This is a genomic window from Paenibacillus ihumii (assembly GCF_001403875.1).
Lineage (GTDB): Bacteria > Bacillota > Bacilli > Paenibacillales > Paenibacillaceae > Fontibacillus > Fontibacillus ihumii.
In genome coordinates, this window is the sequence record NZ_LN884292.1 from 57,672 (window position 1) to 115,342 (window position 57,671).

Consider the following 57,671-nt stretch of genomic DNA (forward strand, 5'->3'; position numbering starts at 1 on the left):
TTAGCGACACGGATTCACATCAACGAGGGCAGAAGCGATGAAATCGGCAGTCTACAATATCATTTTAATGATATGGTGGGGAGAATTGAAGAATTGGTGGAAGCGGTGTATGTGGAGCAGAATAATAAAAGAATTGCCGAGGTAAAAGCCCTGGAGGCGCAAATCAACCCGCATTTTCTCTATAACACACTGGATGCGATCAAATGGACGGCGTTGTTCCAGAAAGCAAATAATACGGCGGAAATGGCCCGGTTATTATCCCGCTTGCTGCATATCAGTATCGGAAAAGGAAGCGATACGGTTCTTGTTCAAGAGGAACTGGAGCATGTCGAATGTTATATGGGAATTCAAAATTTGCGCACCACTACGCCGATTGAAGTGAATTATGAAATTGAAGATAAGGTGAAGATGTATCGGACGCCCAAAGTTATTTTGCAGCCGATTGTGGAGAATGCGGTGCTGCATGGATTTGCGGATCAGCCGCAGGGGGCTGTGATTACGATTCGCTGCAGACAGGAGGGGAAGCATCTATTATTCGAAATTATAGACAATGGCCTCGGCTTCGAGGATGAGGTTCATTTCGGCGGTCTGGTACCCGATGATTTGCCGAAAGGAGCTTTTTTCCTAGGGGTTGGTCTTGCGAATGTAGCGGAGCGAATCAAGCTGATTTGCGGGGAAGAGTACGGTCTTGCTATAAACAGCAAGCCTGGTAAGGGAACCGTTGTGGTTATTACGCTGCCAATACTAGAGTAATCAGGGGGACAATATGTACAAAGTACTGATCGTGGATGATGAGCATTTCGTCCGATATGGAATTAAAGCGATGATAGACTGGGAAAGTATAGGGTTCGATGTCGTGGGCGAAGCAAGCAATGGCACGGAAGGACTGCTTGCTTTTGAGGAATTGGCGCCAGATGTCGTCATATCCGATATCAAAATGCCTGTCATGGATGGGATCGAGTTTGTCAGTCAGGTCAGGGCATTGGATCGGCAGGTCAAGCTGATTTTGCTGACTTGCCTTGACGATTTTGAGTATGCTCAGAAGGCAATACGTCTTGGGATTACAGATTATTTGATCAAATCCGATATTATGCCCAAGGATTTGGAGCAGGTGATGGTGAATCTGAAGACTGTTCTGGACGAGGCTCAATATGCTGCTGGTCATTCCCCGGGTAAGCAAGCGCACGAGGAATCGAATAAGGATCGCGTTACCAAAGAAGCATTGCTAATGGGGCTGGCACACGGCACGGTTTCGGAGGCCCACGTCACCGAGGAGAAACTGCAAGCAGCAGGCCTGATTTCCGACAAGACTCCTCAAATCTTACTGTATATCGGGATCGATAATTTGGAGAAGCTGAGGAGCCATCACTCAGAAGATGAGATCATTATGCTCCATACCAGGGGGATTGAAGCAACTAGGGAAATATGCTCCAACGGTTCGGAGGATAACGAAATTATCTCTGGAAGCACGGGGCTGTGGACTGTACTGTGCAGAGGTATTTCTGCTGATGCGGCAGAGGAATTGGCGCAGCGGGTCATCTCGCGAATAGCTGACGAATTAGGATTATCGGTAACCCTTGGAGTGAGCAGTCCGTTCTATACCTTGCTAGAGCTACGGAATGCTTATTTAGAGGCTGAGCATCGCTATCGGCTGAAACTGTTTATCGGATGTGGCATCGTGATAGGCCAAGAATTTGTATATGAAACTGACATTGCGGCGAAGCCGGTTCCGGTGATGAACAAGAAGCTGAATGATTATTTGTATTCCTTGGATCGTGAAGCGATGCAGCAGTATCTTGTGGATACCTTCGATCATGTAAAGACAAGGCTCGACTATGAAGGCGTGCATCTAATATCTATTGAACTGCTGCTGAATTTGACCAATATGTATTTGGAATTATCCCATGATCATGAATGGCTGTATGAACGGAAGAAGGAATTGTTTGACCAGATTAAGCAGCTTGAGACGCTGGAGGAGATTATATCGTGGTTCGTGCAGATCTACGAGGAACTGATCCAGAAGATGCGGGCCGTCTATTCAAGTGATCAAGGAAGCATTGCGAAGGCCATTCATTACATCGAGCAGAACTATGATCAAGATCTGTCGCTCCAAGTGCTAAGCCAGCATGTTCATCTTAGTAAAAATTACTTCTCCAATTTGTTTAAGCGGGAAATGGGCGAAGGGGTCATCGACTATATTACCAAAGTTCGTCTTGAGCGTGCCAAGGCCTTGCTCCGCAATACAGAGCTTAAGAGCAGTGAGATTGGCATATTGATCGGCATATCTGACTCGAAGTATTTCTCCAAACTGTTTAAAAAAATGACAGGCGCAACACCAAGCGAATATAGGGATGGGGTTAAGTCCATGTAAGCCGGCTTTGACGAATCTGTAAATTTTACTCGGAAAGAGAGAAATATTGCACTATAAAGATCGGATCTGAGATTCATGCAAAGAAAACTTTATTTTTTACGATAGATCGCGTGGTTTATTCCGTTTGAATGACCGCCGCTTTATTCTAATATGAAATTCAAGAACAGAATGAATGCGCTTGCATTACAGGCGGGTCAATAGAAGCTGTTCTAAACCTATACAAGAAAAGGGGATTGCCATGGCTAGAAGGAACAGGTTTACGACAATGTTATTCTTGATGCTTGCAATCGTGCTGATTGCAGCAGGCTGCTCCAGCAAAGGGAACAGTTCGGCCAACTCGGGAAAGGCGGCGGAGACGAATAGCGGCACAGGCAGCGGTGGGACCAGCGGGCCGGTCGAAATTACGTTTTGGAATCTATTTGGGGGCGGGGAAGGCGATTTTGTCGATCAGATCGTAGACGGCTTTAACGGCTCCCAGCAAGAGGTTAAGGTCAAAACGCTGCGGCTGGAATCGGGCGAGTATTATGCCAAGTTCGGTACAGCACTGGCCTCCGGCAAAGGCCCGGATGTAGCGGTAGCTCATGCTGACCGGCTTGCACCTTTTGTTAAGGCGGGTCAATTGAGCGCGCTGAGTGAACTGACGGAGAAAGCTGGCTTTGATTTCAGCGAAATTACGGATAGCAACGTGGAAAGCGTCAGCTATGACGGAATTCCCTATGCTGTTCCCATCGATACCCATTTCCATATGTTCTACTACAACAAAGATTTGCTTGGGGAGGCCGGGCTGCTGAATGAGGATGGCACGCCGAATTTTGGCGAAATATCTCCTGAAGGCTTCAAGCAATTTCTGACAGAAATCAAAAGCAAAGTTCCAGGGATAACGCCATTTAGTGTGAATACGCCGTACTTTCATGAGCCCTTCTACAATTTATATTATCAGGCTGGCGGCAGTATTTTGACAGATGATCTGAGTCAAGCCGACATCAACAATGAGAAAGCAATAGACGTACTGAAATTTTATTTGAATCTTTATGATCAAGGTCTTAGTGATATTAACGACAAGACGCCTTGGGATACATTCCATAGCGGCAAATCCGCGACATGGTTTGGCGGCGTGTGGGAAGCGGGCTGGCATCTCGGTGAAGAAGGCCTGAATGTCGGCATCACCTCGATTCCTCCGATCTTTGGCAGCGAGACGCATTGGGCAGCCTCCCATACTCTCGTTATTCCTGAATATGTGACGGAAGAGAAGCAGGTTGCTGCAATGAAATTCATGAAGTATTTCACGCTTGAGGGCGGGAAAATTTGGGCGCAAGCGGGTCATGTTCCAGCAGCAAAGGCGGTTACTGCCAGTGACGAATACATGAACCTTCCGTATCGGGAAGAGTTTGTCGCCTCGCAAAAAACGGTAAAACACGCGCCTAAGACGGATCGGTACAATGCGATCGATACGGTGGTGAAGGATGTGCTTCAGGCTGTTATTTTTAAAACGATGACGCCGGAAGATGGGGTAAAGGGCATGGAGAAGGATATTAACGAGATTCTTCAAAATTAAGAGTAAGGTGAGCGAGATGAAACCGTATCTGATGATGCGGTTTCATTCCTTAAACCTTGAAAGCAGGCTTGGTTTGGCAGTTCTGCATCGCGTTGGAGGAGGATGACCGTGAAGGCTCAGCAAGCAGCAAGCGGGTGGAAAAGGCAATTAAAAAATGAGTTTTCAGCCATTGCATTTCTAGCCCCATTTTTAATTCCGCTTCTTGTTTTCTATATTTGGCCATTGCTTAGAGGCGCTTATATCAGTCTTCATTCCTGGACGATTCTGGGGATGGAGAAGTATGTGGGCTTCAATAATTATACAAAAATATTGACGAACAGCGATTTTTATAAATATTTATGGAACAGCCTGTATTTTGTCATTTTAGTCGTTCCGATCATTATTTCGCTTGGTCTGTTACTGGCTCTGTTAATTCACCGCAAGATTCCGTTTCAGACGATGTTCCGATCGATCTACTTTCTGCCATACGTACTTTCCGTTTCTGTCATTAGCTTTATTTGGCTCCGAATGTTCGATTCCAAGCATGGACTCGTCAATGTCATCCTGGAGACTCTAGGGTTATCCTCAGTTCACTGGCTTACCAGTCCTAATGCGGCTTGGTGGTCCATTGTCATTGCTACCGTGTGGTGGACGGTCGGTTTTGTCATGGTATTATTCCTGGCAGGGCTGCAGGAAATATCCCAGGAACTTTATGAGGCTGCTGATATTGACGGCGCGTCTTCGTTTCATAAATTCCGGTTCATTACGCTTCCGGGTTTATCTTCTGTGATGAAGGTGCAAATCTTTTTTCAAATCATCGCGGGCTTGAAGCTGTTCGGGCAGGTTCAAATTATGACCAATGGCGGACCCGGGGATACGACGAATACGATCATCCGTTACATCTATGTGACGGGATTCAAGAAGGATATGTTCGGGCTTGCAGCCGCGCAATCGACGTTGTTTTGTATTTTTATGCTGTTGATTGCCGCGGTTCAATACATGGTTGTTAACAGAAAAGAGTCGTAAATGGAGAGTGAATAGAGGTGGCGCGAGCAGCGATATATAGTTTAACCGTCATATTGGCAGTCATTTTTGTAATTCCTCTAGTTTGGATGTTTGTCGTTTCTTTCAAGCCCGAAGGCGTATCCGCGATTACGATTGCAGAGTGGACGGACTTCTCGGACTTAACCATTAGAAACTATGCCAAAGTATTAACCGAATCGCAAATTTTGAGATGGACCTGGAATAGCTTCGTGATCGGAGCCGTAACTACGCTTATTACCGTGATCATTAGCTCGTTAGGGGCATTTGCTTTTTCTCGCAAAACATTTAGATCCAAGGGTTTTTTATTTATCTTATGCGTGTCCGGGCTGCTGATTCCGACGGAAGCCATGCTGATTCCTTTATACGAGACGGTCTTAAGCATTGATTTGCTGGATAATATGTGGGGCATTATTTTGCCCAGCCTGACGAATCCGCTTGGACTGATCTTGATTAAGCAATTTATGGATGGGCTGCCCAAGGACTATATGGAAGCAGCGCAAATCGACGGGGGGCGGGATTTCCGCCTGTGGTGGTCAATTTATTTGCCTCTAACGCGTTCAGCCATGATTGCAATTGGTATTTTCTATTTCATTATGTCCTGGAATAATTTCATCTGGCCGTATATCACGATTAATTCGGAAGAAAACATGGTGCTGTCTACAGGATTGCCGACCTTCCTTTCGAATAATGTGCTGCACGTGAACACGATTATGGCAGCCAGTGCGATCGCTGCTATTCCTACGATGATTGTTTATATTTTTCTCCAAAAGCATATCGTTCAGGGTGTATCGATGACAGGAGTTAAAGGGTAGGTTAGACGCTTTAATCAGCCGCTTAAGACGACATAGCATGAGATAAAACCAGGATGAAGGGGTAGATGAGAGACAATGGTAACACAGATGTATATCAAAGATTATCCAAGACCGCAATTCGTAAGAACCGACTGGGTTAATTTGAATGGCGAGTGGAGCTTCGGATTCGATGATGACAACATGGGTGAGCGCTTGGGATGGCCGAAAAATTTCGGCGGTAACCGCCAAATTGTTGTTCCTTTCACTTATGAAACGAAAGCCAGCGGGATTGGCGAAGAGGAGCACCATTCTAATGTGTGGTATCATCGAACGCTGGATATTCCGGCCGAGAAAGCCGGCAGGCGAGTCATACTGAACTTCCAAGCCGTTGATTATATCGCCAAGGTTTGGGTCAATGGGGAGTATGTTGGACGGCATCAGGGAGGCTATTCGGCGTTTTCCTTCGATATTACCTCCTATATCACTTGTGGAGAAGCCAATAGCTTGACGGTTAAGGTGGAAGATAGCATGGATGCTGCCCAGCCGCGAGGGAAGCAGCGTTGGGAACAGAACAGCTTCGAGTGCTTCTATGTGCAGACGACGGGAATCTGGCAGTCGGTATGGCTGGAATATGCAGCGCCTACGTATATTGATCAAGTGAAAATAACCCCGGACGTCGACGCCTGGAAGGTGAGGTTCGAATATCAAATGAACGGCGATTGGCCGGCCGGAGATATGTGGCTGGAAACGATCGTTAGCTTGAAGGGGGAGCAGGTTAAAAAGGTCGGCTTGGCGATGGATCGAAGCTGGCTCCAGTTGGAGGTTGACCTGATTCACGAAGTGAACGGCCCCTGGAAGATGAGCTACTGGACGCCGGACCATCCGAATTTGTATGACGTTGAATTTATTCTGTACCGCGGCCAGGAGAAGATTGATCATGTCTATTCCTATTTTGGCATGCGGAAAATTTCCACCAAAGCCGGACAGGTATTGCTTAACAACGAACCGATCTACCAGCGGCTTGTCCTGGATCAAGGCTATTGGCCAGAGAGCCATCTTACTCCGCCTTCGGAGGAAGCCATCATCCAAGATATCGATGCGATTCTGGAGATGGGTTACAACGGCGTACGGAAGCATATGAAAGTAGAGGATGCCCGTTTTCTCTACTGGTGCGATGTGAAGGGGCTGCTCGTATGGTCGGAGATGGCAGCTACATTTGAGTTTAACGACAATGCGATTCAGAGGTTTACCAACGAATGGATGGAGGTAGTGCGGCAGTATTATAATCATCCGTGCATTGTTGTGTGGGTTCCATTTAATGAATCCTGGGGGATTATGCAAATTGCCAAGGACAGGAAGCAGCAGCGTTTCACAGAGGCTATCTATCATCTCACCAAAGCTTATGATCCTTACCGGCTTGTCATATCCAATGATGGCTGGGAGCATACGGTGTCGGATCTCATAACGCTTCATGATTATGTAGAGTCAGGGGAAGAGTTCCAGCTGCGTTATAAGGATAAGGAGAAGATTATAGGAAACGAAATCGCCTTTAACAAGAGGAAATATGCCTTTGCAGATGGTTATGCCTATAGCGGGCAGCCCATCCTAGTCAGTGAATTCGGCGGCATTGCCTATAAAAATGAGGCGGGTTGGGGTTACGGCCATCAGGAGTCCTCGGAGGAATCATTCGTAGCAAGACTAAAAGCGATACACCACGCGATTAAGAATACGGATTATATCGCCGGTTACTGCTATACACAGATTACAGATGTGCAGCAGGAGATGAATGGGCTGCTGACGGAGTCGCGGAAGTTAAAAGTGCCAATGGAAGTTATAAAGGAGATGAACCAATCCTAGCTTTGTTGGGAATAGACATCAGGAGCTGCTCATTAGAAATTCTAATGGGGGCAGCTCCTGAGTTCGTTATATGGATTTTTAGTTAGCATGAGGGTGTAGTTTCCTTCTGGGCGGTGCGCATCTTGGCCAGTATTTTGCGAATGCTCTCGTCTGAGAGGTAGTACATCTCGGCTAGATCTCTAACCGATAGGCCTGAACGATGCTTCCGAAATATTTCCTCATTCCGATTGGCAATCGATGTGCGGGTACCGCTGAGTTCTCCCCAGGAAGCACGGCTTTGCTCCGGTTTGGGGATATAGAGAAGCTCACCTTGAATATGGCGCTGCAATTCCTTCAGCAATCGGGGGGGAAGCACATCCTTCCCATTTTTGTAGCTCACGGTCATGTTCCTCCTTGTTTCGATGTGCTCGATCTAGTTCAAGAACGAAATAAGTCTGCATGATCGTAATCCCCCTTTCGCAATAATTGATTTCATCGTTATCGTCATTTCATAATAGCTGGCTATATCTTAACATATTTTCACAGCAACGAAAATAAGGGGGCTATACAGCCCCCTTGCTTGAGGTTTCCGCTTACGCGGAAACCACCTCACTCACTGAAATCACATTCATCAGCCCCCTTTCCAGTGATTCGTCGGCCCGACATCTATATTAACTCATATTCCGCCTTGGGAAGAAAGCGAAAGAATGATTTTAAATGTTTTGTACCCGATCATGTTTTATGTCCCAATATGGTAAAATGGTGTTTAGGTTTAGGCTGTCATTATTTAGTCATAAGGAAGTGAACTCCATGGATTTGTTCTCTTACCAGCAAAGCTCGAGCCCTGCCGGCAGGCTGCTTGCCGACCGGATGAGGCCGACGACACTGGATGAATATATCGGGCAGGAAGACATCGTGGGGCCCGGCAAGCTGCTGCGCAGGGCGATTGAAGCGGACCAGGTATCCTCGATTCTGCTGTATGGCCCCCCCGGCTGCGGGAAGACAACGCTTGCCCATATTATTTCCAATCATACGCAAGGAGAGTTTGTAAGATTGAATGCCGTAGATGCTTCCGTAAAGGATGTGCGGGAAGTGATCGAGAAAGCGCAAAATGATAAGTCCTTCTACGGAACGAAAACAATTCTGTTTCTCGATGAGGTACACAGGTTCAATAGCTCGCGGCAGGATGCCCTGCTTCCGGCTGTGGAGAAGGGAACGATTACTTTTATCGGGGCGACGACGGAGAACCCGTTCCATTATGTGAACGGGGCTTTGATGAGCCGCTCGACCTTGTTCCAGCTGCAGCCCTTGACGAAAGAGCACTCGCTCATTGCGATGAAGCGGGCTTTGACAGATAAAGAGAAAGGGTTAGGCTTCATGCATCTTGAAGTAGACGAGGAGGCGCTGCTGCATATCGCGGCGATGGCGAACGGGGATATCCGCCGGGCGCTGAATGCGCTCGAGCTGGCGGCGATGACGACGCCTCCGCGGCCGGACGGCTGCGTCCACATTACATTGGAGGTGGCGGAGGAATCGATCCGGCGCCCGCTCGTCAAAGCGGATGAATCTACGCAATACGACGTGCTGTCGGCGTTCCATAAGAGCATTCGCGGCTCCAGCGATGCTGCGCTGTTCTGGTTCCTGTACGCGGTGGAGAAGCTGGGGATGGACCCGATGACGTTCATCCGGCGGCTGATTGCCGCAAGCAGCGAGGATATCGGCCTGGCGAATCCCCAAGCGATGGTTCAGGCAGTGAGCGCGCTGGAGGCGTATCGGAATAACGGCTGGCCGGAGGCGAAGCTGAACATCGCCCAGGCGATTCTATTTGCTGTAGAGAGCCCGAAATCCAATGCTGTGACCACAGCGATCTCCAAAGCGATGACGGCCATCGAGGATGTGAGATCGGCGGAGGTGCCTCTGCATTTGCGGGATACCCACTACAAGGGGTCCGAAAAGCTGGGACATGTCGGCTACAAATATCCGCATGATTATCCGGGGCACTATGTGAAGCAGGATTATCTGCCGCCGAATTTGGCGAAGCGGAAGTTCTATGAGGCGACAGAGCAGGGGAATGAGAGCAAAATCCGCCATAACCAGCAAATTCGCCAGTCGAAGGACATGCAGTAGGAAAGAGGTAAATGGGCGGAATCGCGAACGGAACCGGGTTAAAGCAATATCCTGGTTTTATTCGGCCGTCAATTTTAGTCTTGAATGTTTTCCTCGTCATAGATATCATCATAACCGGACATGATTTAGGTTAATCGATCTGGATCCACGTGATTTACGAATAAAGAGGAGCCGATACAGAGATTAGATTACAAAAGGAGTGGAAATGCCATGTTCGTATCCGAAAAATATGCTGGAACCCGTGAAGAGCAGTACTCCGTCGTTAAGTCGCAACTGCGGACGCTGCTGGAAGGAGAGCCTAACCGAGTAGCCAATCTCGCTAATGCAGCGGCGCTGCTGAATCAATTTCTGGAGCAAATCAACTGGGTTGGCTTTTACTTGTATGAAGATGGCGAGCTCGTATTGGGGCCGTTTCAAGGATTGCCGGCCTGCATCCGGATTCCGCTGGGCAGGGGAGTATGCGGAACGGCGGCCATGCAGCGCACTACTGTGCTGGTGGATGATGTCGATCAGTTTCCCGGCCATATTGCCTGCGATGCCGCTTCCCGTTCGGAAATTGTCGTACCGTTAATCAAGGACGGCGAGTTGCTTGGCGTCCTGGATATCGACAGCCCGGTTACCAGCCGGTTTGATGAGCTGGACCGCGAGCAGCTGGAGCAATTTGTGGAAGAGCTTGTGCGCCATCTGTGATGGCCGCCAGAGAAACGGAAGAGGGGACTGTCTCAAAGTGAACGTAGAACACTGAGGGGCTCCCGTCTTTAGCACCCTATAAAAACTGTCGGACACGAGCTAAACAGGGATGTAGACTAAATGGAAATCATGTATTTAATTATGCTCGAAACGAATAGTACAGGGAATTAGATGGATTTGATGCACCAAAAATCAAGAATCCAGCCTAGGATGACCTTCTTTCCTCCCACTAACGACATGAAATCCATTTAAATCTACATTTCCTTCTTGGTCGTAGAAATTAACTACTATAAATCCATTAAACTAAGGGGAGCACGTCAAGGGCAATCGCTCATTCCGTTGGTTCTTCTTGCGAGGGCTGGGTTCACACCGATTTTGGGATTTGTGGCTTTGGCCCGCAATCTACTTAAGGGCGGGCATCCGTTTCGCTACTTTCCTGCAAAGCGACAGAGCAAAAAAAGTTGGACGGAAAACTTTACGTTTTCTTGCCCAACTTTTTATTTTGGAGACTTATTAGACAGCCCCTTCTCTTTGTGCGTACGCTTCAGTTAGCTTAGGGACGCTCCCAACTCAGGTACCGGCAGCTTCTCCGCGGCTTCGATTGTTCCGCCGCCCAAGCATTCGTCGCCATCGTAGAAGACGACCGCCTGTCCGGGGGTAATCGCTTTTTGCGGCTGGTCGAAGGCAACGAACATCGTTCCGTCTTCCCGAGGGGTCAGGGTAACCCCTTGGTCCTGCTGGCGATACCGGAATTTGGCCGTGCATTTGAACGGCTTGTCCGGCAACTTGTCGCGGCCTGCGATCCAGTTCACGCCTGAAGCTATCAGGCCGGTGGAATACAGGCTCGGGTGCTTGTCGCCTTGCACGACGTAAAGAATGTTGTTCTTCAAATCCTTTTCGGCCACGAACCAGGGCTCGCCGCTGCCTGATCCTCCGATGCCAAGGCCTTGCCGCTGCCCCAGCGTGTAGTACATCAGGCCGTCATGGCGGCCTTTGACTTCTCCCGTTCTAATATCAACCATATCGCCGGACTGGGCCGGCAGGTACTGGCTCAGGAACTCGCGGAAGTTACGCTCTCCAATGAAGCAAACCCCTGTGCTATCCTTCTTCTTGGCCGTATACAGGCCAGCCTCTTCGGCGATGCGGCGCACCTCTGGCTTCGGCAGATGGCCGATCGGGAACATTGCTTTGGACAACTGCTCCTGATTCAGTGCGTTCAGGAAATAAGTTTGGTCCTTGTTGCTGTCGACGCCGCGCAATAATTTGTATTGGCCGTCGTCGTCCCGTATTACGCGGGCATAGTGGCCAGTGGCTACATAATCGGCGCCCAAATCTATGGCCTTATTCAGGAATTCTCCGAATTTGATTTCACGGTTGCACATCACATCCGGATTCGGGGTGCGGCCACGCTTATATTCTTCGAGAAAATAGGCAAATACTTTATCATAATATTCCTTCTCGAAATTGACGGTATAGTACGGGATATCGATTTGCTCGCAGACGCGCCGCACGTCCTCGGCGTCCTCCTCCGCTGTACAGCGGCCGAACTCATCGGTATCATCCCAGTTTTTCATGAAAATGCCGATAACATCATATCCTTGCTGCTTAAGCAGCAGCGCCGTTACCGAGGAATCGACGCCTCCGGACATGCCGACGACAATTCTTGTTTCGCTGTTTGATCCAGACATCTATATCACTCCTTTGGCGGTTTCCCTGTCGATATTTTATCATACGCAGCCTGCTTGAAGCGAAGTCGCCTGAATTGTTAATAGAAGGTAAACAATTTATGGGAAGCAGGGCTGTTTTATTTTCCAAAAGACACGGGATGTGTTACGATAAACATAGGTTAATGATAGGAATAGGGAGTTATTACGCTGACGTGCCCTTCCGGTACGGACAAAGTTCCCTGTCATAACTTTATTGATCAAAGTTCAATTATATAAAGATTACTCGAAAATTGAAAGAGGTGGCTTCTTTGAAGATTTCCACAAAAGGACGCTATGGCTTAACAATCATGATGGAGCTCGCTGCAAAGTTCGGTGAAGGACCTACTTCCTTGAAGAGCATCGCCGAGAAGAACCAGCTGTCCGAGCATTATTTGGAGCAATTGATCGCCCCTTTGCGGAACGCCGGGCTTGTAAAGAGCGTACGCGGTGCTTACGGGGGTTATATATTGGCACGTGCAGCCGAGGATATTACGGCAGGTGATATCATCCGCGTGCTGGAGGGACCGATTTCGCCGGTGGACTTTACGGAGGAGGACGATCCGGCCAAACGGGATTTGTGGCTGCGCATCCGCGACAGCATCGCCGAGGTGCTGGATTCGACGACGCTGGAGAATCTGATCAACTTCGAAGAGCAAGGCGCGAATTCCAACTATATGTTCTACATCTGATATTTCATGCATACATTGCATACATGAAATAAAGACTCCCAAGGGGAGTCCGAAATTGGTTTGTATTCCAAGGGGCTGTCCCAGAAGTCATCATAGATGGCTAGGGTCGCCCCTTTTTTGGAAAGTGATCCGCTTTCTGCAGAATCCATTTGGCGGTATCCATTTCTCCCTCGCCTGCATCCCATTCTTTAGCTCATTTTATGTAGGCTGTCGAACTTGAACACTAAAACCCCGTTCTTTGGCTTATGCTAGGTACGTTATTAAACTCGACCACTAAATCTCACTCTTTGGCCTATGCTGTGTTAGTTGTTGAACCCACCATAATACCCCATTTTTTGACTTATGTTATGAAGCTGTCGAACTCGATCGTTAACTGGAATTCATGTATCTAATGATGCTCTAAACGAATGGTTCAGTGGATTAGATGGATTTCATGCACCTAAAATCAAAAATCCCGCCCATGATGAACAGTTTTCCTTTTTCTAACGACATGGAATCCATTTAAATCTGCTTTCCTTTCTTTGCTGCAGAAATTAACTACTATAAATCCATTTAGAACGAGAATTCGCCGCGATTCATGCTCGGAATAAAGGGGGGCTGAGAGCATGTTTGGTCACACTGACTATAGACCTCCCTTCCCGCCTGCAGTAATATAAGCAGCACTTGAGATTCTCGGCGAGCGTAATAGCTACAGCAAAACTGAGCCAAACGCCACATTCATGCGGAGGATCAAGTAAGGCCACATGTGAAACGATTAGCTCAAACCGGGATATAACGTACAAATTGGAACTGGGAACCAATTGATTGTCGAATATAGCATTTCACCAACGCCCGACCGACATGTGAATTTTGAAGCCGCACTTGGAGAAAGCAGAAGCGCAGTTGGCCGATTACATGGCAAAATCATTGCCGACGCCGGATGCTGGAACGAGCAAGATTACGCCTACCTAGAAGGTGAAGCATTGAAAACCACCGTCAAATACAACATCAATCACTAAGAGAAAACAAAAGCTTGGAAAAAGGACAGACATAAGCAAGCCAGTCAACTGGGAGTATGATGAAGCTGAGGATACATGGCCTGTGCAGCGGGGCAGAAGCTGACTTTCACTCGGGAGGGCAAGGAGAAGACCGAGAGCGGATATGAGGTTAGGAAGCGGCACTACAGAAAAGAAGTACATCTTGCGCAGAACGCCCGCGTAAAGCTTCATGGATCAAAGTCAGCGGAAACCGGGAAATCTAAAGCAATATGACTTATCTACCCTACAAAAAGCAGGCCAGGGACGAGTTCCAATGACTGACTAGCATTTCTAATTGACAATACTGTCTCTATCGACAGCAGACCAGTAAAGAGGGCTGCGCTCTGGCGCGCTCGGTTCAGCTCATGCATGGATCAGAGAGTGTGTTGTGCTAGGTAAAAAATAACCGGGGATCCGGGGGGGCGAGGTTTCGGAGGTTCGGGAGGTCGGCGCTTCCTGCTTCGAGTTACGTAAGTAAGCCTTAGGTTGGGTGGCTTTCTTCTGCCCCCAATCTTCTGGAAGTAAGGGGGACTAGGCCAACATAGTCAAATAGCCAGCCAGAACAAACTCCTGGCCTATAAAGTAAAATAGCCGGCCTGGAATAAACCATCCTGGCCGACTATTTCTCAAAAAAACGAGAAGCGATTCCTTAAGTAATTTAAACTGCCTACCTTTTGGGATAGCACCTTTTGTCCGTGCCGAGGGGGCACTTCTTTACTTTATCCAATAAGAGCCGTCGCGCTTCGTTTGCGTTTTTTGCGGCCGAGGCTTTTCTATTTTATCAATAGGGATGATGCGGGTGACGTGCACGATCTCCTCCAGCAGAACCCAAAACGAGCCTTCTACGGTGCGTAGCTGCACTTTCTTCGGGTCTGCGCTCCATTTAGGCAAACCTCGCATTGTCTCACCGGAATCCAGTTGTATGACGACCTCTTGCTCCAGCGTAACTGCCATCTTTAGTTCGTGCATCATTCTCACGCTCCTTCGTTGTATACTTTTATCATCGGTATAATCGTTTGGAAATTAAAGAGAAAATTGAAGATAAAAGATACTTATTGCTGGACACGTGGTTGGCACGGCGTTATGATGGGAATGTTTCCGGGGAATAATGCAATAATACGCATGAAATTCAGGTTGCTTGCACAACCTTTCAAAGATAGGTGATCGTTATAATGAGAAAAATTTATTTGGACCATGCCGCTTCCACTCCGCTGCACCCAGAGGTGGCAGAGGCTATGATTTCTGTCATGACCGAGAAATTCGGGAACGCATCCAGCGTGCATTCCTTTGGAAGGGAAGCGAAGCGTGTACTAAACGGCGCAAGGGATCGTCTGGCGGCTTCCCTCGGCTGCAAGCCGGAGGAGCTGGTATTTACAGGCGGGGGTACGGAGAGCGATAATCTGGCATTATTCGGTACGGTGCAAGCCCAGAAATCACGCGGCAAGCATATCGTGACGACAGCCATCGAGCATCATGCCGTACTGCACTCCTGCGAAAAGCTGGAGAAAGAGGGCTTTGAAGTGACGTATCTTCCAGTCGACCGAACCGGCCGCGTTCATCCGGAGCAGGTCGCTGAGGCGCTGCGTCCGGATACCGTGCTGGTCAGCGTTATGTATGGCAATAATGAAGTCGGCACCCTGCAGCCGATCGTAGAAATCGGGGAAATGCTCCGCGCCAGCAGCAGGGATATCGTATTCCATGTCGATGCGGTTCAGGCACTGGGCGCCGTTCCGATCGATTGCAAGGAGCTTCCCATTGATCTTATTAGTTTTTCCTCGCATAAAATTAACGGGCCGCAAGGCGTGGGAGCGCTGTACATTCGCAAGCAACGCATGGTCGAGCCCATTCTTTACGGCGGCCTGCAGGAGAAGAAGAGACGGGCCGGCACAGAGAATATGGCCGGGATCGTCGGCTTTGCCAAGGCTGCGGAGCTGGCTGCTGCCGGCTTGTCCGCAAGACGCGAGCATGATTTGAAGCTGCGGTCGGTGCTGCTTGGCCATTTGGAGCGCACCGTCGGCCGCGGCCATTTCCATGTCAACGGAAATGAGGAGTTTTATTTGCCGCATATCGTAAATATCAGCTTCCCGGAAATGCAGACGGAGACGATGCTGATGAATCTGGATATGGAAGGCATAGCGGTAGCGAGCGGCTCTGCTTGCACCTCGGGATCGCTTGAGCCTTCCCACGTTCTCGAAGCCATGAATCTTCCGCAAAATCTTTTGCGCTCGGCGATTCGATTCAGCTTTGGCTTGGGTAATACTAGTGAAGAAATGGAGTACACCGCCGAAAAAGTTGGAACCATCCTATCCCGTCTTCGTAAAAAATTATAATGGGCTATGCTTTCAGAATGTTCGAAAGGAGGATGGGTTCACTTTTTTACCAAAAGCTGCTATCAAGCCCAGCGAGGAGGGACCTGAACTCATGAGACTGCAGGATATGATAGGCTTGTCCGTCTTTGATGTGGAAGGCGGCAAGCAGGTCGGAAAAGTCCTCGATGTTGTGTTGAATGAAGATTGGACCATCTCAGGGATTGTTCTGGAGGGCAAGGCTATGTTCTCCTCGAATTGCAAAGTCGTTCCCTGGGAAGATATCGTCGCTTACGGCGAGGATGCCGTCATGATTCGCAATCAACAGGCTGTCCATAGATGGGGAGCCGAGAATATACAGCTTACCTTCGTTTCGGGTAACGGCAAATTGAAGGAACTTCCCGTGCTCACGGAAGACGGGACGATGATTGGATACGTTGCGGATGTTTATTTTGACCAAGATTTGGGAAATACAATTACTGGTATCGAAATTAGTGATGGATTCATCTCCGATCTAATGGAGGGGCGTAAAATCCTGCCTCTTATACCAGGGATGACGAAAGGGGAAAATGCGATCATGGTCCCCCCGAACAGTGAGCAATGGCTGGAGAAGACCATGAATTCTATCAATGGATAGGTGATAATTGAATGAAATGTCCAAATTGCAGCTCCAAGGATATCGGGAAGATAGGTTCCCACCAATTTTATTGCTGGGGATGCTTTATTGAATTGACGGTAAATGGAGAGAAAATGTCTGTATATCAGGTGGAGGAAGACGGGACGCTCAGCTCCTTGGATGATTTGTTCTTCGGAGAGGATTTGGCTCAGGATATCTCGCAAATGCAAGCATCAACCTAATATGGTCGGCCTACATATAGAGTAATCGCTATATTTGGCCGGAGAACCCTTCTCCATGTGGAGAAGGGTTTTATTGTTCCCACAAGCTTCTTCTTACGCATGGTTTTCAGGACCAAGCACGCCAACTAGAAGCAGATTTGTTGTTTTACAGGCTTCTTTTTTGCGTCGCGCCGCAGCTCCTGGCGAGAGTGTTAGCTATATTCAGTCGCTTGGTTGATCGCCAGGCTTGGCTTCACAAACAGCTTATCTCATTCTATGATGCTGCTTGAGGAAAAATGTACGATTATTTTTTTCGCAGCAGGCACATACTGACCTATAGCCAGTCCGCCGCCAAGGAGGGATCGAGCGTGGAACCGATTCACAACAATAAACTGTTCCGCAATGGAATATGGCTGCTGCTCTGCCTCGTCATCCTCTATTTCCTGTGGCTTCTCCGCCCGATGTTATTCCATGTTTACGGGTTTCTGAAGGCGGTGCTAGCTCCTTTCGTCATAGCGATGATCATTTCCTATATCCTTAATCCGGTCGTACGGATGCTGGGGGGACGCAAGGTGCCAAGAACGATGGCCGTACTGCTGATCTACGCCGTGTTCCTGACCTGTCTGTCGGTGATCCTGATCAATATGATCCCCATGTTCATCGAGCAGCTTGAGGAGCTGGGCGAGCATTTGCCCGAGTTGACTTTACATACCCAGCAGATGATCAACCGCTGGGACAGCAGTCTCCTTCCCGGCAGCATCCGGATGGGAATGAACAATTGGTTCTTCCAATTCGAGCACCGGCTGGCTAACGCGATTTCGAAGTTCCTGGACAATATCGGAACGACGATCGGGGTAGTGTTTAATGCGTTTATCATTCCATTCCTGATCTTCTATATATTGAAGGATTTCGAGTCCTTTGAACGGTTGATCCTGCATTATTTGCCCCGTTCCCGCCGGAAATCCATCGTGGCTTTATTAAAAGATATCGATGAAGCGCTCGGCAATTATGTACGCGGGCAGCTGCTCGTGTGCGTCATTATCGGGGTACTCGCCTATTTGGGATATATGATCATCGGCATGCCGTTTGCACTGCTGTTTGCCGGAGTCGTCGCGGTATGCAATATCATCCCGTATCTCGGACCCTTCTTGGGGGCGGCCCCTGCTCTTATTATGGCTACCACGATTTCATGGCGCATGGTCCTGCTGGTTGCTCTGGTCAACACAATATGCCAATTCATCGAGAGCAATATTATCTCTCCTCAGGTCGTAGGCCGATCGCTGCAGCTGCATCCCATGCTGATTATATTCGCCCTTCTCGTCGGCGGCGAAATCGCGGGAGTAGCGGGCCTGATATTGGCGGTTCCTTTATTTGCCGTGGCAAAAGTGATTATCCAGCATTTTTACACGTACTATGTCCGCCGCAAAACGGTCTAATTCGCATTGACAGCGGGAAATCCGCCTTATATACTTATTAGTGATTTATGAAAATAATGTTTTATGCAAAAATGGATTAATGTAAATCGTTGACGAAATGAAGTACGTTCATGTTCAATGTTCCAGAGAAGGAGTTCCTTCGCGAGGCTGCGGCTGATAATTAAGTCCTGCTCATAACGCGTTGGCTGAAAGAACCCGATCATTGGCCGGACGGAAAGCTGATTTCAGAGAGCGAAGCAAATTCGCCGGGTGGTTCCCGTTAGAGAACCTTTCGAGGCGATCGTTTCTTTCGGAGCAGGGCACAATTCCGGGAATACGATAACCAGGGTGGTACCGCGAGTCAATCGTCCCTGATATCCAGGGGCGTTTTTTCTTTTTTTCAGATTCTCTCGCCATGCTATATGAATATGATTTATTAGGAGGAGCAGAAGCTATGAAATCAAGTGAAATTCGTTCCAAATGGCTGGAGTTCTTCGCCAGCAAAGGACATAAAATTGAACCGAGCGCGTCGCTCGTGCCCCATAACGATCCATCCCTATTGTGGATCAATGCTGGAATGGCCCCGCTCAAACCGTATTTTGACGGACGGGTGAAGCCGGAAAATCCGCGCATGGCAAATTCGCAGAAATGTATCCGCACCAATGACATCGAAAACGTTGGGAAGACGCGGCGGCATCATACGTTTTTTGAGATGCTGGGAAATTTCTCGATCGGTGACTATTTCAAGGAGGAAGCCATTACCTGGGCTTGGGAGTTCCTGACGGGCAAAGAATGGATCGGATTCGATCCCGAGCGTCTGTCCGTGACGGTCTATCCGGAGGACGAGGAGGCTTACAAGCTGTGGAATGAGAAAATCGGCCTGCCCGCCGAGCGGATCATCAAGCTGGAGGACAACTTTTGGGATATCGGCGAAGGCCCGTGCGGTCCTTGTACGGAAATTTTCTATGACCGCGGTGACGTTTACGGCGATTTGTCCGATCCGGACTGCACGCCGGGCGGTGAGAACGAGCGGTTCCTGGAGGTATGGAACCTTGTCTTCTCGCAGTTCAATCACAATAAAGACGGCAGCTACACGCCGCTGCCGAACAAGAATATTGATACCGGCGCAGGGCTGGAGCGGTTCGCTTCCATTCTGCAGAACGTCAACTCCAATTTCGACACGGATCTGTTCATGCCGATCATCGATCATACGGCGAAAATTTCCGGAATCTCGTACGGTGCCAGCGAAGATAGCGATATCGCCATGAAGGTGATCGCCGACCATATCCGCACGGTTGCTTTTGCCGTGGCCGATGGCGTTCTGCCATCCAATGAGGGCCGCGGATATGTTATTCGCCGCCTGCTCCGCCGGGCTGTCCGCTACGGCAAGACGCTCGGGCTTGATAAGCCGTTCATGTACAACCTCGTGAAGACGGTTGGCGACATTATGGGCAGCTATTACGAAGATGTCGTTGCAAAGCGGGAATTCATCGAGAAGGTTATTCGCACGGAGGAGGAACGGTTCCATGAAACGCTCAGCGACGGGCTGACGATTCTCTCCGAGATTAGCGAGCAGGCCAAGGCACAGGGGCGTACGGCGATCAGCGGGGCGGATGCCTTCAAGCTGTATGACACGTATGGCTTCCCGCTTGATCTGACCGAGGACTTTGCGGCGGAGCACGGACTAAGCGTCGATCGCGAGGGCTTCGAGTCTGAAATGCAAGGGCAGCGGGAGCGTGCCCGGGCAGCGAGCCATAAAGGCGGCAGTATGTCCGTACAGGGCGGGGTATTGGCCGATTTCACGACTAAAACAGATTTCGTTGGATATAATGAGCTAGAAACGTCCACCAGCATTTTGGCGATCATTGCGAATGATGCGTTCGTCGACGTGCTGTCTGCTGGAGAGAGCGGCCAGGTCATCCTGGAGTCGACTCCATTCTATGCGGAGAGCGGCGGGCAAGTCAGCGACAAAGGGGCTATTCTTAGCGAGTCGGGCACCGCCGAAGTAAGTGGATTGTTTAAGGCGCCGCGCGGACAGCATGTGCATCAAGTGACCGTGAATTCGGGCGAGCTGCGTGTCGGTGTGACTGTAACGGCTCAGGTCGACCGCAAGCTGCGCAGTGAAATCCTGAAGAACCACACTGCTACACACCTGCTCCACAAAGCGCTTAAAGAGGTGCTCGGCGAGCATGTCAATCAGGCGGGCTCTCTGGTTGAGCCGCAGCGGCTGCGCTTCGACTTCTCCCATTTGGGCAGCATTTCCCCTGAGGAGCTGGCGGAGATAGAGCGCAAGGTGAATGAGCAAATCTGGAACGCGTTGGATGTTGTGATCGAATACAAGCCGATCGACGAAGCCAAGGCGATGGGCGCAATGGCCCTGTTTGGCGAGAAATATGGAGATATTGTCCGCGTCGTTCAGGTAGGCGATTACAGCCTGGAGCTGTGCGGAGGCTGCCATGTGAACAATACGGCGGAGATCGGATTGTTCAAGCTGATCAGCGAGAGCGGCATCGGTTCGGGTGTGCGCCGCATTGAGGCCGTGACCGGCCGTGGAGCATATTTATACATGGATGGCCAGCTTGAGCTGCTTAAGCAATCCGCAGCGCTGTTGAAATCTAATGTGAACGAAGTGCCGAAGCGGATCGAAGGACTGCATCAGCAGCTGAGGGATCTTGGGCGCGAGAATGAGTCGCTGCAAAGCAAGCTGAGTGCGATTGAAGCAGGCGAGCTGACGAGCCGCATTGTCGAGGTTGGAGGAGCCAAGCTTCTTGCAGCACGAGTAGAAGCGGCAAGCATGGATATGCTAAGAACCTTGGCGGACGAATTGAAGGTTAAAGTGCCTGACGCAGTCCTAGTGCTTGGCGCAGCTATGGACGATAAAGTGAATTTTGTAGTAGCCGTACCCCAGGAGCAGGTCAAGCGCGGCATTCATGCCGGCAAGCTGGTCAAGGAAGTTGCCGCTGTATGCGGCGGGGGCGGAGGAGGCCGTCCGGATATGGCTCAGGCCGGCGGCAAGGATGTCTCCAAGCTGGAGGATGCATTGAAGCTTGCTGAAGAGTGGATGGCGGCTCAAGGCTAAATCATGTAATATTCGTTGCCGTAACCGAAAATTTCCTTAAAGAACCTACAATATGATATAGTAAGAGTAGACTAAGAGGAAACCAGACTGCGATCAAGAAGACGTATGTCTTAAGAAGCGAGGTGTCATCATGGACTACATGGATAAAACCGTTAAGTTTAATGTCAAGGGTGATGAGCAGGAGGCGTCTGCGCAGGAAATTCTTCTTACGGTATATGAAGCGTTACAGGACAAGGAATATAATCCAATCAACCAGATTGTCGGATACCTGCTGTCGGGAGATCCGGCATATATACCGCGCCATAACAATGCAAGAAGCCTGGTGCGCAAGAAGGAACGAGATGAACTGATTGAAGAACTGGTGAGATTTTATATGTCCAGTCACCGTTAGGAGCATGGCATGAAGATTATGGGTCTGGATTACGGGGATCGAAGAATAGGCGTAGCGGTTAGCGATGTCTTCGGATGGACTGCCCAAGGCGTCGAAGTGATCGAGCGCCGGCGGGAAGGCGACGAATACGGGCGGATTGCTGAGCTGGCCAGTCAGCATGAGATCGAAGAAATCGTGGTCGGTCTGCCGAAGAACATGAACGGCTCGGTCGGTCCTCGTGGTGAAATATGCAAAGCCTTTGCGGAAGAGCTTCGGAGCAGGATCGATTTGCCTGTCCACCTGTGGGATGAGCGGCTGACCACCGTCTCGGCCCAGCGGACGCTGATTGAAGCGGATGTCAGCAGGAAGAAGCGCAAAGGCATTGTGGATAAGATGGCCGCGGTTTTGATTTTGCAAAACTATTTGGACTCTAAGAGTAAAAAGTGAGGGTGATCGCATATGTCTAAGGATCGTATCGGCAATGAAGAAGAACCGGAAATTATTTATATCCCTGACGATGAGGGCAATGAGGAAGAGTTCGAAGTCATCATGAAGTTCGAGGTTGACGGTTCGGATGCGAAGTATATGATGGTCGTTCCTGTAGAATCGGATGAGGACCAGGAGGCCGAAGAGGTATACGCATTTCGTTACGAGGAAGACGGCGATGACCTGAAGCTGTACACGATTGAGAACGACGAGGAATGGGAAATCGTCGAGGAGACATTCAATACGCTGATCGATGAGTTCGACGGGGAGGATCAGGATTAATATGGATTATTCCGCCGAAGCAGTAGTCTGGACCTCTCGTGTACAGGACGCATTCGGTTCTGTTGTCGAGCTTGAAGATGAGCAGGGGCGCATCTCCCATTATACGGTGGAGAAGGAATTCGATATTGCAGGAAGCTCATATGCTGTTCTTCGCGCTGAAGGCGGAGGAGAGAGCGATGAGCCGGAAATCTTCAAAATTATCAGCAGTGCAGACGGAGCTCTGGAACTGGTCACGATCGATGATGATGATGAATGGGAGAATGTTTCCGAACTGTATGATGAATTAACTTTCCCGGAATAGCGTGTACGAGTCATTTTTATAGATTGGTCTGAGAAGGGCGGATTCCGCCCTTTTTGGCTGTAAAGGAGCTGATAGATTGAAGAGGATTTGGAAGGGACTGCTGTCCTTATTACTATTAATGATAATAGGCGCTGGTGCGCTCGCCGCGTATGGTTATATGGAAATGCAGCCTGTGAAGGGGGCTGGGCAGCCTGTCCAGCTTACGATTTCACCGGGAACAGGGACGGCTTCTATTGCGAAGCTCCTGGAGGACCAAGGCCTGATTAAAAATTCTTTCATGTTCAAGTCCTATTTAAAGTGGAAATCCCAGGGCAGCCGATTCCAGGCTGGAGTGTACGAAATGCAACCGGGCTTGACGTATGACGAGATCATTCAAAAGCTGAACAGCGGCGATGTAGTCAAAGCTGAGATGATTCGTTTTACGATCCCCGAGGGCTACACCGTCAAGCAAATGGCGGATAGGCTCGCCGAGGCGGGATATGTGGACCCGGAAGTGTTTCTGGATTTGGCGAAGGAGGCCGAGGGGATCGAAGGGGCCGTTCTCGCCTATGTTCCAGCGCCAGCGGAGCTGAATTACCGGCTGGAGGGGTATCTGTTCCCGGAAACCTATGAATTGGAGAAAGGGAGCACGGAGGCAGATATCATTGCCCGGATGCTGCAGGAAACGGAGAAGCGCATCAAGAGCATTCCCGATTTTGAGCGTAAGCTGGAGGCCCGGGGACTTGATTTCAACCAGCTGATGACAGTGGCCTCCCTGGTAGAGCGCGAGGTTGTAGCGGATAGCGAGCGGGCCCTGGTCGCCGGGGTGATTTATAACCGGATTGCCAAGGACATGAAGCTGGAAATCGATGCAACGGTTCAATATTTGCTTGATAAGCCGAAGGAACGGCTGTTATACAAGGATTTGCAGAGCGTGGACAGCCCTTATAATACCTATATGTACAAAGGATTGCCCCCCGGGCCGATTGCGGCCCCCAGCTTGAAATCAATCGAGGCGGCGCTGGAGCCGGAGGCATCGGATTACTTATTCTATGTTACCAAGAAAGACGGAAGCGGCGAGCACTTATTCGCCAAAACGTATGCGGAGCATTTGCAGAATATCAAAAAAAGTAAGGCTACAGCCAAATAACCGAGGTGTATGATAATGGGAAACAAACCGGAGCTTCTTGTCCCGGCTGGTTCTTTAAACGAGCTGGATAGCTATCTGGAAGCGGGAGCTGGCGCTGCGTTAATCGGGGAAGAGAAATACGGCATGAGGCTGCCCGGCAGCTGTAACGCTGGTGAAATCGCCGAAGCCGTGAAGCGGGCTCACGCTCGCGGCGCCAAAATTTACGTTAGCGTAACGAATATTATCAGCAATGAGCTGCTGAAGGAGCTGCCGCTCTATTTGCAGCAGCTGGAGCAGGCCGGGGTAGACGGCATACAGTTCGGGGATCCGGCGGTTCTGCAGGCAGTTCGTTCGATGAATCTGAAATTAAAGCTGCACTGGAATGCGGAGATGACGTCGACCAACTATGCAACGGCAAATTACTGGGGCAGCAAAGGCGCCTCCCGGGTTGTATTAGCCCGCGAGTTGAACATGGATGAAATTACGGAGATGCAGCCTTATTTGAAGCTGGAGTCCGAGGTGCAGGTTCACGGCATGACGAATATTTATCACTCTAAGCGGCGCCTGGTGGACAGTTATTTGAAGCATCAAGGAAGAGCGCTTGAGCATGCCAAGGATGAATTGGGAAGGGAACGGGGATTATTCCTTGTTGAGGCGGAGCGCCCCGGCGAGAAATTCCCGATTTATGAGGATTCGAATGGCACGCATATTATGAGCTCCGATGATATTTGCATCTTAGAGGATCTGCATCATCTGATGGCAGCGGGCGTGCACAGCTTCAAAATCGAGACTTTGCTTAAGGATGTCAGCTACAACACAACAGTTATCCGTATTTATCGTCAGGCGATCGACAGCTATTTCAGTAATCCGGACGGCTATGAATTCAATGAAGAGTGGCTAGATGAAATACGGGCAGTACAGGATCCTGACCGCGAGCTGTCCTTCGGCTTTTTCTATAAAGAGCAGGTATATTAATAAATCAAAATAATTGTAAAATAGATGCAAGAGGTGAACGAGGATGCAAACCACACAGAAACATCGGCCGAAATATACAGGGAAACGCTATCGCCTAGACAAGCCAGAGCTGCTTGCTCCGGCTGGAAATCTGGAAAAGCTGAAGTTTGCGATCCATTACGGGGCGGACGCCGTATATATCGGAGGACAGAAGTACGGTCTTCGTTCGAACGCGGATAATTTCAGCTTTGAAGAGATGCGCGAGGGTGTAGAGTTCGCGAAGAAATACGGCGCAAAGGTATTTGTGGCTACGAATATATACGCTCATAATGAGGATATCGAGGGTATCGAGGAGTATTTGCGCAATCTGCAGGAGGTAGGGATCAGCGCCATCATTGCGGCCGATCCGATTATTATTGACACGGCGCGCCGTGTGGCGCCAAAGCTAGAGGTGCATCTCAGCACCCAGCAATCGACGATCAACTGGCAGGCGGTTAAGTTCTGGAAGGAAGAGGGTTTGCCTCGGGTCGTGCTCGGCCGCGAGACCAGCATGGAGGAAATTCAGGAAATCAAGAAGCATGTAGACATCGAGATTGAATCCTTCATCCACGGGGCCATGTGCTCCTCCTTTTCCGGGCGATGCGTATTGTCTAACCATTTCACGGACCGCGATTCCAATCGTGGAGGCTGCTGCCAGTCCTGCCGCTGGAAGTACGATCTGTTTGAGGATGGGCCGAGTGAACAAAATTGGGTATCGGAAGAGGAATTTGCGATGGCTCAGGAAGGACGATCGCCTAAGCTAGGAGTTGCCCCGCTTCCGCTCTTCCGGGAGGAGGATAATCCGTTTACAATGGGCTCCAAGGACCTCTGCATGATCGCCCATATTCCCGATCTGATCGATGTCGGCATCGACAGCTTCAAGATCGAGGGACGCATGAAGTCGATCCATTACGTGGCTACTGTCGTGAACGTCTATCGTCAAGCGATCGATTCGTATATGGCCGATCCGGAGAATTATGTATTGAAGCCGGAGTGGCTGGAGGAAATTAATAAGGCGGCGAATCGTCCGCTGAATACCGGCTTTTTCTACGACACTCCCGACCACGAGGATCATATTTACGAACCGGAGGAGAAGGCGGTTCCTTACGACTTCGCCGGTCTGGTTATGGAATACGATGCAGCGGAGGGAACGGCGATTATACAGCAGCGCAACCATTTCAAGCCTGGGCAGGAGGTCGAATTCTTCGGCCCGAACGGAACCTTCTTCAAGCAAGCTGTGGGATTGCTGTGGGACGAGGACGGTAATGAAATCGATGCTGCACGCCACCCGCTGCAGAAGGTTAAAATGAAAGTGGATCACCCTGTAGCCTATTTCGATATGATGAGAAAAAAGAAATAGCAAAATAAATTGCCGGAAAGAGCCTTTGTCCGAATAGGACTAAAGGCTCTTTTTTACTACAATTTCAACTTTTTTAGCGGAATGTTAAACTCATAGGAGATTTTTACCGATAATAAAAAAGGAAAAGGTAGTTTTTTGTCGAATATAAACAAGCAGCACAGGAAGATTTTATGAGGTTTGGAGGGAGACCTCAAGTCCTACTTTCGTGGGTTAATTATTATGAGCGGTGGGTGATCAACATGAAATTGGTTCCAAAGAAGGAGAACCAAGCTAAAGACAATAAGAAAGAGATAAAGAAAGGTACGGATCCCGGACAGCCTAAAAATAAAGCAGGCGGCTGGAAGGAAAAATTTAATTCAGCAATCGAGCATCTTCCTAAAGACTTCAATCCAGCCAGGTCGGTAGGTATTCGATTGTTTCTCATTTTCTTCATTGCCATTATGTCATTCGTCCTTGCGATAGGGATTCTATCCTATCAAATGGCGAAGGGGACGATTGAGAAGAATGCTGAGACAGCAAGCCAGCAGACTATCGTGCAAACTTCGCAGAAGCTGGACATTATATTCCAGAAGTATGAAGAGACTCTGCAGCAGGTATTTCTTGACGATGAAATGCAGAAGGCAATCCGCGATGCTACGCTCTCCACGACGTCGGATTACGACCGTTTCACGACGTCCAACCAGATGCGGAACCGTCTGAATTCCATGACGTTCTCAAGCAAAGGCGTGGTGGCGGTATATATGGTTCCAGGGGAAGAGGGTCTGATCGGTCCCGTCACCTCTGGAAGCGCAGACAACAATTTTGTCAACAACATCCGCAATGAGCCTTGGTTCGAAGATATGGCAAGCACTTCACAGGTGAAGTGGGTGACGGCTACCAATGAAAATTCGGGCGGAACGCAAATTTTCAGATTGGTCAGATCGGTGCAAAGCGTTAGCAGCATGAAGCGTTTCGTTCTCGTAGCAGATATTAATCTGGATATTCTGAACGGGTATTTGCAGGAGCTTAACCTCGGCAGCGGCTCGAAGGTCCAAATGCTTACGCCGGATAATGTGATCGTCGGTTCTTCGGTTCAAGGCGAGAACGGACAGCCGTCCGAGTTTGCCATCGAGAGAAAAGAGGGCGAGGCCAACGGAAGCTCCCGCATCAAGAATGCGCAGGGCCGAACGGTGCTTGGAGTTTATAATATGCAGCAAAACTCGGGCTGGACGCTGCTCGGCGTGCTGCCTACGGACCAATTGACGAAGGACGCGAGAGGAATTCTGGTAACCACGTTTATCTCGCTGGCTGTCGTGGCCGCTATCGCCATTCTGATCGGAATGTGGATGGTTAGAATGATCGGCCGTCCGCTAGTCGAGCTTAAGAATTTGATGGAGGAAGGCGCAAAAGGAAATCTCAACGTCCGCATGAAGCCGAAATCCAAAGACGAAATCGGTATGCTTACGGCCAGCTTTAACGTAATGATGGAGCAGATCACAGAGCTCGTCAAACAGACGAACAGTTCGGCTCAGGATGTTCTCGATACGGCGGCTGAGCTGACGCAGGCATCGAACAAAACGGCCATCTCTGCCAAGGAGATTGCCATTGCGACGGAAGAGATCGCTAACGGGGCAACAAGCCTGGCCAACGAGGCTGAGCGGGGCAATGAATTGACCGAGAACATCTCGCGGCAAATGGATCATGTTATTTCTGCAAACAAAGAGATGGAGATGTCTGCCCGCCAGGTGGAGAAATCCAGCCAGCAGGGTACGGAGTATCTGAATGAGCTGCTTCAGAAGACAAGTGTAACGGGTGAAATGGTTAACGCCCTGACTGAGAAGGTCGATGCGCTGAAATCAAGCACCTCGTCGGTCATGAAGGTTCTTGATGTCATGCAGAACATTACGCAGCAGACGAATATCCTGTCGCTCAATGCGACGATCGAAGCTGCCCGTGCAGGAGCTGCTGGACGCGGATTCATGGTTGTTGCGGATGAAATTCGCCAGCTTGCCGACCAATCCAGACAATCCATTACGATGGTAGGGGAGATTACCGACAACATCCAGAAGGAAATGAATGAGACGGTTCAGGCTCTGTCCGAAGCTAGCCCGCTGTTCCAGGATCAGATTAAGTCGGTGAAAGAGACGAGCCAAATCTTCGTATCCGTTCAGGAGCAAATGGAGGGCTTCGTGCAGCATCTGGACTCCGTAACGGCATCCATCGATGAGCTGAATCAATCGCAAGCCGTATTGTCTGAAGCGATGAGCAACGTGAGTGCGGTAGCACAGCAATCGTCGGCGACTTCAGAAGAGGTTGCTTCGCTGAGCAGCGAGCAGCAGACAGTAGGCGACCAGCTCGTGAACCTGTCCAATAAGCTGGAGAATGTATCCCATGGATTGAAGGACTCCCTGTCCAAGTTCACGGTATAGCCTAAACAAAAATATAGGTGTACTAGTATGGACAAAATTAGAGTATATGTTAGTATGGTTATAAAAAATATCTGAGGTGATTGTAGGTTGATAGGTCGTAGCGGCAATCCGACATTGAATGACAAGACATTCGATCAGATCGGATATCATTCCGGACAAGAGGCAATGACCATTGAAGGCACGGTCAATAAGGTGTTCATTACGCTCGCAGTGCTTTTAGGGGGAGCATTTGCCACTTGGTCCATGCATTTCAACGGGCAGAACGTACTGCCTTATGCTATCGGCGGAGCCATAGGTGGTTTGGTTCTTGCTCTGATCATCAGCTTCAAGCCGACGACAGCTCCGTTTCTCGTGCCGATTTACGGGGTTCTAGAAGGACTGTTCCTGGGGGCTCTTTCAGCGCGATTCGAATCTTTATACAATGGCATCACGCTGCAGGCGGCGCTGCTGACGATGGGCGTCTTTATCGCACTGCTGCTGGCGTATAAATCAAGACTGATCAAAGCTACAGAGAATTTCAAGCTTGGCGTGTTCGCGGCTACAGGCGGCATTGCGCTTGTATATCTGCTCAGCTTCGTTCTTGGATTCTTTGGAATCTCCATTCCTTATCTGCATGAGAGCAATTGGATTGGAATCGGGATTTCCGTCGTCATCGTAATCGTGGCAGCTTTGAATCTAGTCCTGGACTTTGATTTTATCGAGAACGGTGCTAATCAGGGTGCTCCGAAGTATATGGAATGGTACGGGGCCTTCGGATTGATGGTTACCTTAGTATGGCTTTATATCGAGATGGTTCGTCTTTTGGCCAAATTGGCGAGCCGGGACTAACGAAGATATTCATTGCATTAGGGTGGAGAGCGATCTCCACCCTTTTTGCTTTGAATTTATAGCGCCTAAGCTGCTTATTGATATGAATGATGCTCAAATAATGATCTGAAAGACCTATTTTTTGGATGTACTATAGTAATATAAAAAATGCTGCATGATATAGTCTTTAGCACTATTTAATTTATGACTTTAGCTTTCGATATTATAAATAGGGCAGTAGGATCGAGTATCTGTTCCTGTAAGACCGGGAACATGGCCTTATACTGCGACAAGATGAAAAGAAGGGAGGGGCTTTATTTTGAGAACTCATGTTATGGAGCTTAAGGCTGGAGATAGATTAAGGGAAGACACTTTCAATCGTGCAGGGCTGCACGTTTTGCCTAAAGGAACGGTCATCCGGGCCGAGGAGATTGCCTTGTTAATTCGGCAAAGCATCGACTATGTCGACATTGAGCGGGGAGGCATTCAGGCAGAGCCTTTAGAAGCTGCGGGAAGTGAAGGCTTCACCAGAAAGCTGCAGGAAAATTTCGATAAAACCATTCAAGCTTATCAGGCCATCTTTCTTGAAGCTTTGACTACGGGCAAATTCAATCAGTCCATGGTTGACGAGAAGCTGCTGCCAACCTTGGAAGTATTGGACAAACGAAAGAATGTAACTTCATTGCTGTATATGCTTGGCAACGATGATGTGAACATCTACAACCATTCGCTGCAGGTCGGGCTACTATCTTATTACATAGCTAACTGGCTCGGATACCCTAGGGAGGAGTGTCATGAGATCAGTAAAGCAGGGTATTTGCACGATATCGGCAAGAGCCGTGTGCGCCAATCCATAAAGAACAAAAAGGATCTGCAGGGTGAGGAACTGGAGGAAATGAAGCGCCATACCAGTTATGGCTATGAGATTATCCGCGAATCCATCAAAGATAATAAGGCGATTGCGCTTGCTGCTCTCCAGCATCATGAATACGAAGATGGCACGGGATATCCTATGGGCATCGGTAAAGGTGAGATACATCCTTATTCAGAAATCGTAGCCGTAGCCAATGCCTATGTCGAGATGACGACCTCGCCGACAAGGCAGTCTCACGACAGCTTGATCACTGTGCTGCGCAAAGTGTATGAGCTGGGCTTCGGAAAGTTGAATGAAAGGGCGGTTCAAGCGTTGACCCAGAATCTCCTGCCGAACTTCTTGGGCAAACGGGTACAATTAAGCAATGGAGAAACGGCAACCATAGTGTATAACAACCCTACGGATATTTTTAAGCCTCTCGTGAAGGTTGATAACTTTTTCCGCGATTTGTCACGTGAGCGCAATATTGAAATTGTAGAGATATTTTTTGAATAATGATTAGGAAAGCCCGACTGAAGCTTTTAGCTAAGGCGGGCTTTTTACTGTTCTCCGGCAAGCAAGCAGCAGATGCTTTTCCCTTTAGCTTCGAGTTATTTTTCCTACAGAATGGGCAAGACGGTGTGAATCGGCTTTTCCCAGGAAATAATGAGAAGGCGGAAAGGTGGGGGACGATGGCATTACTTCGGAAAAAACGCATATTTTATATTTTAATAGGCTTTACGTTCATGCTGTGCATATACGCCATTAGAGTTGTATGGATTCAGATCCATTCCGCAAAGATGGCGATAAGCGCTTCAGGGATGACGATCAATGAGCTGGCCGTGCGCCAGCGCGAGGAAGGGATCGTGCTTGACCCTGGAAGGGGGCAGTTTCTGGATCGGCATGGCTCCCCTTTGACAGGGAGGGCGGTTTGGGTTCCCGTACTGTTCCCTGTCAAGGAGCTGCCGGATGCCGTTCAATTAAATGCAATTGCCGCTCTACTGGGTGTATCTGCTGCTGAATTGGAAGGAAGATGGAGCAAGCTCCAATACCCGTATATTTGGGCTGACGGCGAAGGAAGGGCGCTTGCTGTATCTGGCGATGAAGCAGGCAAATGGATGGAAATCAGCGGCTTTGAAATTCTCCCTTATATGCAGCGATATTCGGAATCGGATTCAGGGAAGCAGTGGCTTGGCTATGTCGCTCAACGCCCTGATTTTATTCGCAGTCTGTCCGGCCGGTCCAACGGCCGGTCGCTTCCTTTAACGATGCAAGTGGGGGCATCCGGCCTGGAGCGAACGTTTGACATGTTTTTGCGAGGCGTGGGGTCTACCCGGGCGGCATTTTCAGTGGATGGACAGAAGCGGCCGCTATTCGAGCTGGGCACGCGCCTTACCTCTGCCAATGATCGCTACTATCCGCTCAGTGTACGGACGACCATAGACGGGACGATTCAACATCAGTTGGAGGATTTGAGCGAGCAAATGGGGATTCGCGAAGGGGCAATTGTTGTGCTGGATGCCGCTAAAGGAGATGTCGTCGCTATGGTGTCACGTCCCTTTTTTAATCCCCAGAAAATTGATCTGGAGCAGGGAAATTGGAGCAATCATGCGGTAAAGGCGGCGGTCCCGGGCTCGATCTTTAAGACGGTGATCGCCGCCGCAGCTTTGGAGGAAGGCTTGGCAACAGCCACAGAGAAGTTTCACTGTACGGGCCATTATGGCAAATACGGGCTTTCGTGCTGGAAGGAAGGAGGGCATGGCACGATTACGCTGGAGCAGGCTTATGCCCAATCATGCAATATCGTGTTTGCCGCATTAGGCGAGAGGCTGACGGCTGCCAGCATCCAGCGTACTGCGGATAAACTGGGAGTCGGACGCCTGGTCGGCTGGCATGACCCGTCCTTTCTGGATGGGGCGGGCTTGAGACAGATGGATCAGGAGGAGGCTGGAACAGTGTTCGCCATGGGCACTAGGCCCGATGGCGGGGCAAGGGCGCAAACTGCCTTGGGGCAGCGGGACGTGATGCTCTCTCCTCTGCAGGCAGCAAATATGGTCGTAACCCTGCTGCATGATGGGAAAGTCATGGCCCCCCGGCTGGTGCAGGACATTTATTTTAAAAATGGGACACGGATGCTTCAGCTCCCTCCCCGCTCCGCGCCTTCAGCCTATGGGGCGGTCTCTCCGACAACGGCAAAAATGCTGCGAAGCTGGATGAAGGAAGTGGTGCAGAGAGGAACGGGGCAATCCCTGCAAAGTGCCCGGTGGCATTTGGCTGGCAAGTCGGGAACCTCCCAGGTCTCGCCTGCCGGCAGAGCGGCCAACCACCAGTGGTTCATCGGATACGGCCCGGTGGAGGAGCCGCTTTATGCAGTGGCGGTTCTTGTGGAGAAGCGGCCAATCGGCGCGCCCCACCAGGCTACAGAGCTATTTCGGCATGTTATGGATATTTTAGCAGCGAGAATTCATGAATAAAAAAGGCCCTAAATTTGGAGTTAATATGATAAAATAAAAGGGATACACTAAAAGCCTTAGGGCCCGCCAAAGTCAGGTGAATGAGATAGAAAAGTGGGGAAAAAAACATGGAGACTTTGCTGCTGTGGTTGTTTTACATTTCAACGCTCTACGCTTTCATACCCGGATTGATTACGCGGCTGTTCGGTTTTCGCGTATTTCGGCGCGGGGTGGGCATGAATGATTTTGCCCTTACCTTCGATGATGGCCCGGATCCCGTATATACGGCCCAGCTCCTTGACCTGTTGAAGAAGTATGAAGCGAAAGCCACGTTTTTCGTCGTTGGCTCCAATGCGGAGAAGCATCCGCAATTAATCAAGCGAATGCATGAAGAAGGGCATTTGATCGGGATCCATAACTATGTGCACAAAACGAACTGGTTAATGGGGCCTGCTGCTGTCAAGAAACAGATTCAGCGCACCAATAAAATCATATACGACATCATCGGCAGCAATACGCATTATTACCGGCCTCCTTGGGGAATCGTCAATCTGTTCGATTTCGCCAGAAGAAATGAGACGCAAATTGTGTTGTGGTCCTCTATGTTCGGAGATTGGCGCCAGCGCCTTGGGGCTGACCGCTTGACCGAACGCATGCTGAAGAAGCTGAAGGGCGGCGAAGTATTCCTGCTGCATGATTGCGGAAATACGCTCGGTGCTAATGCCCAAGCGCCCAAGGAAATGCTCGCGGCTCTGGAGAGAGTCCTTCAAGAGGCCGGGAAACGGGGGCTTGGCACGATCCGGATCGACGATATGATACAACGGAGCGAGGAGGCGAAGCGGGAGGCCAGAGGCCAGAAGCCTTTGGCTGCAGCATCCAAGGAAGCTGCCAAACGCCCTGCAACGCTGTCCTTCGGAAAAAGAGTCGTCGTCGCCCTATGGCTGCTGTGGGAGAAGGTATTCCATCTTGTGTTCCAGCTAAGGACGACGAATAAGGATGAACCGATTTTCCATTTCCGCATACGTCCGTACCGGGGGGAGCCCGTGGTAATGAATGGCGATATCGAACTGGTTAACGGCGACAGGGTATTGGAGCTTCATTTCGATAATAAGCGGCTGTTTGAAATCGGCGCGCGCTCCAGAACCTCGGTTCAGGTCGCCATCCAAATGATTCGCGGCGTGGAGAAGACGCTGCCGGAGCTTGCGAAATACGTCCAAAGCAACCCGGAGCTCACTGATGTGAAGGCATTGTATGGGGTGAGCATGATCAATCGAGGGCCCGAGCAGTTTGGTTTTACGGTGACCGATCTTCCTGACAGCTTCTTTGCGAAATCTACACGGTTATATTTGAAGTTTCTGATGAGTGTTATTCATCCTTCCGGGGGAGACCGTCTGAAGCAGCGTTCCTCCCATGAACTGATTCCTAAGCTTATCGTGATGCCCATAGACCTCTTGCTTGATAAATATTCCGAGGACGGCTCGCATCGCCGCTTCTCCGATAAGGAAAGCAGAGAGGCTGCTCCCGAAGAGGAGAACGAGCAGAGCGAGGAGACCGCATTAAGCGCGACCCAGCCGTGTTAGGCTCTATGAATAAAGGGGCAGCTCCACAATCAACATGTGGAGCTGCCCCTTTTGTTAAGTTATAACTTATTTCTTATGAGTTTTAACAGAGATCATTTCTGTTTATTAAATCTTCATAACGCCGCCATTACTCGCATTGGTGACGAGCTTGGAATAACGCGCCAGGTAACCTGTCTTCACCTTCGGCTCGAAGCCTTTCCAGTTCGCACGGCGGCGCTCCATCTCCTCGTCGGAAACGTGAAGCTCGATTTTCCGGTTATTCAGATCCAGCTCAATAATGTCGCCATCTTCAACAAAGGCAATTGGACCGCCCTCGGCTGCTTCCGGAGAGATATGGCCGATGCTGATGCCGCGGGAAGCTCCGGAGAAGCGGCCGTCGGTGATGAGGCCGACTTTTGCGCCAAGGCCCATGCCGACGATCTGCGAAGTAGGAGCGAGCATTTCCGGCATGCCCGGTCCGCCTTTCGGTCCTTCATAGCGGATGACGACGACATGGCCTTCCTTGACCTTGCCGTTTGCGATGCCTTCCAGCGCTTGCTCCTGCGAGTCGAAGCAGATGGCAGGGCCTTTATGGTATCCGCCGACCGAAGGGTCAACCGCCCCGACCTTGATGACGGAGCCTTCCGGCGCAAGGTTTCCGTAGAGGATGGCAAGTCCACCCTTCTCGGAATGCGGGTTGTCGATCGAACGGATGACTTCGCGGTCATGGACCTCGCAGCCGGCTACGTTCTCGGCAAGCGTCTTGCCTGTTACAGTCATTTGGCCGCCATGGATCGCTCCAGGCTTCTTCAGCAGCTCGTTGATTACGGCGCTTACGCCGCCCGCCCGGTGGACGTCTTCAATGAAATGATCGGATGCCGGAGCCAGCTTGGAAATATGAGGCACGCGGTTGGCCACCTCGTTGATGCGCTCCAGCGGGTAATCGATGCCAGCTTCCTGGGCCAAGGCCAAGGTGTGCAGCACAGTATTGGTTGATCCACCCATGGCCATATCAAGTGCAAAGGCGTTATCGATGGATTCCTTCGTAACGATATCGCGCGGCTTCAGATCGAGCTTGATCAGCTCCATCAGCTGGCGGGCGGATTGTCTTACAAAATCCTTCCGTGCCTCGTCAACAGCCAGAATCGTACCGTTACCCGGCATAGCTAGACCCAGTGCTTCGGCGAGGCAGTTCATGGAGTTGGCTGTGAACATGCCTGAGCAGGAGCCGCAGGTCGGACAGCCGTACTGTTCCAGCTCAAGCAGATCGGCATCGTCGATCTTGCCCGCTTGATAAGCGCCGACGCCTTCGAAGACCGAAGTCAAGGACAGTTTGCGCCCTTTGCTGTCTACGCCCGCTTTCATGGGTCCGCCGCTGACGAATACGGTCGGAATGTTCACGCGCAGCGCGCCCATCATCATCCCTGGCGTAATTTTATCGCAGTTCGGGATACAGACCATCCCGTCGAACCAGTGCGCGGATACGACGGTTTCCAGAGAGTCAGCGATGATCTCCCGGCTTGGCAGGGAGTAGCGCATTCCGATGTGTCCCATCGCAATGCCGTCATCTACCCCGATTGTATTGAACTCGAACGGTACACCGCCGGCTTCGCGAATCGCTTCCTTGACGATTTTTCCGAATTCCTGCAGATGCACATGGCCCGGAACGATATCGATGTAGGAGTTGCACACGGCGATAAACGGTTTGCCGAAGTCCTCGTCCTTTACGCCTGCAGCTCGCAGCAAGCTGCGATGAGGCGCTCGGTCGAAGCCTTTTTTGATCATATCTGAACGCATTTTCTTGGCAGTCATGGTTGCCTATCCCCCCATATAATGTATATTGTGATTTTGGAACTTTACACCGCTAAAGGTTTTCTCTAAAGTCTATCATATGTAATCCGCTTTTTCTAGCGCTTGATCAGGATTGGAAGAAAGGTTTTTAACCCAAAAAGAGCCCCAGTCCAGTCTGGAACTCTTCCCGTACACGGATGGAATCCCATCCTTATTTATTGTTATTGCTGCTGCGGGCTTCTCCGCCCATGCGTCCGATTCTGCGGTAAAATTCCTTATCGTGCTTCTCGGAGGTAGCTTCTCCGCCTTTTTGGCCGATTTCCTGGTAGAACTCCTTGCTATGGGTTCTGGAAGTAGCTTCTCCGCCTTTTTGCCCGATCTCCTGATAGAACTCTTTGCCGTGGTTTTTGGAAGTCGCCTGTCCTCCCAAGCGACCGGCTTCCTGGCGGCTCATTTTGCCGTTTTCGCGTGGCATTCCTATCAACTCCTCACGTCAAATGTTTTCATTTCGTAAGAGTTATTTACCACAGTCAGTTAGTTTGAAACGCCAAAAGCAAAAAAAGAGCCAAACGGCTCTAAAATTGGTGATATTTCTCAGATTTCGCCTTCCTAGGGGCTAGTGCTTGCTGGCTGCCCCAAACGGGCGGAATGCCCTGCGCTCCAGGTTCAGCAGCCATTGAACCGGCGGCTCGATGACAGGCGACGTCCATTTTCGGATAAGGGAATGGCTGAGCAGAAGCGTCAGGAGGATGGCCCCGATTACCAGCAGAACCGAAGCCGCCGTATTCGTTACATATTTGTACAGCGGCGAGACAGCGGCAAACCGGATGATGAACCCGTGCAGCAGGAAGACATATAAAGTTCGCCGGCCAAGATCCGTTAGCCTGCTCTCTTGCAGCGGTACGACAGCGAGGAAGGCGATTCCAGCCAGAAGCTGCAGGGCGTAAAGAGCCAGCCGATACGTTCCGGCATACCATTCGCTATGCCCGAGCTGGCTGAAGGTCATGCTGCCGTACAGCCAGCCGGGATCGATATAATGCCCCCACAGGCTTACGGCTCCAAGCAGCACGGCTGCCAAGGCCCCTGCTGAGATACGGACCCCAGGAGTAAAGAGTTTCGCTGCGCTAACAAATGAGAAATGGTAGCCGGCAATAAAAAAGGGCAGATACACGAAGGTACGCGACAGGCTGAGCCAGGCGCCATCCACTTGCAGGTAGCCGACGAGCACGCCAAGGGTCAGCGATGCGGCCAGCTGCTGGAGGGGCGTCCATTTGCTCAAGAGGATGAGCAGCAGACGCCAGCAGAAATGGCTTGCAAGGAACCAGAGCAGCAGGTACGGGGCGAAAAAGGAGTGGTGAACGTTCTGCACCTTGAACACCGTAACGTCCAGTATGGAATACAGGCTCTGGAAGATGACGTACTGAAGGCTGATTTGCAGCATCAGCCTGCGGCCGGGCTGGCCGAGCAGATTGGCCTTGGCAAAATATCCGGTTACAAAAACGAACAGAGGCATATGAAACGTGAAAATCCACATATATAAAGCATGCATGGCAGTGATATCCTGGATCAAAGGCTCAATGGCATTGCCGATGAAGACGCAGATCATCAGCAAAAAGCGAAGGTTGAGGAAGAACGTCTCTCCCTGCGGATTCGATTGGATGTTTGTCTTGGTCATCATACTGGCAGCCTCCTATACCTATAAAACATTCAAAATTTAAAATATTTTGGCTCTGTAATATAAGGTACGATTTTTTATGCACTCTACATGTGATTGTTATCACAAGGGAAAACGCTATCAGTTCGTTCATTTGTGGCAAAGTATTGAATCCTATATGAAAATAAAGACCACTGCGGTGTATGGATTGAAGGAGCTCCTTTGCCACAGGCTTCTCCAGTCTTTGGCACTTCATCTATTTTGGGGTTACAATAACGTTAGCGATAGACAACTCCATGAAACTGTATGAAAAGAAGAATGAAGGCGAGGCGGGAAGACTATGGCAATAGTACAGGCAGGGCAAAAGGCAGTGTCCTGCCAAGCGATATTATTCGATAAAGACGGAACCCTGCTGGATTTTATGGCTCTTTGGGGCGAGTGGGCGATGGCGCTGCTGGATTTGCTGGACGGCCATTTGGAGATGATGGGCGCGCCGCGGATTGGCAGCAGGGAGGCCCTGCTGGGAATCCAACTGGATGACCGCCAGCAAATTGCGGGCTACGATAAGACGGGTCCGCTGGCGATGGGGAGCGAGGAAGAGGTTACCGCCCTGCTCGCCTGGCAGCTCTATGCGGCGGGAGTCCCTTGGAACGAAGCGCTAATCCAGGTTAGGCAGTTCAGCTCTTCGGCTATGATCGAGCTGAAGAAGCGCAGGAATGCCAGGCCGATGCCGGGGCTCGAAGCCATCCTGAACGACTGCCAAGGGCAGGGGGTCCAGCTCGCCGTCGTTACGTCGGATACGACGGAAGCCGCGCGCGAGCATTTAAGCTGGATGGGAATCGAGCGTTATTTCGGGGCGATTATCGGCAGGGACCGGGTAAGCCTGGGCAAGCCTTTTCCCGAAATGGCCGAGCTTGCCTGCCGCGAGCTGGGCATTTCCCCGGAGCAAGCCATCGTTGTAGGAGACAGCAACGGGGATATGCAAATGGGCAAGCAAGCGGGTGTGCAGATGACGGTCGGACTCGCTCCGGACGGCGGAGGAGAGGCGTATTTGCTGGATGCTGATGTGATTATCCGCAGTTTCTTGGAAATGAAAGTATTGAAGGAGGCATAGCATTCATGACGACAAGTAAAATCGAGAAGCTGGCGTCCTGGGTAAGGGAGGGGCGCAGGATCGTATTTTTTGGCGGGGCAGGCATTTCAACAGAGAGCGGGATTCCCGATTTTCGCTCCGCGGCGGGCATTTACCAGCAGGAGAAGGCCTCGCCGTATTCCCCGGAGGAAATATTGAGCAGGCCTTTTTTCGATCGCCATCCGGAGGTATTTTATGATTTCTATAAAACGAAGATGATTCATCTTCACGCAGAGCCGAATCCGGCCCATCGCTTCCTGGCTTGGCTGGAGGAGGAGGGTAAGCTGGATGCGGTCGTCACCCAGAACATCGACGGCCTTCACCAGAAGGCGGGAAGCCGCAGCGTGCTGGAGCTGCACGGCTCGATTCACCGCAATTACTGCATGGAATGCGGAAGGTTCCACAGCCTGGAGGAGATCATGAGCATGGGCGATCCCGTGCCTAAATGCCAGGCCTGCGGAGGGACGGTGAAGCCGGATGTCGTATTATACGGCGAGAATCTGGACAACGACGTTATCGCAAGGACGGTCGAGGCGATCAGCGAAGCGGATTTGCTGATGATTGGCGGAACCTCACTGACCGTTCAGCCGGCAGCCCATCTGGTCACATACTTCCGGGGACAGCGGACAGTGCTCTTGAATGCATCGCCGACGGCCTATGACCACCAGGCAGATTTGCTTATTGCGGAGCCGATTGGCGGGGTGCTCAGGAAGGTGGAATCCCTGCTGAAGAACGGGATCTGGACGGATTAGCGATGAACGAAAACGGTTTCTTCTTTCTTGCCAAAGGGGTTTGAACGAGATATGATATTTTTCGAAAGATAATTTACAGCAGGAAGGTAGGGAACTAAATGGCATACGTTGCTAGTGAAGACCGGTACGAGTCGATGATATATAATCGTGTGGGTCGTTCGGGCCTTAAGCTTCCGGCCATATCGCTTGGATTATGGCATAATTTTGGTGGTGTAAATACATTTGAGAACGGCCGCGAGATGATTCGCAGGGCCTTTGACCTGGGCATTACCCATTTTGATTTGGCTAACAATTACGGTCCGCCTCCGGGCTCGGCGGAAGAAATGTTCGGAACCGTGCTGAAGAAGGATCTGGCTCCCTATCGGGATGAATTGGTGATTTCCTCCAAGGCCGGCTATTATATGTGGCCTGGCCCTTATGGCGAGTGGGGATCGCGCAAGTATTTGATCGCCAGCCTTGATCAGAGCCTCAAGCGGATGGGCCTTGATTACGTGGACATCTTCTATTCTCACCGCTTTGATCCGGATACGCCGCTGGAGGAGACGATGATGGCGCTGGATCATATCGTTCGCTCGGGCAAAGCGCTGTATGCAGGCATATCGAGCTATTCGGCGGAGCAGACGAAGGAAGCGATCTCCATCCTGAAGCAGCTCGGCACGCCGCTGCTCATCCATCAGCCCAATTATTCGCTCCTGGACCGCTGGATCGAGAATGGGCTGCAGGATGTTCTGGAGGAGAACGGCGTCGGCAGCATTGCCTTCTGCCCGCTCGCTCAAGGGCTGCTGACGAACAAGTATTTGAACGGCATTCCGGAGGATTCCCGGGCGAAGAACCCGACCGGCGCTCTGCAGGAGACGCAAATCACGCCAGAGACCCTGCGCAAGGTGCGTGCGCTGAACCAGATGGCTGCGGCGCGCGGCCAGAGCCTCGCCCAGTTTGCGCTAGCTTGGGTGCTTCGCGGCGGCAGAGTCACATCCGCACTGATCGGCGCTAGCCGGGTCAGCCAAATCGAGGAGAATGTTCAAGCGCTAAACAAGCTTAACTTCACCGAAGAAGAATTGAACCGGATCGACACGATCCTGCATAACCACGGCGATCATTGATCATGCAGCATACACATAGAAGAGCCCGTTTCCACAAGAAGGAAACGGGCTCTGGCTATTAAGTGCGCGCGATTTCGCGGCGAATCGGATCAAAGCCCGACAGAATGACCGCCTCTGGCGTATCGTCAATGATTAGGTCGATTCCGGTTAACGTCTCCAGCGCGCGGATATTCCGTCCTTGCCGGGGGCGCTTCTCCGGTACTCGCTTGGCGATTGTCCGTGAAATCGGCGGAATTGCCGCGAGAAGTACAGCGCATCGTTCAGGCCGACGGATGCGGCAATCTGCTCGATGGACAGCTCGGGCCGCTCGCGCAGCAGCTGCCGTGATTTATCGATTCTGAGCTTCAGCAAATATGTGACAGGGGTTAACCCTGTCTCCTTCTTAAAAATCCGGGACAGGTAAGCGCGATTGTACCCAAGGCTGGAACACATTTCTTCAATAGATACATGATGGGCGTACTGGCTTGAAATATAGTAAATCATTTGCTTGACGATTTTCTGCACCGCCGATTCCCCTGAGGGAAGGGTCGATTCCTTGAGGTGAGAGTCCTCCGCCTCGGCCATTATCAAGTGCAGGCAGCCAAGGGAATGCAGGTGCGAGCTCGGCTTCTTGCTGCGAAATTCCTGCAGTACCGATAGAAGGAGCCGGGGGATGCTGCTGTCCGCAGGGGCATGGATAACGGGGTGCATGGGCGTCAGTCCGGCCCGCTCCAGAAGCGCCGGCACCTTTGCTCCTGTAAAAGCAATCCAACGGTAGCGCCACGGCGTCACAGTGTCTGAGGCATAGCTGACAAGCTGGTTCGGATGAATCAGAAATCCGTCTCCCGGCTGCAGCTCATATATGGAATACTCTGTCTGGAAGGTTCCATTGCCCTCTTCGACAAAGTGGAGCAAATAATAGTCATAGACCTTCGGACCGACGCGGTGATCGGGTCTCGTCTGGCTCTCGCCGGCAAATAAAATGTGCAGGTCGCTCTCATCAAATACTTCGGGGTTGGCGGCAGCGCTATAGGTTTCTTGCAGCATTGGGGTAGCCTCCTTCATGCTTGGCAATGGATGTGTACTACTCTATATTCTACTTGGGAAGGTCACATTTATCCATACAAACCTCGCATACATACATTATCAAATTAACGTGAAATCTTTATACTGAAAGCAGAAACGAATATTCCATGAAGATGGGGTGTGCAGGTTGAACAAACAGGAAATGGAGCAATTGTTCCTATCTCATTATGGGAGCGCTCAAGAGAACATATTTGTATTTAATGCGCCAGGGCGAGTAAATCTCATCGGCGAGCATATCGATTATAACGGGGGCTACGTTCTGCCGGCAGCGCTGGAATTCGGAACGACGCTGGCGGTTCGCCGCCGTCCTGACCGCAAGGTGACCTTTGCCTCGGCAAATTTTCCGTATACCGCAGAATTCGAGACGGATGAGCTGGGACAGTCCAAAACAGGCGAATGGGTCGACTATCCGATCGGAGTGGTTTCCGAGCTTGGCAAGCTTGGCGTCTCGCTGACAACCGGCTACGATTTGTTGTTCCACGGAGAGATTCCGAATGGCGCCGGATTGTCCTCCTCGGCTTCGATTGAAGTAGTTACCGCATTTGCACTGCTGACGATGGAGGGGAAAGAGACGGATACGGTGGAAATCGCCCGCCTGTCCCAGCGTGCCGAGAATCAATACGTCGGCGTCAACAGCGGCATCATGGACCAATTCGCCGTAGCCAACGGCGCCAAGGATCATGCGATATTGCTAATGTGCGACACGCTTGAACATGAGCTGGTTCCGTTCCGCACCGGAGCCTACAAGCTGGTGATCGGCAATACGAACAAGCGGAGAGGGCTGGTCGATTCCAAATACAACGAGCGCCGCTCGCAGTGTGACGAAGCGCTCAGCCTGCTGCAGGCTCACGAGCCGGGCCTGGCCTATTTGGCTCACCTGAAGCCGGAGCGCTTGGCTGAGCTAGAGCCGGTTTTTACGGAGCAGGTGCTGCTTCACCGGGCGAAGCATGTCGTACTGGAGAACGCTCGCGTGCTGGAGTCCGTAGAGGCTTTGAAGAATAACGATTTGCAGCATTTCGGCAGGCTGATGAATGCGTCGCATGATTCCCTGCGGGATTTATACGAGGTGAGCTGCTCCGAGCTGGACGTAATGGTGGAGGAAGCGCGCCGCATCGAGGGCACGCTGGGCTCGCGGATGACCGGAGCCGGCTTCGGCGGCTGCACGGTATCTCTCGTGCATGAAGATGCCGTGGAAGCCTTTGTTAAGCAGGTAGGCGAGGCTTACCAGCGCCGTACGGGTCTAGAGGCTGAATTCTATGTTTGCGGAGTAGGGCACGGGGTACATCAAATGAAGGAGGAGAAATAAGATGGCTATTTTGGTTACTGGCGGAGCAGGTTATATTGGATCGCACACGGTGGCGGAATTGCTGGATCGCGGAAAGGAGGTCGTCATTCTCGACAACCTGCAGTCGGGACACCGCGAAGCGCTTCTGGGCGGCAAGCTGTATGAAGGGGACTTGCGCGACAAGGAGCTGCTGGCTAAGCTATTCGCCGAGAATGAGATCGAAGCGGTCATTCATTTTGCGGCCAACTCGCTGGTTGGAGAGAGCATGCAGAAGCCGGTGAAATATTATGACAATAACGTGTACGGCACGCTCTGCCTGCTTGAGGCGATGGATGCGGCGAATGTGCGGCGCATCGTATTTTCTTCCACAGCGGCTACTTATGGAGAACCCGAAAAGGTGCCGATCGAGGAAAGCGATCCGACTCGCCCGACGAATGTATACGGAGAGACAAAGCTGATGATGGAGCGAATGATCGACTGGTTCGATAAGGTGCTGGGCATCAAGTACGTATCCCTTCGTTATTTCAACGCCGCGGGCGCGCACGAGAGCGGACGAATCGGGGAAGACCACAGACCGGAGAGCCATCTTATTCCGCTGATCCTGCAAACTGCGCTTGGGCAGCGGCCTTCGATCTCCGTTTTCGGCGATGATTATAATACGCCGGACGGCACGTGCATTCGCGACTATATCCATGTCAGCGATCTGGCGGATGCCCATTTGCTGGCGGTAGAGCATCTGATTGCTGGCGGAGAGAGCAACATTTTCAATCTCGGGAACGGACAAGGCTTCTCGGTCAAGGAAGTCATTGAACAGGTACGTGAAGTGACCGGCCGTGATTTCGAGGTCGTCGTGAGTCCGCGTCGTGCCGGGGACCCTGGCGTGCTGATCGCTTCTTCGGACAAGGCAAGATCTATTCTGAAATGGCAGCCGACGCGGAGCAGCCTGGACAATATCATCCGCAGCGCATGGGCTTGGCACAGCGCGCATCCGGGCGGCTATGACGATTTCAAGTAAGGAGGGGCTGGATGTGGCAGCTAATGAGAGAACTGTACAAGAGGCGCAGCTAGCAATAGAGCAGTTGCTGCAATATGGGCTTGAGCACCGGTTGTTCGAGGAATTGGACCTTGATTATACGCGCAACCGCCTGCTGGAGCTGTTCGGAATGGATGAGCCTTGGACAGCGGAAGCGGCGGAGCCCTTCACGGGAGAGCTTCGGGGGCCGCTGGACGTTCTGATTGATTACGGCCATGCGATCGGCCTCATTCCGGATGATTCCGACACGTACCGTGATTTGCTCGACGCTAGAATTATGGGGCAGCTGATGCCCCGTCCGTCAGAGACGATCGCTGCGTTCAGGAAGACTCTCCAGGAGAGAGGGATCGAGGCGGCGACCCGGGATTTCTACAGCCTAGCCGTGGACAGCAATTATATCCGTATGGACCGGGTCGCGAATAATATTTACTGGAACCAGGCGACGCCTTACGGCGAGATGGAGATCACGATCAACTTATCGAAGCCGGAGAAGAGCCCGAAGGAGATTGCGATGGCGAAGCTGCTGCCTCCTCCGGTCTACCCCAAATGCCAGCTTTGCCGGGAGAACGTAGGCTATGCCGGGCGGGTCAATCATCCGGCAAGGCAGAATTTGCGGGTCATTCCGCTTGAGCTGAACGATGAGCCGTGGTTGTTCCAGTATTCACCTTATGTATACTACAACGAGCATTGCATTGTATTCCATCGCGATCATGTGCCGATGAAGCTGACGCGGGATACCTTCAAGCGCCTGCTGGATTTCACAGCGGAATTCCCTCATTATTTCATCGGCTCGAACGCGGATTTGCCGATCGTCGGCGGTTCGATTCTGACCCATGACCATTTCCAGGGGGGCAGGCATACGTTCCCGCTGGAGAAGGCGCCGGCCGAGGCGACGTTCAGGCATGAAGCGTTCGAGGGAGTCACGGTCTCCATCGTGAAATGGCCGATGACCGTGCTGCGCCTGAACAGCCATCAGCCTGACGTGCTGCTCGACGCTGCCGATGATTTGTACGAGAAATGGAAAAACTATAGCGACCCGGAAGCCGAGGTGCTGGCCTTCACCGAAGAGAACGGGCAGTTCGTCCCGCATAACACGGTTACGCCGATCGTTCGCCGGGGCGCTGACGGCAGCTATGAGATGGACATCGTGTTGCGCAACAACCGGACGAATGATCAGCACCCCGAGGGGATATTCCATCCGCATCGCGAAATGCACCATATCAAGAAGGAGAATATCGGCCTGATCGAAGTGATGGGGCTGGCGATTCTTCCTGGACGGCTGAAGGAGGAGCTTGCCCGCATCGCCGAGATCTTGAGCGGAAACAAAGCTCTGTACGAAGAGGTTCTCGCCGGCCGGGAGCCTGCGCTTGCCGTTCATGCCGAATGGATTCGGGAGCTGGCTGCCGCGCATGGACACGGCCTAAGTCTGGAAGCAGCCGAGGCGCTGCTCCGAAACGAGGTCGGGCTGAAATTCTCCGCGATCCTGGAGCATGCCGGCGTGTTCAAGGCTACGCCTGCGGGCCGTGATGCCTTCCGCAGATTCGTCAGCTCCGCGGGCTATCAGGAGTAAATAAAATATTGGCAAGACAAGACGGGGCTGTTCCGCGATTCAACTTTACGACCGGTTGCCCATGATGTGACCACACGTTCTTGGCCTCCGGCCGCTCATGATGTGACCAATACGGTTTCGGCCTCCCGCTGCTCATGATGTGACCAATACGCTCTACCTCTCTTTTACGCCAAGCATGAATTGCGAGTTTCTCGTTCCAGTGAGCATGAATCGTGGATTTCTTAGTCTAAATGGAATTATAGTAGTTAGTTTTCTGCGTCAAAGAAAGGAAAGCAGATTTAAATGGATTTCATGTCGTTAGAAGAAGGGAAACAGTCCATCATGGGCGGAATTCTTGATTTTAAATGCATGAAATCCATCTAATCTATTGAACTATTCGTTTAGAGCATCATTAGATACATGAATTCCATTTACACCTCCGATTGCCTTAGATGTAACCAAGCATGCCTTTACCTCCGCCGATTGCTTAGATGTAACCAAGCGGCCTTTACCTCCGCCGATTGCTTAGATGTGGCCAAACACGTCTTCACCTCCGATTGCCCTTGATGTGATTAAGCAAGCTCTCCATCCCCTTTTTACGCCGAGCATGAATCGCGGGTTTCTCGTTCTAATGAGCATGAAACTGGATTTTCTAGTCTAAATGGATTTATAGTAGTTAGTTTCTGCATCAAAGAAAGGAAAGCAGATTTAAATGGATTTCATATCGTTAAAAGAAAGGAGACTGTCCATCATGGGCGGGATTCTTGATTTTAAATGCATGAAATCCATCAAATCTATTGAACTACTCATTTAGAGCATCAATTAGATACATGAATTCCATTTAGTGTTCGAGTTCCGCAGCTTATGATTGAGTTCGACAGCTTGTGTTCGAGTTCCGCAGCTTATGATTGAGTTCGACATCTTATGATTGAGTTCGACAGCTTGTGTTTGAGTTCCGCAGTTTATAATTGAGTTCGATAGCTGATGTCCGAGTTTGATAGGTACGTTTGAGTTCGACAACATATGTTCGAGTTCAATTTATGAGTTCGACAGCTTATGTTCTAGTTCGGCAGTTTATGTTTGAGTTCAAAGCTCGTTAGCTAATATTAGGATGAGCCAAAGAAATGGGATTCCGGCAAGGAGAAATTGATTCCGCAGAAACGGATAGCTTTCTAAAATAAAGGGGCGCCGCCCCTCTGTCATTTATGATGCCTTTTGGGAGAGCCCTGTCTTTTTATCAGGATGCATGAACCGCCTGCCCTCCGGCTTATGATGTGTAGGGAAGCTCTCAGAGAATAGTACAGGCTGCATGGCAATCTCCAGCCGGCCGCAACGGAAGCGGATTGTTTCGTTATAGCGCGGGGAGTATAATTTAAAGTGCAGTACATATTTTAAGGGATAAAAGAATCAGGGAGGCATGCTGCATGAACTCTTTTCAATTTCATAACCCGACCAGGCTTATTTTCGGCAAAGGGCAGGTAGCGGCACTGAAGACGGAGGTTCCCAAATATGGAAAAAGGGTGCTTCTCGTCTACGGCGGAGGCAGTATTAAGCGGAATGGACTCTATGATCAGGTTAATGCCCAGCTTAAGGAAATCGGTGCAGAGGTGACTGAGCTGGCCGGCGTCGAGCCGAATCCTCGCTTGTCGACCGTTCACCGCGGCGTCGATTTGTGCAAGGCGAAGGAGATCGAGCTGATTCTCGCGGTAGGCGGAGGCAGCGTGCTGGATTGTGCCAAGGCGATTGCTGCGGGAGCTAAATACGACGGAGATATGTGGGACTTTGCCGAGCGCAAGGCCATTCCTAAGGCGGCTCTTCCGCTCGGTACCGTGCTGACGATGGCGGCTACCGGTTCGGAGATGAACGGCAGCTCGGTCATAACAAACGATGCGACCGATGAGAAGCTGGGCTGGGGCAGCCCGCTCGTATACCCGGCCTTCTCGATTCTTGATCCAGAGAACACGTTTACTTTGCCAAAGGATCAGACGGTTTACGGTATTGTCGATATGATGTCACATGTGTTTGAGCATTATTTTCATAAGGAAGCCAACACGCTGCTGCAGGATGAATTCTGCGAGGCGCTGCTTCGCACAGTCATGGAGACCGCGCCCAAGCTGATCGAGGATCTGGAGAGCTTCGACCACCGGGAGACCATTCTGCTGTGCGGCACCATGGCACTGAATGGAGTGCTGAATATGGGGCTATCCGGCGATTGGGCAACCCACAACATCGAGCATGCCGTGTCTGCCGTATATGATATTCCACACGGGGGCGGCCTCGCTATCCTGTTTCCGAACTGGATGAGTCATAACCTGCACCATGACGTACCCCGCTTCAAACGGCTGGCAGTGAAGGTGTTCGGAGTCGATCCGCATGGCAAGAGCGATCAGCAGACGGCCGAGGAGGGAATCGCAGCGCTCCGCGCGTTCTGGGCATCGATCGGCGCTCCGAGCCGGCTTGCGGATTACGGCATCGATGACAGCAAGCTGGAGCTGATGGCTGACAAGGCGATGCGCTTCGGACCGTTCGGAAATTTTGCGAAGCTGGATAAAGAGGACGTTCTGGCCATTTACCGCCGTTCCCTGTAACGTGCGAGCCTGTCTTATTTGGAGGCGGCCGCGGCTTAGAACATTAGAATTTGTCGAAGTCTGACATGAATATTTGCCGAGCAAGGAGACCTCTGTTTCCCTGCCCGGCTTTTTTTGCGCTTTCAGGGCTTTCCCCTTCGATCGGCATAAGATACGTAGGCCGCATGTGGTCGACCGACCGCCGTCATGCAGTGAAGCACCGCGCGCTGGGAGCTGCGCGCGGTTCGCGCATAGGCGGCGGATTTGCTTGCTTAATTGCCAAACGAACGAAACGAAACCACTTCCTGTTACGTATTACTAAATATATACACATCCAGAAAGGAGGGGCTGCAGGTGGAGGCCATGTTCTGGAGCTGTTTGCTCGGCGGGGCCGTATTCGCTCTGCTTAGCGTCATTTTGGGAGATATCGTTGGCAGCTGGCTGGACGGGATATTCGACATATTCTCCGTCGACTTCTTAAAGCCGATTATTCTGGCTTCCGCAGTTACTACGTACGGGGGAACCGGCATTCTGCTGGTCCGCTATACTGCGCTTGGTCCGGCAGCTGTCGTCGTATTGTCTGTCCTGATTGCTTTATTGATGTCGGTGGTCATTTATTTTGCCTATGTGAAGCCGATGGAGAACAGCGAGAACTCGACAGGCTTCTCGGCAGCTGAACTTCCGGGCAAGCTGGGTGAAGTGACCGTGCCGATCCCGGCGTCGGGATTCGGGGAGATCATGGTCAATTTTGTGGCAGGCAACACGCTACATATTGCATCAAGCTGGGACAATACGGAAATTCCAGCGGGCACGCTGGTTGTCGTCATTGATTACAAGGACGGCGTAGTGCAGGTATCAAGGCTTTACGAGAATGGACAGGAAAGGGAGATGGTGTGATGTTTTTTGAGGGGATTCCTGATTTTTTGTTGATTCCACTGATCATTGTGGCTGTTATCGTTGTTCTCGGCCTGGCTTTCTGGGCCAGATATCGGACGGTAAGCCCGGACGAGGCGATGATCGTTACAGGTTCTTTCCTCGGCAATAAAAATATTTCTGTGGACGATACGGGCCGCAAAATCAAAATCGTCCGCGGGGGCGGGGCATTTATCTGGCCGATTTTTCAGAAGGCGGAGTTCATGTCTTTGCTGTCCCACAAGCTGGACGTCATGACGCCGGAGGTATATACCGAGCAAGGCGTGCCGGTATCCGCTGACGGGGTTGCGATCATCAAGGTGGGCAGTACCGTAGAGGACGTGGCCACGGCCGCCGAGCAGTTCATGGGCAAGCCTATCGAATCGCTTAAAGGAGAAGCCCAGGAAGTGCTGGAGGGACATCTTCGTTCGATTCTCGGATCGATGACCGTTGAGGAGGTCTACCGCAACCGGGACAAATTCGCCCAGGAGGTACAGGGCGTCGCCGCGAGAGACCTGAAGAAGATGGGGCTGCAGATCGTCTCCTTCACGATCAAGGACGTCCGCGACAAGCACGGTTATTTGGAGGCGCTCGGTAAGCCGCGCATCGCCGCGGTTAAGCGGGATGCCGAGATCGCAGAAGCTGAAGCGGTTCGCGATGCGCGGATTCAGAAGGCTGCGGCCGAGGAATCCGGGCAGAAGGCGGAACTGCTGCGCGACACGAATATTGCCGAAGCGACCAAGGAGAAGGAGCTGAAGATCGCATCCTTCAAGAAGGAGCAGGATACAGCGAAGGCCGAGGCGGACCAGGCCTACCATATCCAGGAGGCCCGTGCGAAGCAGACGATGGTCGAGGAGCAGATGAAGGTCGAGCTCGTGCGCAAGGAGCGGGAGATCGATCTGCAGGATAAAGAGATTATGGTTCGGCAGAAGCAGTATGACGCCGAGGTCAAGAAGAAGGCCGACGCTGACCGCTATGCGGTAGAGCAGGCGGCGGAAGCTGAGAAGGCGCGCAGAATGCGGGAGGCCGACGCGCTGCAGTACTCCATCGAGACGCAAGCCAAGGCTTCCGCAGAGCAGAAGCGCCTCGAAGGTCTGGCTATTGCCGATGCCGAACGGGCAAAAGGGACGGCCGACGCAGAGATTATCCGGCTGCGAGGGCTTGCCGAAGCCGAGGCGAAGGAGAAGCTGGCTGAGGCATTCCAGAAGTTCGGCGAGGCCGCGATTCTGGATATCGTTGTGAAAATGCTGCCTGAGCTTGCCGAGAAAATCGCCGGTCCGATTTCGTCCATCGATAAGCTGACCGTCGTCGACACCGGCAAAGGAGAGGGCGCAGCCCGGGTAAGCAACTATGTTACCGAGCTTATGGCTACCGCGCCGGAAATGCTCAAGAGCGTATCCGGCATCGAGCTGGACCGGCTGATCAAGGGCCTGACGCAGGGCAAGGCTCTGCCGGCAGCTTCTGCCAAGGCACCGGCAGCCGCGGGTTCATCCAGTGCATCAGCCGCACCTGCTTCTTCACTGACAGGAGGCTCTGCCAACGCGCCTGTCGTTCAGGAGAGCGCCGCTTCCTCGGAGCAGAATTCCTGATTCCATACCAAGGATATGCTTGATTATGGAGAGCAGTGGCTCCAGCATGCACTGTAAGTTAAATCTGCATAGCGTCTCGCCGAAAGGCGGGACGCTTTTATATTAGGCCATACTATGATAAAATTTATTATTCGTAGGCTAGGAATTATGTACAATTGTAGGCAAGTGAGGTGCAACTGTGAGCAGGCTGCATATAGCCAAGGCGCTGAATAACAACGTAATTATCGCGAATCATCCCGAGCATGGCGAGGTCGTCGTCATCGGCAAGGGCATCGGCTTCAACCGCAGGCAGGGCGACTCGATTCCGCTGGATGCGGTGGAGAAGATGTTCATTCTGAAGGATCAGCGGGAGCAGGAGCAGTACAAGCAGCTCGTTCCCCAGGTCGATGAACAATTGATCGAAGTGATTGGGGAAATCATTACGTATATATCCCAGAGGACGAATACGGAGCTGAATGAGCATATTCACATCGCGTTAACGGACCACCTTGCGTTTGCCATCAAGCGAGCAGAGCAGGATATGGCTATCCATAATCCTTTTCTGTTTGAGACGAAGGAGATTTATCCGCAGGAATATGATTTGGCCGAGTATGCCATCGATTTGATTCATGACAGATTAGGTGTGGATTTGGGCCAGGACGAGATCGGCTTCGTCGCCCTTCATATCAACAGCGCCATGACGAACCGGCATGTCAGCGAGGTCCGGGAGCATACGCGGCTGATCGCGGATCTTGTCAATATGGTGGAGGAAGAGCTGAAGATGAGAATTTTGCGCCATTCGCTGGATTACTCCCGCCTGCTGACCCATTTAAGATTCGCTATCGAACGGGTTCGCCGCGGGGAGAAGGTTGCCGTCGTCGAAAAATTAGAATCGCTGCTAAGTCAGGAATACCCGGAACTGTACAAGCTGGCCGGAAAGTTGACGAAGGTGATGGAGCAAAGGCTGAGAAAGCCGGTATATCAGGCTGAAATCAGCTATTTGACCATGCATTTGCACCGTCTTACGGTCCACCACAAGTAGAATGCTTGACACTGATTCAACCTTCTTGCTATACTCAAATCGATAGACAACAATAGCATATGACAATGTGTAACTGATTCGATCAGGCATGAGTTGATTAAAGTACTTTGATTGCATTTCCATAATGCGGGGTATTATAACCGTAGGAGATTGCAAGTCATTAGTGGCTTTTATTAGCTGATGCCTTTTTGCTGTTGTTAAGACAATTAGAGAGAAACCATACAGGAGGATGGATATGTTTAAACGCTTTTTTGGCGTCCTGCAGCGGGTAGGTAAGGCATTGATGCTCCCTGTAGCGCTGCTGCCGGCAGCCGGATTGCTGCTGGGAATCGGCAGCATGCTGGTCAATCCGGATTTCCTAAATCTTGTTCCAGCCATGGATAATGCCACGGTGAACGCTATTGCTACGGTAATGATGAACGCAGGGGATATCGTATTCACGAATCTGGCGCTGTTGTTCGCCGTCGGGGTAGCTGTCGGCCTTGCCGGTGGAGACGGGGTTGCTGGGCTAGCTGCCATTATAGGCTATCTGGTGATGAACGTGACCATGGGCACCGTTATCGGAATTACGCCTGCGATGGTAGGGGAAGACCCAGCATACGCCAGTATCCTCGGCATTCCGACTCTGGGGACAGGTGTTTTCGGAGGGATCATTGTCGGGATTCTCGCGGCCTCGATGTATAAGCGGTTCTTTAAAATCGAGCTGCCGTCCTATCTTGGCTTTTTTGCAGGCAAACGCTTTGTGCCGATCATGACCGCTGCAACGTCTTTGCTGCTCGGCCTGCTCATGGTTGTCATTTGGCCGCCGATCCAGGGGGGGCTAAATGCGGTATCCCACTTTATGCTGGAGCAGAACCGCACGCTGTCAGCCTTCATTTTCGGGATTATTGAGCGGGGGCTCATTCCGTTTGGTCTCCATCACATCTTCTATTCGCCGTTCTGGTTCGAATTCGGAGAGTATGTAAACCATGCAGGGCAAATCATTCGCGGCGACCAGAAAATTTTCATGGCACAGCTTCGCGACGGCGTGGATTTTACCGCCGGTACGTTCATGACAGGGAAATTCCCGTTCATGATGTTCGGATTGCCAGCTGCAGCATTGGCGATTTATCATGAATCCAAGCCTCAGCATAAGAAATATGTGGCCGGGATCATGGGCTCGGCCGCGCTGACTTCGTTTTTGACGGGGATTACGGAGCCGCTCGAGTTCTCGTTCTTGTTCGTAGCCCCGCTGCTGTTCGTCGTACACTGCATATTTGCAGGCTTATCGTTCATGACGATGCAGTTGCTGGACGTCAAAATCGGCATGACCTTCTCCGGCGGATTGATTGATTTCCTGATCTTCGGAGTAATTCCCGGACGTACGCCATGGTGGAACGTGATCATCGTCGGACTGATTCTCGCCGTGATTTATTACTTCGGCTTCCGGTTCGTGATCCGCAAGTTCAATCTGAAGACACCGGGACGCGAGGATGAAGCGGCTCAAGAGGCCGGCGCGGAGCAGAAAGGTCCGGTCAAGCAGGATGAGCTGCCGCATAACATTCTCGCCGCGCTTGGCGGCCAGGATAACATCGTTCATCTGGATGCCTGTATTACCCGCCTTCGCGTAGAGGTGAAGGAGAAATCCGATGTCGATAAAAACCGCCTTAAAGCGCTGGGCGCTTCTGGAGTTCTGGAAGTTGGCAACAACATTCAAGCCATCTTTGGCACAAGATCTGATACGATCAAGACTCAAATTGGCGATATAATGGATGGTAAGACCCCGGTAATTTCGCCGGCTGCGGAAGCGGAGAAGCCTGCAGAGGCTGAACAGCAGGCAGCTCAGGAAGGCAAAGCGATTATCGATGAGGATATCGTGATGCCGGTCAATGGCGAGTTGATGGATATTACGCTGGTTCCCGATCCTGTCTTCTCCGAAAAAATGACGGGTGACGGATTTGCGGTATTGCCGCAGGAGGGAACGATTTGTTCCCCGGTTTATGGTAAAGTATTCAATGTGTTCCCCAGCAAGCATGCGGTCGGCATTCTGTCCGATGGCGGCAAGGAAGTTCTGGTGCATATCGGGGTTAATACCGTAAAGCTGAAGGGACAGGGCTTTAAAGTGCTTGTAGCGGAAGGCGATTTGGTGGCCGCGGGGCAGCCGATCATGGAAGTGGATATCGCATACGTGAAGGAGAATGCAAAATCCTTGATTTCGCCGATTATTTTCTCCAATCTTCCTGAAGGCACAATCGTGCAGCTGAATAAAACAGGCGTGCTGAAGGCAGGGGAAGGCAGCATCATTACGATAAAGTGAAATCAGCAACGGGGTATAACTCCCTCATCACGAGATGAGGGGATCATATAAATAAATCCAACAGAAAGTGAGATGCATTAACTATGGAAAAAGTATTCAGAATTACGGATGAAGACGGTATTCATGCACGCCCGGCTACAGCGCTGGTAAATACGGCGAACAAATTCAGCGGAGCTGAAGTATTCGCGGAAGCGAACGGCAAGAAAGTGACATTGAAGTCCATTCTTGGTGTTCTATCCCTAGGACTAGAGCAAGGCGACCTCATTACGTTAAGTGTTGAAGGAGACAATGCCGCAGAAGCGCTTCAAGCGCTCACCGATGTGATGGTCAACGAAGGGCTAGGCGAAGTAAATGCTTAACATCAAAGGGATTGCTGCATCGGCAGGTGTGGCGATTGCTCCGGTATTCAAGCTGGAGCATCCTGATTTTACGGTAAAGCTCCGGGAGATTGAGGATCCTGCGGCTGAGAATGCTCGCCTGGATGATGCTTTATCGAAATCGCAGCAGGAGCTTGAGGCGATCAAGGCACGAACGCTTCAAGAGCTGGGGGAGAAGAAAGCAGAGATCTTTGAATCTCATCTGCTCATTCTGAATGACCCTGAGCTGCTAACGCCTGTTCGGGACAAAATCAATACGGAAAAAGTCAGCGCAGAGTATGCCCTGAACGAGACCGCGCAGCAGTTCATCTCCATGTTCGAGAACATGAAGAGCGACTATCTCCGCGAGCGCGCGGCCGATATGAAGGACGTTACCAAGCGCGTGCTGACTCATCTGCTCGGATTGAACTACGTCAATCCCGCCGAGATCAGCGAGGAGGTTATCGTCGTCGCGGAGGATCTGACGCCTTCGGATACCGCCCAGCTCAACCGGAAATACGTATTGGGCTTCACGACGAATATCGGCGGACGTACCTCGCACTCGGCAATCATGGCCCGCTCTCTGGAAATTCCGGCAGTCGTCGGGACAAAGGACGTGCTGAGCCAGGTGAACAATGGCGATTTGCTTATCGTGGACGGCTTGGATGGCACGGTCATAGCCAATCCGTCTCCAGAGGTCGTGGAGCAGTATGCGGCCAAGCGCGATGCACATTTGCGGCAAATCGAAGAATGGAAGAAGCTGCGCGAGGTTCCGACGGTATCCCGCGACGGGGTTCACGTCGAGCTGGCTGCCAATATTGGGACGCCGAACGATGTTGCGGGCGTTCTGGATAACGGCGGTGAGGGCGTAGGGCTGTACCGCACCGAATTCCTCTATATGGGGCGTACGGAGCTTCCTTCGGAGGAAGTGCAGTTCAATGCGTACAAAACGGTGCTTGAGAAAATGGAAGGCAAGCCGGTTGTCGTAAGGACGCTGGATATCGGCGGCGATAAGGAGCTGCCGTACCTGGAGCTGCCGAAGGAAATGAATCCATTCCTCGGTTTCCGGGCTGTACGCCTCTGTCTCGAACGGACGGATATTTTCCGGACACAGCTGCGCGCTTTGCTGCGGGCCAGCACATACGGGAATCTGCGGATCATGTTTCCGATGATTGCTACGCTGGGCGAATTCCGCGAGGCGAAAGCCTTGCTGCTGGAGGAGAAGGATAAGCTGATCTCCGAAGGCGTAGCTGTATCGGAGGACATTCAGATCGGAATCATGGTGGAAATTCCGGCTACGGCCGTACTTGCTGATCAATTTGCTAAAGAGGTCGACTTCTTCAGCATCGGTACGAATGACCTCATTCAATATACGATGGCTGCCGACCGGATGAATGAGCGCGTCTCCTACCTGTATCAGCCTTACAACCCGGCTATTCTGCGCCTGGTGAAGATGGTGATCGACGCCGCTCACAAGGAAGGACGCTGGGCGGGAATGTGCGGCGAAATGGCGGGAGACTCCACAGCCATTCCGCTGCTGCTCGGCCTGGGACTGGATGAGTTCAGCATGAGCGCCACATCGATTCTGCCGGCCCGTTCGCAAATCGCCAAGCTCTCCAAGGGCGAGATGCAGGAGCTTGCGGCCAAAGCGCTGCAGCTTAGCACGGCAGAGGAAGTTGTGGAGCTGGTTAGAGGCATCAATCAGTAATTATGCTATTTAAGCCTGTAAGGTATTGCTTTATAGGATTCAGCTTTTCCAACAAATGATTTGGGTTTCTTTGCTGCCGGCGCATTCCGCGCCGGCTTTTTTGCGTTTGCGGCACTGCTTGGGGAACGTTAGGATTGCCGATGATTTGGGTAAAATAACAATATGGCTCCAGCCAAGGCAATACATTGAGGAGGGTGTTATGTTATGACGGCGAGTACGAATCAACAGGCCCAATACTTAGATGTCTCGAGGAGAACAGATTTTACCCGATCTTCACTTAACCGGTTAAGAAAAAACGGATACATTCCCGCAAGTGTGTATGGAGGGGGAACCGAAGCCCAGTCCATTTATGTGGAGGAGAAGCAGCTGGCAAAAGTAGCCCGTACGGGACGCACCGAGTTTTTTGAGCTGCGGGTCGACGGGGAGAAGGGCATCCCGGTCTTGATCAAGGAAGTCCAGCAGAGGAGCGGGAAGGTCTTCCATGTCGACTTCCAGAAGGTTTCGAAGAATAAGCCCATTCGCGTTAAGGTGCCGCTGATTTATAACGGAACGGCTGAGGGAACTAAAATTGGCGGCATACTGCAGATTCAGGCGACAGAGCTTGAAATTGAAGGCTTGCCGGACGCGCTGCCGGCGGGGCTCGAGGTGGACGTCACCCCGCTGAGGGCCGGTGACAAGCTGGTAGCCGCGGATGTCACGCTGCCTGCAGGGCTAACCCTGATCGGCGCAGAGGATGAGCTGCTGGCCTCCATCGTCCTGCCGCGCGTGGCGGAGGCTGGAAATGAAGCGGACAACGATTCTGAGGCGGAGCCGGAAGCTGCTGAAGCTGCCGAGGACAAGGAATGACTTTTTCCAGGTCTTCTAAGGAGACGGTCTATTGGACCGTCTTTTTTGTGCAGAAAAATACAGCGGCAAATATATTAATAAAGCTTTTCTAGTATTTATTCAGTATAATATATTCATAGTATGTATTATTATTCCATCTGTAACGGATAGAATAATATTCTTTTGTAACTAGGTTGGTTACACAGTATAATGTGATTATGCAAATTTAAAGAAAGAGGGGATGGCATGCCACCAAAGAAGCAGGCTAGTGCATTAGCACAGCGCAAGAGCGAGCAAGTGAAGCAGCAGCAGAAACAGAAGACAAGAAGAATTATATGGTTCTCCACGGTCGGAGTGCTGCTGGCGCTCTGCATTATCGTATTATTGATTCCGACGAAGCCGTCGGACAATTCGGATGCGTTCAATTATGCGGGCCTTCCGGTGCTTGGGGATCCGAACGCTCCTATTAAAATCGTGGAATTCGGAGATTATAAATGCCCGGCCTGCAGCGTCTTTAATGAATTGATTAAGCCTCAAATTCAGAGCGAATACATCGATCAAGGCAAAGTGGCCTTCTATTTCATGAACTATCCGTTTCTTGGCACTGATTCA

Annotated in this window: 49 protein-coding genes (2 of these 49 cut by a window edge); 42 read left to right on the forward strand and 7 right to left on the reverse strand. The window is 51.1% G+C overall.

Annotated features, from left to right (window positions below):
- The 6 genes from BN2762_RS00720 to BN2762_RS00745 all read left to right on the forward strand — a co-directional run.
- Nucleotides 1-753 carry the end of a cache domain-containing sensor histidine kinase gene (locus BN2762_RS00720; RefSeq protein WP_055105149.1) on the forward strand. The gene continues 1,098 nt to the left of window position 1, outside the view, so 753 of the gene's 1,851 nt are visible here — the last part of the coding sequence; the start codon falls outside the window, past its left edge; it ends in the stop codon at nt 751-753.
- A 13-nt stretch (nt 754-766) separates the two neighbouring features.
- Nucleotides 767-2,371, forward strand: coding sequence for a response regulator (locus BN2762_RS00725; protein WP_055105150.1), 1,605 nt, complete (start codon nt 767-769; stop codon nt 2,369-2,371).
- A gap of 277 nt (nt 2,372-2,648) precedes the next feature.
- Nucleotides 2,649-3,926 carry an ABC transporter substrate-binding protein gene (locus BN2762_RS00730; protein WP_230202393.1) on the forward strand — a complete coding sequence of 426 codons (1,278 nt, stop codon included), beginning with the start codon at nt 2,649-2,651 and terminating at the stop codon, nt 3,924-3,926.
- Between the two features lie 108 nt (nt 3,927-4,034).
- On the forward strand, nt 4,035-4,931 hold the full coding sequence (locus BN2762_RS00735) for a carbohydrate ABC transporter permease (protein WP_187386455.1): 897 nt from the start codon (nt 4,035-4,037) through the stop codon (nt 4,929-4,931).
- A gap of 86 nt (nt 4,932-5,017) precedes the next feature.
- Nucleotides 5,018-5,761 carry a carbohydrate ABC transporter permease gene (locus BN2762_RS00740; protein ID WP_148499844.1) on the forward strand — a complete coding sequence of 248 codons (744 nt, stop codon included), beginning with the start codon at nt 5,018-5,020 and terminating at the stop codon, nt 5,759-5,761.
- 75 nt (nt 5,762-5,836) lie between these two features.
- The gene (locus BN2762_RS00745; protein ID WP_055105154.1) at nt 5,837-7,597 is read left to right on the forward strand and encodes a glycoside hydrolase family 2 protein; all 1,761 of its coding nucleotides are present in this window, start codon (nt 5,837-5,839) and stop codon (nt 7,595-7,597) included.
- 82 nt (nt 7,598-7,679) lie between these two features.
- On the opposite strand, the gene BN2762_RS00750 is transcribed toward BN2762_RS00745, so the two are convergent.
- The gene (locus BN2762_RS00750; protein ID WP_055105155.1) at nt 7,680-7,976 is read right to left on the reverse strand and encodes a CD3324 family protein; all 297 of its coding nucleotides are present in this window, start codon (nt 7,974-7,976) and stop codon (nt 7,680-7,682) included.
- A 410-nt stretch (nt 7,977-8,386) separates the two neighbouring features.
- Here BN2762_RS00750 and BN2762_RS00755 point away from each other — a divergent pair, with 410 nt between their 5' ends.
- Together BN2762_RS00755 and BN2762_RS00760 are read left to right on the forward strand one after the other, a co-directional pair.
- Complete coding sequence (locus BN2762_RS00755; protein ID WP_055105156.1) at nt 8,387-9,703, forward strand: replication-associated recombination protein A; 1,317 nt, start codon at nt 8,387-8,389, stop codon at nt 9,701-9,703.
- A 210-nt stretch (nt 9,704-9,913) separates the two neighbouring features.
- Nucleotides 9,914-10,393 carry a GAF domain-containing protein gene (locus tag BN2762_RS00760; RefSeq protein WP_055105157.1) on the forward strand — a complete coding sequence of 160 codons (480 nt, stop codon included), beginning with the start codon at nt 9,914-9,916 and terminating at the stop codon, nt 10,391-10,393.
- A 548-nt stretch (nt 10,394-10,941) separates the two neighbouring features.
- On the opposite strand, the gene mnmA is transcribed toward BN2762_RS00760, so the two are convergent.
- A complete protein-coding gene (mnmA, locus tag BN2762_RS00765) occupies nt 10,942-12,081 on the reverse strand; it encodes a tRNA 2-thiouridine(34) synthase MnmA (protein ID WP_055105158.1) in 1,140 nt (379 codons plus the stop codon).
- 287 nt (nt 12,082-12,368) lie between these two features.
- Between mnmA and cymR the strand changes: the two genes are divergently transcribed.
- A complete protein-coding gene (cymR, locus tag BN2762_RS00770; protein WP_055105159.1) occupies nt 12,369-12,788 on the forward strand; it encodes a cysteine metabolism transcriptional regulator CymR in 420 nt (139 codons plus the stop codon).
- An 800-nt stretch (nt 12,789-13,588) separates the two neighbouring features.
- On the forward strand, nt 13,589-13,786 hold the full coding sequence (locus BN2762_RS26690) for a hypothetical protein (protein ID WP_148499841.1): 198 nt from the start codon (nt 13,589-13,591) through the stop codon (nt 13,784-13,786).
- Between the two features lie 732 nt (nt 13,787-14,518).
- On the opposite strand, the gene BN2762_RS00775 is transcribed toward BN2762_RS26690, so the two are convergent.
- Nucleotides 14,519-14,758 carry a hypothetical protein gene (locus BN2762_RS00775; protein WP_230202391.1) on the reverse strand — a complete coding sequence of 80 codons (240 nt, stop codon included), beginning with the start codon at nt 14,756-14,758 and terminating at the stop codon, nt 14,519-14,521.
- 218 nt (nt 14,759-14,976) lie between these two features.
- On the opposite strand from BN2762_RS00775, the gene BN2762_RS00780 reads away from it, so the two are divergent.
- From BN2762_RS00780 to BN2762_RS00860, 17 genes are all read left to right on the forward strand, one after another.
- Nucleotides 14,977-16,134, forward strand: coding sequence for a cysteine desulfurase family protein (locus tag BN2762_RS00780; protein WP_055105160.1), 1,158 nt, complete (start codon nt 14,977-14,979; stop codon nt 16,132-16,134).
- Nucleotides 16,135-16,225: 91 nt separating this feature from the next.
- Nucleotides 16,226-16,747, forward strand: a complete 522-nt coding sequence (locus BN2762_RS00785; protein ID WP_055105161.1) for a PRC-barrel domain-containing protein — start codon at nt 16,226-16,228, stop codon at nt 16,745-16,747.
- Between the two features lie 11 nt (nt 16,748-16,758).
- Nucleotides 16,759-16,968 carry a hypothetical protein gene (locus BN2762_RS00790; RefSeq protein ID WP_055105162.1) on the forward strand — a complete coding sequence of 70 codons (210 nt, stop codon included), beginning with the start codon at nt 16,759-16,761 and terminating at the stop codon, nt 16,966-16,968.
- Nucleotides 16,969-17,315: 347 nt separating this feature from the next.
- Nucleotides 17,316-18,383 (forward strand): AI-2E family transporter, encoded by a 1,068-nt coding sequence (locus BN2762_RS00795; RefSeq protein WP_055105163.1) that lies wholly within the window; start codon nt 17,316-17,318, stop codon nt 18,381-18,383.
- A 433-nt stretch (nt 18,384-18,816) separates the two neighbouring features.
- A complete protein-coding gene (alaS, locus tag BN2762_RS00800; protein ID WP_055105164.1) occupies nt 18,817-21,441 on the forward strand; it encodes an alanine--tRNA ligase in 2,625 nt (874 codons plus the stop codon).
- 130 nt (nt 21,442-21,571) lie between these two features.
- Nucleotides 21,572-21,832 (forward strand): IreB family regulatory phosphoprotein, encoded by a 261-nt coding sequence (locus BN2762_RS00805; protein WP_055105165.1) that lies wholly within the window; start codon nt 21,572-21,574, stop codon nt 21,830-21,832.
- Between the two features lie 9 nt (nt 21,833-21,841).
- Complete coding sequence (gene ruvX, locus BN2762_RS00810) at nt 21,842-22,258, forward strand: Holliday junction resolvase RuvX (protein ID WP_055105166.1); 417 nt, start codon at nt 21,842-21,844, stop codon at nt 22,256-22,258.
- 12 nt (nt 22,259-22,270) lie between these two features.
- Entirely contained in the window at nt 22,271-22,579 is a 309-nt protein-coding gene (locus tag BN2762_RS00815) for a DUF1292 domain-containing protein (protein WP_055105167.1), read from the forward strand.
- Between the two features lies 1 nt (nt 22,580).
- Nucleotides 22,581-22,880: a DUF1292 domain-containing protein gene (locus BN2762_RS00820; protein ID WP_055105168.1), complete on the forward strand. Its 300-nt coding sequence runs from the start codon at nt 22,581-22,583 to the stop codon at nt 22,878-22,880.
- Between the two features lie 76 nt (nt 22,881-22,956).
- On the forward strand, nt 22,957-24,009 hold the full coding sequence (mltG, locus tag BN2762_RS00825) for an endolytic transglycosylase MltG (RefSeq protein ID WP_187386456.1): 1,053 nt from the start codon (nt 22,957-22,959) through the stop codon (nt 24,007-24,009).
- 15 nt (nt 24,010-24,024) lie between these two features.
- Nucleotides 24,025-24,963 (forward strand): peptidase U32 family protein, encoded by a 939-nt coding sequence (locus tag BN2762_RS00830; RefSeq protein ID WP_055105169.1) that lies wholly within the window; start codon nt 24,025-24,027, stop codon nt 24,961-24,963.
- Nucleotides 24,964-25,006: 43 nt separating this feature from the next.
- Nucleotides 25,007-26,341, forward strand: coding sequence for a peptidase U32 family protein (locus tag BN2762_RS00835; RefSeq protein ID WP_055105170.1), 1,335 nt, complete (start codon nt 25,007-25,009; stop codon nt 26,339-26,341).
- A 239-nt stretch (nt 26,342-26,580) separates the two neighbouring features.
- Nucleotides 26,581-28,749 carry a methyl-accepting chemotaxis protein gene (locus BN2762_RS00840; RefSeq protein WP_055105171.1) on the forward strand — a complete coding sequence of 723 codons (2,169 nt, stop codon included), beginning with the start codon at nt 26,581-26,583 and terminating at the stop codon, nt 28,747-28,749.
- A gap of 87 nt (nt 28,750-28,836) precedes the next feature.
- Nucleotides 28,837-29,577 (forward strand): Bax inhibitor-1/YccA family protein, encoded by a 741-nt coding sequence (locus tag BN2762_RS00845; protein ID WP_055105172.1) that lies wholly within the window; start codon nt 28,837-28,839, stop codon nt 29,575-29,577.
- Between the two features lie 298 nt (nt 29,578-29,875).
- A complete protein-coding gene (locus BN2762_RS00850; RefSeq protein ID WP_055105173.1) occupies nt 29,876-30,925 on the forward strand; it encodes an HD-GYP domain-containing protein in 1,050 nt (349 codons plus the stop codon).
- 176 nt (nt 30,926-31,101) lie between these two features.
- Nucleotides 31,102-32,883, forward strand: a complete 1,782-nt coding sequence (locus BN2762_RS00855) for a peptidoglycan D,D-transpeptidase FtsI family protein (RefSeq protein WP_055105201.1) — start codon at nt 31,102-31,104, stop codon at nt 32,881-32,883.
- 107 nt (nt 32,884-32,990) lie between these two features.
- The gene (locus BN2762_RS00860; protein ID WP_055105174.1) at nt 32,991-34,442 is read left to right on the forward strand and encodes a polysaccharide deacetylase family protein; all 1,452 of its coding nucleotides are present in this window, start codon (nt 32,991-32,993) and stop codon (nt 34,440-34,442) included.
- 105 nt (nt 34,443-34,547) lie between these two features.
- On the opposite strand, the gene ilvD is transcribed toward BN2762_RS00860, so the two are convergent.
- The 3 genes from ilvD to BN2762_RS00875 form a co-directional block, all read right to left on the reverse strand.
- The gene (gene ilvD, locus BN2762_RS00865) at nt 34,548-36,233 is read right to left on the reverse strand and encodes a dihydroxy-acid dehydratase (protein WP_055105175.1); all 1,686 of its coding nucleotides are present in this window, start codon (nt 36,231-36,233) and stop codon (nt 34,548-34,550) included.
- Nucleotides 36,234-36,423: 190 nt separating this feature from the next.
- Entirely contained in the window at nt 36,424-36,687 is a 264-nt protein-coding gene (locus tag BN2762_RS00870) for a KGG domain-containing protein (RefSeq protein ID WP_055105176.1), read from the reverse strand.
- Between the two features lie 141 nt (nt 36,688-36,828).
- A complete protein-coding gene (locus BN2762_RS00875; protein WP_148499845.1) occupies nt 36,829-37,887 on the reverse strand; it encodes an acyltransferase family protein in 1,059 nt (352 codons plus the stop codon).
- Between the two features lie 319 nt (nt 37,888-38,206).
- Between BN2762_RS00875 and BN2762_RS00880 the strand changes: the two genes are divergently transcribed.
- The 3 genes from BN2762_RS00880 to mgrA all read left to right on the forward strand — a co-directional run bounded on the left by BN2762_RS00880 (nt 38,207) and on the right by mgrA (nt 40,853).
- Nucleotides 38,207-38,980 (forward strand): HAD family hydrolase, encoded by a 774-nt coding sequence (locus BN2762_RS00880; protein WP_055105178.1) that lies wholly within the window; start codon nt 38,207-38,209, stop codon nt 38,978-38,980.
- A gap of 5 nt (nt 38,981-38,985) precedes the next feature.
- Nucleotides 38,986-39,750 (forward strand): NAD-dependent protein deacylase, encoded by a 765-nt coding sequence (locus BN2762_RS00885; RefSeq protein WP_055105179.1) that lies wholly within the window; start codon nt 38,986-38,988, stop codon nt 39,748-39,750.
- 98 nt (nt 39,751-39,848) lie between these two features.
- Complete coding sequence (mgrA, locus tag BN2762_RS00890) at nt 39,849-40,853, forward strand: L-glyceraldehyde 3-phosphate reductase (RefSeq protein ID WP_055105180.1); 1,005 nt, start codon at nt 39,849-39,851, stop codon at nt 40,851-40,853.
- 147 nt (nt 40,854-41,000) lie between these two features.
- Here the strand turns inward: mgrA and BN2762_RS00895 are convergent, their stop codons facing one another.
- Nucleotides 41,001-41,879, reverse strand: a complete 879-nt coding sequence (locus tag BN2762_RS00895) for an AraC family transcriptional regulator (RefSeq protein WP_055105181.1) — start codon at nt 41,877-41,879, stop codon at nt 41,001-41,003.
- Between the two features lie 166 nt (nt 41,880-42,045).
- Between BN2762_RS00895 and BN2762_RS00900 the strand changes: the two genes are divergently transcribed.
- From BN2762_RS00900 to BN2762_RS00955, 12 genes are all read left to right on the forward strand, one after another.
- Complete coding sequence (locus tag BN2762_RS00900) at nt 42,046-43,224, forward strand: galactokinase (protein WP_055105182.1); 1,179 nt, start codon at nt 42,046-42,048, stop codon at nt 43,222-43,224.
- A gap of 1 nt (nt 43,225) precedes the next feature.
- Complete coding sequence (galE, locus tag BN2762_RS00905) at nt 43,226-44,218, forward strand: UDP-glucose 4-epimerase GalE (protein ID WP_055105183.1); 993 nt, start codon at nt 43,226-43,228, stop codon at nt 44,216-44,218.
- Complete coding sequence (locus tag BN2762_RS00910) at nt 44,202-45,806, forward strand: UDP-glucose--hexose-1-phosphate uridylyltransferase (RefSeq protein ID WP_055105184.1); 1,605 nt, start codon at nt 44,202-44,204, stop codon at nt 45,804-45,806. Before galE ends, BN2762_RS00910 begins: the two co-directional genes overlap by 17 nt.
- Nucleotides 45,807-47,209: 1,403 nt before the next feature.
- The gene (locus BN2762_RS00915; protein WP_055105185.1) at nt 47,210-48,373 is read left to right on the forward strand and encodes an iron-containing alcohol dehydrogenase; all 1,164 of its coding nucleotides are present in this window, start codon (nt 47,210-47,212) and stop codon (nt 48,371-48,373) included.
- 333 nt (nt 48,374-48,706) lie between these two features.
- On the forward strand, nt 48,707-49,249 hold the full coding sequence (locus BN2762_RS00920) for an NfeD family membrane protein (protein WP_083484725.1): 543 nt from the start codon (nt 48,707-48,709) through the stop codon (nt 49,247-49,249).
- Complete coding sequence (locus BN2762_RS00925) at nt 49,249-50,853, forward strand: flotillin family protein (protein WP_055105186.1); 1,605 nt, start codon at nt 49,249-49,251, stop codon at nt 50,851-50,853. The genes BN2762_RS00920 and BN2762_RS00925 overlap by 1 nt, the downstream gene beginning before the upstream one ends.
- A 178-nt stretch (nt 50,854-51,031) precedes the next feature.
- Nucleotides 51,032-51,874 (forward strand): glucose PTS transporter transcription antiterminator GlcT, encoded by an 843-nt coding sequence (gene glcT, locus BN2762_RS00930; protein ID WP_055105187.1) that lies wholly within the window; start codon nt 51,032-51,034, stop codon nt 51,872-51,874.
- Between the two features lie 235 nt (nt 51,875-52,109).
- Nucleotides 52,110-54,170, forward strand: coding sequence for a glucose-specific PTS transporter subunit IIBC (gene ptsG, locus BN2762_RS00935; RefSeq protein WP_055105188.1), 2,061 nt, complete (start codon nt 52,110-52,112; stop codon nt 54,168-54,170).
- Between the two features lie 83 nt (nt 54,171-54,253).
- The gene (locus BN2762_RS00940) at nt 54,254-54,529 is read left to right on the forward strand and encodes an HPr family phosphocarrier protein (RefSeq protein ID WP_055105189.1); all 276 of its coding nucleotides are present in this window, start codon (nt 54,254-54,256) and stop codon (nt 54,527-54,529) included.
- Nucleotides 54,522-56,234, forward strand: coding sequence for a phosphoenolpyruvate--protein phosphotransferase (gene ptsP / locus BN2762_RS00945; protein WP_055105190.1), 1,713 nt, complete (start codon nt 54,522-54,524; stop codon nt 56,232-56,234). The genes BN2762_RS00940 and ptsP overlap by 8 nt, the downstream gene beginning before the upstream one ends.
- A 204-nt stretch (nt 56,235-56,438) precedes the next feature.
- A complete protein-coding gene (locus tag BN2762_RS00950) occupies nt 56,439-57,080 on the forward strand; it encodes a 50S ribosomal protein L25 (protein ID WP_055105191.1) in 642 nt (213 codons plus the stop codon).
- A gap of 225 nt (nt 57,081-57,305) precedes the next feature.
- A protein-coding gene (locus tag BN2762_RS00955; RefSeq protein WP_055105192.1) for a DsbA family protein crosses the window boundary here: on the forward strand, nt 57,306-57,671 show its 5' portion. Its footprint extends 354 nt past the window's final position; 366 of the gene's 720 nt are visible here — the first part of the coding sequence; it begins with the start codon at nt 57,306-57,308; its stop codon lies beyond the right edge, outside the window.

Coding starts and splice junctions, on each gene's coding strand:
- BN2762_RS00725 (WP_055105150.1), top strand. CDS start 767: ATGTACAAAGTACTGATCGTGGATGATGAGCATTTCGTCCGATATGGA.
- BN2762_RS00730 (WP_230202393.1), top strand. CDS start 2,649: ATGCTTGCAATCGTGCTGATTGCAGCAGGCTGCTCCAGCAAAGGGAAC.
- BN2762_RS00740 (WP_148499844.1), top strand. CDS start 5,018: ATGTTTGTCGTTTCTTTCAAGCCCGAAGGCGTATCCGCGATTACGATT.
- BN2762_RS00745 (WP_055105154.1), top strand. CDS start 5,837: ATGGTAACACAGATGTATATCAAAGATTATCCAAGACCGCAATTCGTA.
- BN2762_RS00755 (WP_055105156.1), top strand. CDS start 8,387: ATGGATTTGTTCTCTTACCAGCAAAGCTCGAGCCCTGCCGGCAGGCTG.
- BN2762_RS00760 (WP_055105157.1), top strand. CDS start 9,914: ATGTTCGTATCCGAAAAATATGCTGGAACCCGTGAAGAGCAGTACTCC.
- mnmA (WP_055105158.1), bottom strand. CDS start 12,081: ATGTCTGGATCAAACAGCGAAACAAGAATTGTCGTCGGCATGTCCGGA.
- BN2762_RS00775 (WP_230202391.1), bottom strand. CDS start 14,758: ATGGCAGTTACGCTGGAGCAAGAGGTCGTCATACAACTGGATTCCGGT.
- BN2762_RS00780 (WP_055105160.1), top strand. CDS start 14,977: ATGAGAAAAATTTATTTGGACCATGCCGCTTCCACTCCGCTGCACCCA.
- BN2762_RS00785 (WP_055105161.1), top strand. CDS start 16,226: ATGAGACTGCAGGATATGATAGGCTTGTCCGTCTTTGATGTGGAAGGC.
- BN2762_RS00790 (WP_055105162.1), top strand. CDS start 16,759: ATGAAATGTCCAAATTGCAGCTCCAAGGATATCGGGAAGATAGGTTCC.
- alaS (WP_055105164.1), top strand. CDS start 18,817: ATGAAATCAAGTGAAATTCGTTCCAAATGGCTGGAGTTCTTCGCCAGC.
- BN2762_RS00805 (WP_055105165.1), top strand. CDS start 21,572: ATGGACTACATGGATAAAACCGTTAAGTTTAATGTCAAGGGTGATGAG.
- ruvX (WP_055105166.1), top strand. CDS start 21,842: ATGAAGATTATGGGTCTGGATTACGGGGATCGAAGAATAGGCGTAGCG.
- BN2762_RS00815 (WP_055105167.1), top strand. CDS start 22,271: ATGTCTAAGGATCGTATCGGCAATGAAGAAGAACCGGAAATTATTTAT.
- BN2762_RS00820 (WP_055105168.1), top strand. CDS start 22,581: ATGGATTATTCCGCCGAAGCAGTAGTCTGGACCTCTCGTGTACAGGAC.
- BN2762_RS00830 (WP_055105169.1), top strand. CDS start 24,025: ATGGGAAACAAACCGGAGCTTCTTGTCCCGGCTGGTTCTTTAAACGAG.
- BN2762_RS00835 (WP_055105170.1), top strand. CDS start 25,007: ATGCAAACCACACAGAAACATCGGCCGAAATATACAGGGAAACGCTAT.
- BN2762_RS00840 (WP_055105171.1), top strand. CDS start 26,581: ATGAAATTGGTTCCAAAGAAGGAGAACCAAGCTAAAGACAATAAGAAA.
- BN2762_RS00855 (WP_055105201.1), top strand. CDS start 31,102: ATGGCATTACTTCGGAAAAAACGCATATTTTATATTTTAATAGGCTTT.
- BN2762_RS00860 (WP_055105174.1), top strand. CDS start 32,991: ATGGAGACTTTGCTGCTGTGGTTGTTTTACATTTCAACGCTCTACGCT.
- ilvD (WP_055105175.1), bottom strand. CDS start 36,233: ATGACTGCCAAGAAAATGCGTTCAGATATGATCAAAAAAGGCTTCGAC.
- BN2762_RS00870 (WP_055105176.1), bottom strand. CDS start 36,687: ATGCCACGCGAAAACGGCAAAATGAGCCGCCAGGAAGCCGGTCGCTTG.
- BN2762_RS00875 (WP_148499845.1), bottom strand. CDS start 37,887: ATGACCAAGACAAACATCCAATCGAATCCGCAGGGAGAGACGTTCTTC.
- BN2762_RS00880 (WP_055105178.1), top strand. CDS start 38,207: ATGGCAATAGTACAGGCAGGGCAAAAGGCAGTGTCCTGCCAAGCGATA.
- BN2762_RS00885 (WP_055105179.1), top strand. CDS start 38,986: ATGACGACAAGTAAAATCGAGAAGCTGGCGTCCTGGGTAAGGGAGGGG.
- mgrA (WP_055105180.1), top strand. CDS start 39,849: ATGGCATACGTTGCTAGTGAAGACCGGTACGAGTCGATGATATATAAT.
- BN2762_RS00895 (WP_055105181.1), bottom strand. CDS start 41,879: ATGCTGCAAGAAACCTATAGCGCTGCCGCCAACCCCGAAGTATTTGAT.
- galE (WP_055105183.1), top strand. CDS start 43,226: ATGGCTATTTTGGTTACTGGCGGAGCAGGTTATATTGGATCGCACACG.
- BN2762_RS00910 (WP_055105184.1), top strand. CDS start 44,202: ATGACGATTTCAAGTAAGGAGGGGCTGGATGTGGCAGCTAATGAGAGA.
- BN2762_RS00915 (WP_055105185.1), top strand. CDS start 47,210: ATGAACTCTTTTCAATTTCATAACCCGACCAGGCTTATTTTCGGCAAA.
- BN2762_RS00925 (WP_055105186.1), top strand. CDS start 49,249: ATGTTTTTTGAGGGGATTCCTGATTTTTTGTTGATTCCACTGATCATT.
- ptsG (WP_055105188.1), top strand. CDS start 52,110: ATGTTTAAACGCTTTTTTGGCGTCCTGCAGCGGGTAGGTAAGGCATTG.
- BN2762_RS00940 (WP_055105189.1), top strand. CDS start 54,254: ATGGAAAAAGTATTCAGAATTACGGATGAAGACGGTATTCATGCACGC.
- ptsP (WP_055105190.1), top strand. CDS start 54,522: ATGCTTAACATCAAAGGGATTGCTGCATCGGCAGGTGTGGCGATTGCT.
- BN2762_RS00950 (WP_055105191.1), top strand. CDS start 56,439: ATGACGGCGAGTACGAATCAACAGGCCCAATACTTAGATGTCTCGAGG.